Source organism: Thermomonas carbonis, from assembly GCF_014396975.1.
In the GTDB taxonomy this organism is placed as follows: Bacteria; Pseudomonadota; Gammaproteobacteria; order Xanthomonadales; family Xanthomonadaceae; genus Thermomonas; species Thermomonas carbonis.
On the sequence record NZ_CP060719.1, the window covers coordinates 1585481 to 1641586 of the forward strand.

At 66.3% G+C, this 56106-nt stretch carries 53 protein-coding genes, 1 tRNA gene and 2 pseudogenes (2 of these 56 only partly in view); 35 read left to right on the forward strand and 21 right to left on the reverse strand.

Going from position 1 to position 56106, the window contains the following annotated elements:
- The 4 genes and pseudogenes from H9L16_RS07245 to H9L16_RS07260 all read right to left on the reverse strand — a co-directional run.
- Positions 1 to 1308, reverse strand: the 5' portion of a protein-coding gene (locus tag H9L16_RS07245; protein ID WP_187553850.1) for a dihydrolipoamide acetyltransferase family protein. The gene continues 15 nt to the left of window position 1, outside the view; 1308 of the gene's 1323 nt are visible here — the first part of the coding sequence; it begins with the start codon at positions 1306 to 1308; its stop codon lies off the left edge, out of view.
- 9 nt (positions 1309 to 1317) lie between these two features.
- Positions 1318 to 2307 carry an alpha-ketoacid dehydrogenase subunit beta gene (locus H9L16_RS07250; RefSeq protein WP_187553851.1) on the reverse strand — a complete coding sequence of 330 codons (990 nt, stop codon included), beginning with the start codon at positions 2305 to 2307 and terminating at the stop codon, positions 1318 to 1320.
- Positions 2304 to 3377 (reverse strand): pyruvate dehydrogenase (acetyl-transferring) E1 component subunit alpha, encoded by a 1074-nt coding sequence (gene pdhA, locus H9L16_RS07255; RefSeq protein WP_187554094.1) that lies wholly within the window; start codon positions 3375 to 3377, stop codon positions 2304 to 2306. The genes H9L16_RS07250 and pdhA overlap by 4 nt, the downstream gene beginning before the upstream one ends.
- 216 nt (positions 3378 to 3593) lie before the next feature.
- Positions 3594 to 6968 (reverse strand): annotated as a pseudogene (locus tag H9L16_RS07260) (lamin tail domain-containing protein); the annotation flags it as partial.
- Positions 6969 to 7199: 231 nt separating this feature from the next.
- On the opposite strand from H9L16_RS07260, the gene H9L16_RS07265 reads away from it, so the two are divergent.
- Both H9L16_RS07265 and H9L16_RS07270 read left to right on the forward strand, forming a co-directional pair.
- On the forward strand, positions 7200 to 8090 hold the full coding sequence (locus tag H9L16_RS07265) for a tryptophan 2,3-dioxygenase (RefSeq protein ID WP_187553853.1): 891 nt from the start codon (positions 7200 to 7202) through the stop codon (positions 8088 to 8090).
- A gap of 129 nt (positions 8091 to 8219) precedes the next feature.
- Complete coding sequence (locus H9L16_RS07270) at positions 8220 to 9725, forward strand: peptide MFS transporter (protein WP_187553854.1); 1506 nt, start codon at positions 8220 to 8222, stop codon at positions 9723 to 9725.
- Between the two features lie 73 nt (positions 9726 to 9798).
- Here H9L16_RS07270 and H9L16_RS07275 read toward each other — a convergent pair whose 3' ends face one another.
- Entirely contained in the window at positions 9799 to 10326 is a 528-nt protein-coding gene (locus H9L16_RS07275) for a MarR family winged helix-turn-helix transcriptional regulator (RefSeq protein ID WP_187553855.1), read from the reverse strand.
- A 71-nt stretch (positions 10327 to 10397) separates the two neighbouring features.
- Here H9L16_RS07275 and hppD point away from each other — a divergent pair, with 71 nt between their 5' ends.
- From hppD to H9L16_RS07290, 3 genes are all read left to right on the forward strand, one after another.
- Entirely contained in the window at positions 10398 to 11495 is a 1098-nt protein-coding gene (gene hppD, locus H9L16_RS07280) for a 4-hydroxyphenylpyruvate dioxygenase (RefSeq protein ID WP_187553856.1), read from the forward strand.
- Between the two features lie 63 nt (positions 11496 to 11558).
- A complete protein-coding gene (gene hmgA / locus H9L16_RS07285) occupies positions 11559 to 12863 on the forward strand; it encodes a homogentisate 1,2-dioxygenase (protein WP_187553857.1) in 1305 nt (434 codons plus the stop codon).
- Between the two features lie 77 nt (positions 12864 to 12940).
- Positions 12941 to 13594: an LptM family lipoprotein gene (locus tag H9L16_RS07290; RefSeq protein ID WP_187553858.1), complete on the forward strand. Its 654-nt coding sequence runs from the start codon at positions 12941 to 12943 to the stop codon at positions 13592 to 13594.
- Here H9L16_RS07290 and H9L16_RS07295 read toward each other — a convergent pair.
- The 6 genes from H9L16_RS07295 to H9L16_RS07320 are packed head-to-tail and all read right to left on the reverse strand — an operon-like array spanning position 13573 to position 19539.
- Positions 13573 to 13947 carry a Na+/H+ antiporter subunit G gene (locus tag H9L16_RS07295; RefSeq protein WP_187553859.1) on the reverse strand — a complete coding sequence of 125 codons (375 nt, stop codon included), beginning with the start codon at positions 13945 to 13947 and terminating at the stop codon, positions 13573 to 13575. The two genes, H9L16_RS07290 and H9L16_RS07295, sit on opposite strands and share 22 nt — an antisense overlap.
- Positions 13944 to 14186: a K+/H+ antiporter subunit F gene (locus H9L16_RS07300; protein ID WP_229796660.1), complete on the reverse strand. Its 243-nt coding sequence runs from the start codon at positions 14184 to 14186 to the stop codon at positions 13944 to 13946. The genes H9L16_RS07295 and H9L16_RS07300 overlap by 4 nt, the downstream gene beginning before the upstream one ends.
- Before the next feature lie 38 nt (positions 14187 to 14224).
- Positions 14225 to 14734 carry a Na+/H+ antiporter subunit E gene (locus H9L16_RS07305; RefSeq protein ID WP_187553861.1) on the reverse strand — a complete coding sequence of 170 codons (510 nt, stop codon included), beginning with the start codon at positions 14732 to 14734 and terminating at the stop codon, positions 14225 to 14227.
- Complete coding sequence (locus tag H9L16_RS07310) at positions 14731 to 16287, reverse strand: monovalent cation/H+ antiporter subunit D (RefSeq protein ID WP_187553862.1); 1557 nt, start codon at positions 16285 to 16287, stop codon at positions 14731 to 14733. Before H9L16_RS07310 ends, H9L16_RS07305 begins: the two co-directional genes overlap by 4 nt.
- Complete coding sequence (locus tag H9L16_RS07315; RefSeq protein WP_187553863.1) at positions 16287 to 16700, reverse strand: Na+/H+ antiporter subunit C; 414 nt, start codon at positions 16698 to 16700, stop codon at positions 16287 to 16289. Before H9L16_RS07315 ends, H9L16_RS07310 begins: the two co-directional genes overlap by 1 nt.
- A gap of 13 nt (positions 16701 to 16713) precedes the next feature.
- Positions 16714 to 19539 carry a monovalent cation/H+ antiporter subunit A gene (locus H9L16_RS07320; RefSeq protein WP_187553864.1) on the reverse strand — a complete coding sequence of 942 codons (2826 nt, stop codon included), beginning with the start codon at positions 19537 to 19539 and terminating at the stop codon, positions 16714 to 16716.
- A 135-nt stretch (positions 19540 to 19674) separates the two neighbouring features.
- Between H9L16_RS07320 and H9L16_RS07325 the strand changes: the two genes are divergently transcribed.
- Positions 19675 to 20547 (forward strand): SDR family oxidoreductase, encoded by an 873-nt coding sequence (locus H9L16_RS07325; RefSeq protein WP_229796630.1) that lies wholly within the window; start codon positions 19675 to 19677, stop codon positions 20545 to 20547.
- A gap of 3 nt (positions 20548 to 20550) precedes the next feature.
- Here H9L16_RS07325 and H9L16_RS07330 read toward each other — a convergent pair whose 3' ends face one another.
- Both H9L16_RS07330 and H9L16_RS07335 read right to left on the reverse strand, forming a co-directional pair.
- Positions 20551 to 21453 carry a DMT family transporter gene (locus H9L16_RS07330; RefSeq protein WP_187553866.1) on the reverse strand — a complete coding sequence of 301 codons (903 nt, stop codon included), beginning with the start codon at positions 21451 to 21453 and terminating at the stop codon, positions 20551 to 20553.
- Between the two features lie 7 nt (positions 21454 to 21460).
- Positions 21461 to 21961 carry an Mpo1 family 2-hydroxy fatty acid dioxygenase gene (locus H9L16_RS07335; protein WP_187553867.1) on the reverse strand — a complete coding sequence of 167 codons (501 nt, stop codon included), beginning with the start codon at positions 21959 to 21961 and terminating at the stop codon, positions 21461 to 21463.
- Between the two features lie 176 nt (positions 21962 to 22137).
- Between H9L16_RS07335 and H9L16_RS07340 the strand changes: the two genes are divergently transcribed.
- The gene (locus tag H9L16_RS07340; RefSeq protein WP_187553868.1) at positions 22138 to 22959 is read left to right on the forward strand and encodes a hypothetical protein; all 822 of its coding nucleotides are present in this window, start codon (positions 22138 to 22140) and stop codon (positions 22957 to 22959) included.
- 206 nt (positions 22960 to 23165) lie between these two features.
- Complete coding sequence (locus H9L16_RS07345) at positions 23166 to 23768, forward strand: hypothetical protein (protein WP_187553869.1); 603 nt, start codon at positions 23166 to 23168, stop codon at positions 23766 to 23768.
- Positions 23769 to 23789: 21 nt separating this feature from the next.
- On the opposite strand, the gene H9L16_RS07350 is transcribed toward H9L16_RS07345, so the two are convergent.
- Complete coding sequence (locus H9L16_RS07350; protein ID WP_187553870.1) at positions 23790 to 24686, reverse strand: phosphoribosylaminoimidazolesuccinocarboxamide synthase; 897 nt, start codon at positions 24684 to 24686, stop codon at positions 23790 to 23792.
- A 115-nt stretch (positions 24687 to 24801) separates the two neighbouring features.
- Between H9L16_RS07350 and H9L16_RS07355 the strand changes: the two genes are divergently transcribed.
- The gene (locus tag H9L16_RS07355) at positions 24802 to 25131 is read left to right on the forward strand and encodes a J domain-containing protein (protein WP_187554095.1); all 330 of its coding nucleotides are present in this window, start codon (positions 24802 to 24804) and stop codon (positions 25129 to 25131) included.
- A 71-nt stretch (positions 25132 to 25202) separates the two neighbouring features.
- Here the strand turns inward: H9L16_RS07355 and H9L16_RS07360 are convergent, their stop codons facing one another.
- Complete coding sequence (locus tag H9L16_RS07360; protein WP_187553871.1) at positions 25203 to 26045, reverse strand: outer membrane protein; 843 nt, start codon at positions 26043 to 26045, stop codon at positions 25203 to 25205.
- Positions 26046 to 26193: 148 nt separating this feature from the next.
- Between H9L16_RS07360 and rpe the strand changes: the two genes are divergently transcribed.
- From rpe to H9L16_RS07430, 14 genes are all read left to right on the forward strand, one after another.
- Positions 26194 to 26877 (forward strand): ribulose-phosphate 3-epimerase, encoded by a 684-nt coding sequence (gene rpe, locus H9L16_RS07365; RefSeq protein ID WP_187553872.1) that lies wholly within the window; start codon positions 26194 to 26196, stop codon positions 26875 to 26877.
- 32 nt (positions 26878 to 26909) lie between these two features.
- A complete protein-coding gene (locus H9L16_RS07370; protein WP_229796659.1) occupies positions 26910 to 28058 on the forward strand; it encodes a lactonase family protein in 1149 nt (382 codons plus the stop codon).
- A gap of 176 nt (positions 28059 to 28234) precedes the next feature.
- Positions 28235 to 29191: a lipid kinase YegS gene (gene yegS / locus H9L16_RS07375; protein WP_187553873.1), complete on the forward strand. Its 957-nt coding sequence runs from the start codon at positions 28235 to 28237 to the stop codon at positions 29189 to 29191.
- 102 nt (positions 29192 to 29293) lie between these two features.
- Entirely contained in the window at positions 29294 to 30784 is a 1491-nt protein-coding gene (gene trpE / locus H9L16_RS07380) for an anthranilate synthase component I (protein ID WP_187553874.1), read from the forward strand.
- Between the two features lie 20 nt (positions 30785 to 30804).
- The gene (locus H9L16_RS07385; RefSeq protein ID WP_223158189.1) at positions 30805 to 31596 is read left to right on the forward strand and encodes an AbiJ-NTD4 domain-containing protein; all 792 of its coding nucleotides are present in this window, start codon (positions 30805 to 30807) and stop codon (positions 31594 to 31596) included.
- A gap of 1 nt (position 31597) precedes the next feature.
- On the forward strand, positions 31598 to 32176 hold the full coding sequence (locus H9L16_RS07390) for an anthranilate synthase component II (RefSeq protein WP_187553876.1): 579 nt from the start codon (positions 31598 to 31600) through the stop codon (positions 32174 to 32176).
- Position 32177: 1 nt separating this feature from the next.
- Positions 32178 to 33212 carry an anthranilate phosphoribosyltransferase gene (trpD, locus tag H9L16_RS07395; protein WP_187553877.1) on the forward strand — a complete coding sequence of 345 codons (1035 nt, stop codon included), beginning with the start codon at positions 32178 to 32180 and terminating at the stop codon, positions 33210 to 33212.
- Positions 33213 to 33244: 32 nt separating this feature from the next.
- Entirely contained in the window at positions 33245 to 34432 is a 1188-nt protein-coding gene (iadA, locus tag H9L16_RS07400; protein WP_223158190.1) for a beta-aspartyl-peptidase, read from the forward strand.
- Between the two features lie 31 nt (positions 34433 to 34463).
- Positions 34464 to 35306, forward strand: coding sequence for a cyanophycinase (locus H9L16_RS07405; RefSeq protein ID WP_187553878.1), 843 nt, complete (start codon positions 34464 to 34466; stop codon positions 35304 to 35306).
- Between the two features lie 56 nt (positions 35307 to 35362).
- Positions 35363 to 38146: a cyanophycin synthetase gene (gene cphA, locus H9L16_RS07410; protein ID WP_187553879.1), complete on the forward strand. Its 2784-nt coding sequence runs from the start codon at positions 35363 to 35365 to the stop codon at positions 38144 to 38146.
- Positions 38143 to 39924 (forward strand): Mur ligase family protein, encoded by a 1782-nt coding sequence (locus tag H9L16_RS07415; RefSeq protein WP_229796629.1) that lies wholly within the window; start codon positions 38143 to 38145, stop codon positions 39922 to 39924. The genes cphA and H9L16_RS07415 overlap by 4 nt, the downstream gene beginning before the upstream one ends.
- A 42-nt stretch (positions 39925 to 39966) precedes the next feature.
- Positions 39967 to 40314, forward strand: coding sequence for an antibiotic biosynthesis monooxygenase family protein (locus H9L16_RS07420; RefSeq protein WP_187553880.1), 348 nt, complete (start codon positions 39967 to 39969; stop codon positions 40312 to 40314).
- The gene (gene trpC / locus H9L16_RS07425; protein WP_187553881.1) at positions 40307 to 41098 is read left to right on the forward strand and encodes an indole-3-glycerol phosphate synthase TrpC; all 792 of its coding nucleotides are present in this window, start codon (positions 40307 to 40309) and stop codon (positions 41096 to 41098) included. Before H9L16_RS07420 ends, trpC begins: the two co-directional genes overlap by 8 nt.
- A 2-nt stretch (positions 41099 to 41100) precedes the next feature.
- Positions 41101 to 41835, forward strand: coding sequence for a haloacid dehalogenase-like hydrolase (locus H9L16_RS07430; RefSeq protein ID WP_187554099.1), 735 nt, complete (start codon positions 41101 to 41103; stop codon positions 41833 to 41835).
- Positions 41836 to 41955: 120 nt separating this feature from the next.
- Here the strand turns inward: H9L16_RS07430 and H9L16_RS07435 are convergent, their stop codons facing one another.
- From H9L16_RS07435 to crp, 3 genes are read right to left on the reverse strand one after another with little or no spacing between them, the layout of a single operon-like run.
- Positions 41956 to 42339, reverse strand: coding sequence for a zf-TFIIB domain-containing protein (locus tag H9L16_RS07435; RefSeq protein ID WP_187553882.1), 384 nt, complete (start codon positions 42337 to 42339; stop codon positions 41956 to 41958).
- A gap of 2 nt (positions 42340 to 42341) precedes the next feature.
- A complete protein-coding gene (locus tag H9L16_RS07440; RefSeq protein ID WP_229796628.1) occupies positions 42342 to 42809 on the reverse strand; it encodes a GNAT family N-acetyltransferase in 468 nt (155 codons plus the stop codon).
- Between the two features lie 7 nt (positions 42810 to 42816).
- Positions 42817 to 43500, reverse strand: a complete 684-nt coding sequence (gene crp, locus H9L16_RS07445) for a cAMP-activated global transcriptional regulator CRP (protein WP_229796627.1) — start codon at positions 43498 to 43500, stop codon at positions 42817 to 42819.
- A gap of 125 nt (positions 43501 to 43625) precedes the next feature.
- Here crp and speD point away from each other — a divergent pair, with 125 nt between their 5' ends.
- The gene (gene speD, locus H9L16_RS07450) at positions 43626 to 44417 is read left to right on the forward strand and encodes an adenosylmethionine decarboxylase (RefSeq protein WP_187553883.1); all 792 of its coding nucleotides are present in this window, start codon (positions 43626 to 43628) and stop codon (positions 44415 to 44417) included.
- Positions 44418 to 44475: 58 nt separating this feature from the next.
- Here the strand turns inward: speD and H9L16_RS07455 are convergent, their stop codons facing one another.
- Positions 44476 to 45009: a DUF6630 family protein gene (locus H9L16_RS07455; RefSeq protein ID WP_187553884.1), complete on the reverse strand. Its 534-nt coding sequence runs from the start codon at positions 45007 to 45009 to the stop codon at positions 44476 to 44478.
- Positions 45010 to 45128: 119 nt separating this feature from the next.
- Between H9L16_RS07455 and H9L16_RS07460 the strand changes: the two genes are divergently transcribed.
- Positions 45129 to 45689, forward strand: coding sequence for a YaeQ family protein (locus H9L16_RS07460; protein WP_187553885.1), 561 nt, complete (start codon positions 45129 to 45131; stop codon positions 45687 to 45689).
- A gap of 6 nt (positions 45690 to 45695) precedes the next feature.
- Here the strand turns inward: H9L16_RS07460 and coq7 are convergent, their stop codons facing one another.
- On the reverse strand, positions 45696 to 46340 hold the full coding sequence (gene coq7 / locus H9L16_RS07465; protein ID WP_187553886.1) for a 2-polyprenyl-3-methyl-6-methoxy-1,4-benzoquinone monooxygenase: 645 nt from the start codon (positions 46338 to 46340) through the stop codon (positions 45696 to 45698).
- Positions 46341 to 46521: 181 nt separating this feature from the next.
- Here coq7 and rplM point away from each other — a divergent pair, with 181 nt between their 5' ends.
- The 6 genes from rplM to maiA all read left to right on the forward strand — a co-directional run bounded on the left by rplM (position 46522) and on the right by maiA (position 50379).
- The gene (gene rplM / locus H9L16_RS07470) at positions 46522 to 46950 is read left to right on the forward strand and encodes a 50S ribosomal protein L13 (RefSeq protein ID WP_187553887.1); all 429 of its coding nucleotides are present in this window, start codon (positions 46522 to 46524) and stop codon (positions 46948 to 46950) included.
- A gap of 2 nt (positions 46951 to 46952) precedes the next feature.
- Complete coding sequence (gene rpsI / locus H9L16_RS07475; RefSeq protein ID WP_187553888.1) at positions 46953 to 47345, forward strand: 30S ribosomal protein S9; 393 nt, start codon at positions 46953 to 46955, stop codon at positions 47343 to 47345.
- Positions 47346 to 47491: 146 nt separating this feature from the next.
- Positions 47492 to 47566: transfer RNA gene (locus H9L16_RS07480), tRNA-Gln, on the forward strand.
- 122 nt (positions 47567 to 47688) lie between these two features.
- The gene (locus H9L16_RS07485) at positions 47689 to 48432 is read left to right on the forward strand and encodes a 2OG-Fe dioxygenase family protein (RefSeq protein WP_187553889.1); all 744 of its coding nucleotides are present in this window, start codon (positions 47689 to 47691) and stop codon (positions 48430 to 48432) included.
- 192 nt (positions 48433 to 48624) lie between these two features.
- Positions 48625 to 49614, forward strand: coding sequence for a fumarylacetoacetate hydrolase family protein (locus tag H9L16_RS07490; protein ID WP_187553890.1), 990 nt, complete (start codon positions 48625 to 48627; stop codon positions 49612 to 49614).
- 99 nt (positions 49615 to 49713) lie between these two features.
- Positions 49714 to 50379 (forward strand): maleylacetoacetate isomerase, encoded by a 666-nt coding sequence (maiA, locus tag H9L16_RS07495; protein WP_187553891.1) that lies wholly within the window; start codon positions 49714 to 49716, stop codon positions 50377 to 50379.
- A gap of 66 nt (positions 50380 to 50445) precedes the next feature.
- Here maiA and H9L16_RS07500 read toward each other — a convergent pair.
- A pseudogene (locus H9L16_RS07500) lies at positions 50446 to 51557 on the reverse strand (PilT/PilU family type 4a pilus ATPase).
- Between the two features lie 91 nt (positions 51558 to 51648).
- Here H9L16_RS07500 and H9L16_RS07505 point away from each other — a divergent pair.
- From H9L16_RS07505 to H9L16_RS07520, 4 genes are all read left to right on the forward strand, one after another.
- A complete protein-coding gene (locus H9L16_RS07505; protein WP_187553892.1) occupies positions 51649 to 52911 on the forward strand; it encodes an OmpA family protein in 1263 nt (420 codons plus the stop codon).
- A 430-nt stretch (positions 52912 to 53341) separates the two neighbouring features.
- On the forward strand, positions 53342 to 53554 hold the full coding sequence (locus tag H9L16_RS07510; protein ID WP_187553893.1) for an HP1242/YdcH family protein: 213 nt from the start codon (positions 53342 to 53344) through the stop codon (positions 53552 to 53554).
- 150 nt (positions 53555 to 53704) lie between these two features.
- Complete coding sequence (locus H9L16_RS07515) at positions 53705 to 55081, forward strand: pyridoxal-phosphate dependent enzyme (protein ID WP_187553894.1); 1377 nt, start codon at positions 53705 to 53707, stop codon at positions 55079 to 55081.
- Positions 55082 to 55096: 15 nt separating this feature from the next.
- Positions 55097 to 56106 carry the 5' portion of a cystathionine gamma-synthase gene (locus tag H9L16_RS07520; RefSeq protein ID WP_187553895.1) on the forward strand. 151 nt of this gene lie beyond the right edge of the window, so only the first 1010 of its 1161 coding nucleotides appear in the window; its start codon is at positions 55097 to 55099; the stop codon falls past the right edge of the window.

The window sequence follows — 56106 nt, forward strand, 5'->3', positions numbered from 1 at the left end:
CAGATCGTCCAGCAACGCCGCAAGGAAGCGCGCCGCTTCGCCGCCGGTGCAGGCGCGATGGTCGAAGGTCAGCGAGATCGGCATGCGCCGGTGCACTTCGATGCCGCCCATCACCGCGACCACGTCATGCGAGAGCTTGCCCGCACCGACGATCGCCACGCAGGGCGGCACCACGACAGGCGTGGCATAGCGGCCGGCGAACATGCCGAAGTTCGACAAGCTGATCGTGTAGCCGGAAAGTTCCGACGACGGGATGCTGCGATCCTCGACCTGCGTGCGCAGGCGCTTGATCGCCGCGCGCACGCTGTTGCCGTCGAGCATGTCGGCATTGCGCAGGGCCGGCACGAACAGGCCGTCGTCGGTGTCCACCGCGATGCCGAGGTCGACGTGCGGATGCAGGGTGCGGGTGAGGTTGGCGCCGTCGAACCACGCATTGAGCGCGGGCACCGCCTTGCAGGCCGCGACGATGCCGCGCACCAACCGCGCGGTGATGTCCTGGCGACCACTCCAGGCATGCAGGTCGGCATCGTCGACCAGCGTGGTCGGCACCACCTGCGCATGCGCGTCGGCCATCACGCGGGCCATGTTGCGACGCACGCCTTTCAACTGTTCCGGTTGGCCGCTGGCGACCGCACCCGGCGGCTGCGTGCGCATCGGCTTGCCGGACTGCGACAGCGTGCTGCGCTGTGCTGGTGCCACCGGCGCCGGAGCAGCAGCGGCTGGCGTGACAGCTCGTGCGGGCGCTGCGCCCGGCTTGGCGGAACCATCCGCGGCCGCGCGCTTCACATCGTTCATCGTCACCGTGCCGTCCGCGCCGCTCGGCGCGACGCGGGCGATATCGACGCCGAGCTTGCGCGCCGTCGCGCGCACCGCCGGCATCGCCTTGACGCCACCCGCCGCGATCGCCGCCTGCGCGACGACGGCATCGCCGACCTGCATCGCGCCGACCACGGTACCGGCATCCGCCTTCGCAGCAGCGGATTCGGACACGGGCACCGGTTTCGGTTCATCGTGGGTCGGATCATGGTGGTGGCCGGTGTCCTGGCCTTCCGCGCGCTGCGGCATGGATGCATCGACTTCGAACTCGGCCAGCATCGTGCCGGTGACCACGATGTCGCCCGCCGCGCCGGCCAGTTGCAGCACCTTGCCGCTGACCGGCGAGGGCACGTCGACCACCGCCTTGGCGGTTTCCATCGAGACCAGGTTGTCGTCGAGCTTGATGACGTCGCCAACCTTGACGTACCACTCGACGATGGTCGCGTCCGGCAGGCCTTCGCCGAGGTCGGGAAGCAGGAATTTCTTCGACATGCGGGGTCCTTACGAATGCGCCATCGCGCGCCTGGCGGCGGCGATGATCTTGTCCACGCTGGGCAGGTACTTCATCTCCAGGCGGAACAGCGGGATGTGGGTGTCGTAGCCGGTGACGCGCTCGACCGGGGCGACCAGGTCGAACATGCATTCCTCGGCGCAGCGCGCGGCGATCTCGGCGCCGAAGCCGGCGGTCTTCGCGGCCTCGTGGACGATGACGCAGCGGCCGGTCTTGGAGATCGATTCGGCGATGGTCGCGAAGTCCAGCGGCTTCAGCGTGGCGACGTCGATGACCTCTGCGCTGATGCCTTCCGCAGCGAGTTTCTCCGCAGCCTCCAGGGTTTCCTTGACCTGCGCACCCCACGTCACCAGGGTCACGTCGCTGCCGTCGCGCAACACGAAGCAGACGTCGAGCGGCAACGCCTCGCCATCGTCCGGCACCAGTTCCTTGTACTGCCGGTAGATGCGCTTGGGTTCCATGTAGATCACCGGATCCGGGTCGCGGATCGCGGCCAGCAGCAGGCCGTAGGCGCGCTGCGGCGACGACGGCATCACCACTCGCAGGCCGGGTACGTTGGTGAAGATCGATTCGTTGGCTTCGCTGTGGTGCTCCGGCGCGCGGATGCCGCCGCCCCAGGGCACGCGCAGCACCATCGGGCAGGTCAGGCGACCGCGGGTGCGGTAGCGCATGCGTGCGGCGTGGCAGACGATGAAGTCCACCATCGGATACATGAAGCCGTCGAACTGCGCCTCGGCGACGGGCTTCATGCCTTGTGAGGCCATGCCGACGGTCAGGCCGGCGATGGTGGTTTCGTCGAGCGGCGTATCGAGGATGCGCTCGGTGCCGAAGGTCGCGGACAGTCCGGCCGTCGCGCGGAACACGCCGCCGTTGACGCCAACGTCCTCGCCGAGCACGACGACGGAATTGTCGTTGCGCAGCTCGTAAGCGAGGGCCTGGGTGATCGCCTCGATCAGTGCAATCGGTTGTGCGTCGCTCATGCGCGCTTCTCCGCGGCGATGGCCTGTTCGCGTTGCGCCAGCACGTCCGCTGGCATGTCGCCGTAGAGGTAATCGAACATCGCTTCGACCGGCTGCACCGGGGTTTCGAGGTAGGCATTGATCTCGATGTCGACGCGCTTGCCGCAATCCTCGATCCAGGCCTTTTCCTGGGCCTCGCCCCACAGTTTCTGGTCGGTGAGGAACTTGCGCAGGCGCAGGAACGGTTCCTTCTCCCAGGCGGCCTTCACTTCGTCCTCGCCGCGATAGCGGCGGGCGTCGTCGGCGGTGGTGTGGTCGTGCAGCCGATAGGTCATGAACTCGATCACGCTGCCGCCGTCGCCGCTGCGGGCGCGCTCATGGGCGCGGCGCATCGCTTCCAGCACCGCGACCAGGTCGTTGCCATCGACTTGCAGGCAGTGCAGGCCGCCGGCCAGGCCTTTCTGCGCGAGGGTATCGGCACCGGTCTGGGCCTTGCGCGGCACGCTGATCGCCCAGCCGTTGTTGATCACGCACAGCACCAGCGGCAGCTTGTAGGCACCGGCGGAATTCACCGCCGCATAAAAATCGGTTTTGGAAGAACCGCCATCGCCGCAGGTGGCCACCGCGACGCGATTCTCGCCACGCAACTTGAACGCCAGCGCCGCGCCCGAGGCCATCAGGCACTGGGTGGAGATCGGCACGCACCACGGGTAGTCGTTGCGCGGGATCTCGAAGTCGTTGCCGCGTTCGTCGCCGCCCCAGTACATCAGCACGTCGCGCGGCTTCACCCCGCGCTCGAACTGCGCGCCGTATTCGCGATAGCTCGGCGCGAACACGTCTTCCGGCTGCATCGAGGCACCGATGCCGACATGCGTGGCTTCATGCCCCAGGCAGGCCGCGTAGGTGCCCAGCTTGCCGGTGCGCTGCAGCGCGATCGCCTTGGTGTCGAAGGTGCGCACGAAGAGCATGCGCTTGAACAGCGGCAGCAGTGCTTCCGCGCTCGCCACCGCCGGCGGCAGGTCGCCGGCGAGGGTGCCGTCGGGCTTGAGGTATTGCAGGTATTCGATCTCGAAACGCGCCGCAATCGTCATCCGTTCCATTCCACGATGCATTGGTTGCGAATGATACGGTTCGCCGGTTAACCGGTCGTTGCGCAGTGCGGCATTCAAGCCGCTCGAGGCGCACAAAAAGAAGGCGCAGCCGGGGCTGCGCCTTCTTCCGTTGATCGCGATCCTGGTTTACGGGAAGGAAACTGTCTGCGCGTTGTCACTCAAGTCGGGATCGGTGGTTTCGGAGGAAATGGTGGCCTCCAGAACATACGCGTTCGAGGACGTGCCGGAACTGAAGCCGAGGGCGACGAACTGGAATGCGCTGCTTGACCCGGCCGGGATGCTCCTGCTGGTGGTGCACCTGAACGCGGTCAACGTTATCACCCGCTTGCAGCCCCAGCCGGCGGGCGGCACGATGTTGCTGAAGAACACGCCGCGCGGCAGCGTCAGCCTGAAGTTCGCGACCGCGCCACTAGCCGCGTCGGGACCATCATTTCGCAGGGTGAGTGTCGCCTTGGCCAAACCCGGCTGCGCCTGTTCTCCAGACCAATTCACGCCGAGGTCGGCGGCCTGTCCCGCCAGCACCTGCGCGGTGGCCTGGTTGTTGGCCGAGTTCGGGTCGCCGGTGGACGAAGCCACAGTGGCGGTCATGCGCAACACCGGCGTGCCGGTGCTGGCCACGCTCACCGTGAAGCGGTCGGCCGCGCTGCTGGCGAACTCGCTGGCGGTGCAGTCGACGGTGGTGGTGTGCGCCAGGGCATCCTGGGTCGCAGCTGCGCAGGTCCAGCCGGAAGGCATCTCGACCACCGGCGTCACCAGCCCGTCGAACATGATCGACAGCGACGCCGGATCCGCGGAGCTGGGGCCGGCATTGGCTACGTCGACATGGAACACGGCGGTATCGCCGCTGCCGATCTGGGTGGATTCCGCAGAGGCGGTGACCGAAAGATCCGCGTTCAGGATCTGGGCGAGTCGAATCGAAATCCGCACCGGGTCGTGATCGGAGGTACGCAACGGCGGATTCTCTGACGTGTAGGGCGGATCGAACTCGGCGAAATGCCCGTGACGGAAATCCGCGTTGACGCGCGCGTGGTCGACCAGGACCTCGGCCACGCCCGGATCCATCGCCAGCGCCTCGTTGACCACCGCGTGATCCAGGCTCTGGCTGATGTTGCCGAAGATGTACGAGTAACGCTGCTCGGGATCGGCGATGAGCTCGTTGCCCATGATGAGCGGGATGCCGCCATTGGCGGGGCTCAGCGGGCTGTCCGCCCAGAAGACGACCTCGCTGGCCGGCGCGGGATTGCCGGTGGTGATGCCCATCGCGTCGACGTACCCGTCGTTGACTTCGAAGGCATTGAAGTCGCCGACCAGCACGATTTTCTCGTCCGGGTTCGCGGTCTGCAGATCGTCCACCAGTTGCGCCAGGAATTCCGCCTGCTTTGCGCGCTTGGCGCGGACGCGGTCGCCGCTGCTGCCGGTGGCGTCGTTGCCGTTTAGCGAGCGCTGATGGACCACGATCGCGGTGATCGGGTAGTTGCGGCCGTCGTCCAGCGTGACCAGGGCCTTCAGGCGCAGCGGCGGACGATCGTTGAGCAGCGAAGTGTCGCCACCCGGTTCACTCCAGGTGGTGGTCTTGCCGTGCTGTTCGATTTCCACGACCTGGACCCGTGAGACCGCACCCGCGGCACGCGTATTGACCAGGAAGCCGACATCGATGCCGCCCACGTCGTTGCCTTCCTGCAGGTAGGCGACATAGGTCGGCTCGCTGGCGCAGGTGCTGTTGAGCTTGTTGGCCAGCGTGCTGAGCGCATTGAGGTTTTCGACCTCGACCGCGCCCAGGATGTCCGGCGTCTTCAACCAGTCGCAGATCACCGCGGCGGCCTTGGTCACGCGCTTGTCGAAGTTGAGTGTGCTGAGGGTCGGACCGGAGCCATTGGCGATGTCGTCGAACAGGCGCAGCATGTTGAAGCCGGCGATGGTGACGTCGTCGCTGGTCGGATCCGACACCGCCTGCGCGGTGCCCGGGACAATGGTGGGTGGTGCGTCGGCGTCGTACAGCAGTTCCCACGCGCTTTCGGCGAAGTTGCTCCCGAAATAAGTGAGAACGCCGGCCAGGTTGCTGACGGTACCGCCGGCATCCACACGCGGCGTGCCGCCCGATGGGACGACCAGCGGATACACCTTCAGGCGTTCCTGGTTGGCATCGAACAACGGGATCGTCGGTGCTGCCGGGTACGGATCGAAGATACTGATGCCGGCTTCGCGCAGCGGGCGCTGCACGCCGGCGACGACGATCTCGAATTCGCCATTGAGGTCGCTACTGGTGACCGAATCCTCGTTGGTATTGCCGGGGGACTGCGCCACGATCTTGCCGCTGGCGACCGTGACTCGCATGCCTTCCAGATGTTCCAGGACGTCGGGCAGGCTGCTCGCGCCGAGCATGGCCGCGGTGATTTCCACGGCAGCCGGCAGCGGGTTGCCCGTGCTCGACACCACCATGCTGGAAGGCTGCAACTGGGTGCTGGGCATGTTGTACACGCCGCCCGAGCCAGCGAATTCGTCGACAGTGCCGGTAACCTGCACCAGGTCACCGATGTTGAAGGCCGGTGCGGTGCCGGTGAACACGAAGACCGCTTCCGATGTCATCGAATCCGCATCCACCGATGCATCCGGCGACTGCATGAAGAAGCCGTTGCTGCGCTTGGCGGTGACGATGCCGGAGGTAGTGACCGCGGTGCCATCGAAGGGGGATTCGCTGCCGTTGCCCTGGATGTCGTGGATCGCGGCCGCCGCGGCGTCGTCGTTGAGGATGGTGCCCAGGCCGCTGGCATCGCCGACGGTGGCGCCGACGACGTTGCTGATGTTGACCAGGAAACCTTCGTTGCCTTCCACCGCGGTTTCGCCGTTGACGGTCACGGTGAAGCTGTAGGTGCTGCTGCCGGCGGGAATGGTCTGGCCGGTCAGGCTGCTGGCGATGTAGTCGCTGCCGGCAGTCGCGGTGCCATCGGCGGTGGCGATGTCGAAGGTGACGCCACCCGCGCCGGCTGGCGCGCTCAGGCCGACCGTGAAGGTGAAGATGGTGGTACCGGCGTTGCCTTCGGCCAGGGCGACGTCGTTGATGCTGATCAGGATCGGGCCACCCGCACATGTGGCGCTGTGGGTGCCGAGGCCGGCATAGGTTCTGTCGTCGAATCCGTCCCACTCGGTTGCTGGATCGAACGCATCGGATATCGAGGTATCGCCACTGCACACCGACGATTTGCGGCGAAGCGTGCGGTCAACCGTGGATGTACCCCCGGTGCCCCACCCGGTTCCCGGATCCACGCCGACCTGGCCGAAGGAATCCACCACCGTGTTGTCGGTCCTGCGGAGTACCCAGGCGTCATCGCCGTTATGGGTGATGCTGCCGCTCAGCTGCTGACAGCTGGTGGCGGGGATTTCAGCGTTGGTCGCCGGTGGGATAGCGCTGGTATTGCAGACTACGTAGGTGCCGCCGTTGGGAAGCTCGATATCCGGGAGTGAGATCGTGCTTGTGGGGCCGTTCGCCTCCGGGCGGCCATTGGCGTACAGCTCCAGCTTGTATCCGGAGAGATTCACGGGGGTGCCTGTGCCGTTGTAAAGCTCCAATGCCTTGTTGTTGCCCACGCTGGCTTCGATGTATTCCGAGATCAGGAGGTCGGCGGCCTCTGCGCTGCCCGCGCCCATGGCAAGCAACAGCGCCACGCTCAGGCGCGAAAATGTCAGTTTCATCAGTTTGGAATCCCCGGAATTGAGCAGGGCCACCCGGCCCGTCGGGCGATTCTGCTGCATTTCCGTGACAAGCGCATGGCATCCGCGGACCCCATGCGACAATCCCGCGCCATGACTATCGACCGCAACGAACGTCCGCTGGAAGCCGGCATCCACACCGACCTGGAAGGCCGGCTGACCTACGGCGGTTACCTGCGCCTCGACCAGTTGCTGTCCGCGCAGCAGCCGCTGTCGCAGCCCCCGCATCACGACGAAATGCTGTTCATCGTCCAGCATCAGACCAGCGAGCTGTGGCTGAAGCTGCTGATCCACGAGCTGACCGCGGCCACCGACCACCTGCACAACGACCGCGTCTGGCAGTTCGGCAAGGTCATCGCGCGCTGCAAGCGGGTGCTCGACCAGCTGACCTCGCAATGGTCGGTGCTGGAGACGCTGACGCCGTCCGAATACATGGAATTCCGCGACATCCTGGGCCCGTCGTCGGGGTTCCAGTCGTTGCAGTACCGCACGGTCGAGTTCCTGCTCGGCAACAAGAACGCGGCGATGCTGAAGGTGTTCGCCCACGATGCCGACGGCCACGCCGCACTGCAGGCCGCGCTGCTGGCGCCGAGCCTGTACGACGAGTTCCTGCGCTACCTCGGTCGCTGGGGCCACGACGTCCCATGGCAGCACCAGGAACGTGATTTCTCGCAGCCGCATGTGATGGATCCGGGCCTCGTGCCGGTGTTCGAGCGCATCTACGAGGACACCGGCCGCTACTGGCGCGAATACGCCCTGTGCGAGGATCTGGTCGACCTGGAAACCCAATTCCAGCTATGGCGGTTCCGGCACATGCGCACGGTCATGCGCATCATCGGCTTCAAGCCCGGAACCGGCGGTTCCAGCGGCGTGGCCTTCCTGCGCAAGGCGCTGGAGCTGACCTTCTTCCCCGAGCTGTTCGAGGTCCGCACCGCGATCGGCCCGGGCCGCGACTACGGCGCGCCCGACCTGCCGGCGCGCTAAGGCTGGCGTTGCCGCAGGCCGCGTCCTGAATGGGCGAGGTTTGACGTTTCACGCGCTCCTCGGCCATCCTCGCCCGGTTCCGCGCCCGCCGCGGATCCTTGGCACCAGCATCCACACAGGGGAGACCGCATGAGCGGAGCCGCAACCACCAACACGCCGGACGCCGTGCCGGAATTCCGCCAGGTAATGGGCCATCCACGACCGTTGTGGATGCTGTTCATGACCGAGTTCTGGGAACGCTTCGCGTTTTATGGCATGCGTTGGGCACTGGCCTTGTACATCGTGGCCCAGTTCCACGGAGGCGACAGCGCGGGTGAGGCACCGGCGAGCCGGCTGTATGGCGCATACCTGGCCCTGGTCTACGCTGCCGCCCTGTTCGGTGGATATGTCGCCGACAAGGTCATCGGCTACCAGCGCTCCATTCTGCTGGGTGCTGTTGTCATGGCGGCCGGCCTGTTCATGGTCATGTGGCCGGATGAGAACGTTTTCAAGCTAGGCTTGGCGACGGTCATCGCCGGTAACGGCCTGTTCAAGCCGAACATCTCCACCATGGTCGGCAAGCTCTACCTGCAGGGCGACGACCGCCGTGACTCAGGCTTCACCCTGTTCTACATGGGCATCAACCTCGGCGCGATGATCGCCCCATGGCTGACCGGCCTGCTGGCCGAACGGATCATGGGCGGCTCCCCTGATTTTCCTGCCTACAAGGTCGTGTTCCTCGTGTCGGGTATCGGCATGCTGATTTCGCTGGTGTGGTTCTGGTTTGGCCGCAAGCAGTTGGAGGGTATCGGCCGGCCAACGCCGGGTACGGAGGGCAGCGGCCGCGTGCTGATGACCGCGATCTGCACCCTTCTTGCCATCCCGGTGATCTACTTCCTGTTGTCGATCGGCGCGGGTGCGCTGCAATGGATCCTCACCGCGCTGTTCGTGGCGCTTTGCGTGCTGATCATGCGCGAGGGTTTCAAGGATGGCCCGGTGCGCCGCGACATGGCGATCGCGATGTTGATCATCTTCGCGTTCAACGTGCTGTTCTGGTGCTTCTTCGAACAGGCCGGCAGTTCGTTCAACTTCCTGGCCCAGAACATCGTCAATCGCGATTTCGGCGGATGGACCTTCCCGGTGGGCTGGTTCCAGTCGGTGAACTCGGTGGCGATCATCGTGATGGCACCGCTCATGGCGTGGCTTTGGGTGAAGCTGGGTCGCAACAATCCTTCGATCCCCCGCAAGTTCGGCCTTGGCTTGCTGTTCAACAGCCTGGCCTTCCTGCTGCTGATGTTCGCGCTGTCCAGCCTCGTTGATCCGCAGAGCCTGAAGATCCCGTTCTGGACGCTGTTTGCGGTCTACTGGATCCAGTCGATCGGTGAGCTGTGCCTCTCGCCCATCGGTTTGTCGATGGTGACCAAGCTGGCACCAGTACGCCTCGTCGGCTTCGGCATGGGTGGCTGGTTCCTGTCCACGGCCATCGGCAACAACCTGTCCGGCATCTTTGCCAGCCATGTCAGCGGTACCGAGGGCATGAGCGTGGAATCCGCGCTCGGCGGCTACACCTTCGGCTTCTGGGCGCTGCTGATCCCGGGTCTGTTGCTGTTCCTGATCGCGCCGCTGATCCAGCGCCTGATGCACGGCGTGAAGTAAACAAGAGCGTTTCAGCGCACGAAACAAAAACGGCAGCTTCGGCTGCCGTTTTTGTTTGCGTCGCCGGTTGCGTTTATTCGGCGGATGTATCGCCGCCGCCGGTGTAGTGCTCCGCACGTAATTCCAGTTCGTCCAGACGATCCAGGAGGCGGAACAGCAGGGCGCGTTCGTCGGCCGGGATATCGCCCAGCAGGTGTTGCTCGAAGCCGAGCGCCAGCGGCACGATCTGGTCGTAGACCGCGTAGCCGGCTTCGGACAGGCGCAGCATCGAGCGCCGGCGGTCGTCGTCGTCGAACTCGCGGGCGATGCGCCCGGCGTCCATCAGCTTCGCCACCGCGCGGCTCACCGCGACCTTGTCCATCGCCGTGCGCTGCGCGACCTGGTTGGCGGAAAGCCCGGAGAACCGACCGAGCACGGCCATCACCCGCCACTCCGGGATGGTCATGTCGAAGCGCTCCGAATACTCGCGGGCGATCGCGTTGCTGGTGCGATTGGACAGCACGCTGAGCCGGTACGGCAGGAAGTTCTCCAGCTTCAGCTGCCGGTGCTTCGGCTGGGCGGTGTAGGGCTGGGCGTCGGGTGCCTGGCTGGGATCTGTCATGTGCTGCGCCGCGCCTTGAGATGGTTGCATCTGAAACTATAGAATATCCGCCTCACAGCCGAGGAACCGCCATGAGCGCACAGCCCAATCTTGGCATGCAGCCGACCACGTTCGACAACCCGATGGGCATCGACGGCTTCGAATTCGTCGAATTCGCCGCGCCGGCGGGCCAGGCACAGCACTTGCACGACTATTTCAAGCGCATGGGCTTCACCCAGGTCGCGCGGCACAAGACCCGGGCGATCAGCACCTACCGGCAGGGCGATTGCACCTTCCTGATCAACGAGGATCCGGACAGCTTTGCCGCGCGCTTCGCCGCCGAACACGGCCCGAGCGCCTGCGGCTTCGCGATCCGCGTCAACAAGCTGGCCGAATGGGCGCGCGTGCAGGCGCTGAAGAACGGCGCCGAATCGTTCGATGCCGCCGACGAGCTGACCAAGGCGGTCGCCGCGCCGGTGATCAAGGGCATCGGCGGTTGCATGCTCTACATCGTCGATCGCTACGACGAGAAAGGCACCATCCACGATCCGGACTACGAATACCTGCCCGGCGTGGATTTGCTGCCGACCGGCTTCGGGCTGACCTTCATCGACCACCTGACCCACAACCTCTACCACGGCAACATGGCGAAGTGGGCGGACTACTACGAACGTTTGTTCAACTTCCGAGAGATCCGCTACTTCGACATCAAGGGCGCGAAAACCGGCCTGCTGTCGAAGGCGATGACCGCGCCGGACGGCATGGTCCGCATCCCGCTCAACGAGTCCAGCGACCCGAAGTCGCAGATCAACGAATACCTGGACGTGTACGGCGGCGAAGGCATCCAGCACATCGCCTGCTTCACCGACGACATCTACGCGACGGTGGAGAAGATGCGCGACACCGGCATCGAGTTCCTGGACACGCCGGACACCTATTTCGACGTGATCGATGCGCGGATCCCCGAGCATGGCGAAGACGTCGAGCGCCTGCGTGCGAACAAGATCCTGATCGACGCCGACCCCGAGACCAAGCAGCGCAAGCTGCTGCAGATCTTCACCCTCAATGCGCTCGGTCCGATCTTCTTCGAGATCATCCAGCGCAAGGGCAACGAAGGCTTCGGCGAAGGCAACTTCCAGGCGCTGTTCGAGAGCATCGAGCGCGACCAGATGAAGCGCGGCGTGCTGTAGTTTTTAGCTCCCTCTCCCTCTTGGGAGAGGGTTGGGGAGAGGGGCTTTCAGGGCGCGACTGCAATGACGATCGAAAGCAACGGCTACCAGACCGGCTTTGGCAACGAATTCGCCAGCGAGGCGATTGCCGGGACGTTGCCGCAGGGGCGCAACTCGCCGCAGGTGGTCGCGCACGGGCTGTACGCCGAACAGATCAGCGGCACCGCGTTCACCGCGCCGCGCCACCAGAACCGCCGAAGCTGGCTGTACCGGATCCGCCCGGCGGCGATGCACGGGCCGTTCGCGTTGTTCGAGCAACCGCGCTTCCACAACGATTTCGAGACCGGCCCGGTCACCCCGGACCAGTTGCGCTGGAATCCGCTTCCGCTGGCGGATGCGCCGACCGACTTCATCGAAGGGCTGGTCACGATGGCCGGCAATGGTGGCCCGTCAGCAGGCGCGGGCATCGGCATCCACATGTACGCCGCCAATCGCGACATGCAGGGCCGCTTTTTCTACGATGCCGACGGCGAGCTGCTGATCGTGCCGCAGCAGGGCCGGCTGCACATCGAAACCGAACTCGGCGTGCTCGATGTCGAGCCGCAGGAAATCGCGCTGATCCCGCGCGGGATTCGCTTCCGGGTGGCGTTACCGGATGGCGAGGCACGCGGCTATGTGTGCGAGAACTTCGGCGCGTTCATGCGGCTCCCGGACTTGGGTCCGATCGGCAGCAACGGGCTGGCCAATCCGCGCGATTTCCTCAGTCCGAATGCGGCGTATGAAGACGTCGATGGCGAATTTGAGCTCATCGCGAAGTTCGAGGGCCATTTGTGGCGCGCGGACATCGGCCATTCGCCGCTGGACGTGGTCGCCTGGCATGGCAACCACGCGCCTTGCAAATACGACCTGCGCAGCTTCAACACGATCGGCTCGATCAGTTTCGACCATCCGGATCCGTCGATTTTCCTGGTGCTGACCTCGCCCAGCGATACGCCCGGCGTCGGCAACATGGACTTCGTGATCTTCCCGCCGCGCGTGCTGGTGGCGCAGGACACGTTCCGCCCGCCATGGTTCCACCGCAATATCGCCAGCGAGTTCATGGGCCTGGTGCATGGCGCGTACGACGCCAAGGCGGACGGTTTCGCGCCCGGCGGCTGCTCGCTGCACAACTGCATGACCGGGCACGGTCCCGATGCCGCCACCTTCGACAAGGCCAGCGCTGCGGACACATCGAAGCCGGACTACATCGGCGGCACCATGGCCTTCATGTTCGAGTCGCGCCACGTGATCCGGCCGACGCGACAGGCACTGGACGCCGCGCATCGCCAGCGCGATTACCAGGCGTGCTGGGCCGGGTTGCGCAAGCGCTTCGTCGCGCCGCACGAGTGAACGCGGCGGCTCCGAAATTCGCGGCGCGTTAACCGCAAAGCGTCAGACTGCGGGCTCACGAACGAGGAGCCCAGCCGATGCGGACACTGCTTTCGATTGCTTTGCTGGTCGCCCTTGCCGGTTGCGGCGAGCGCGGCACACCTGATGCCAGCCCCACGGCGCCAACCGAGGCGGCTCCCGTCGCGGACAGCACGGTAACCCCACCGGTCGCTGAAACCCCTGCACCCCCTGACGGCGATACCAGCGGTTCGCTGCGCGTGGACAAGCCCGCCGATGGCACGATCAGCTTCAACGGTTTCGGCCCTGCGGCCTTTGGCGCAACCGCAGAAGAAGTGCGCATGGCCTGGGGTGGCGACCTCGGCGATGAGCAGCCGTCCGAACCGGGCGGTTGCTATTACCTGATCCCGCAACCGGTCGGCGAGGCCGGCTATCGCACGGCTTTCATGATCGAAGGCGACACCTTCGCGCGCATCGACGTGCGCCGCGACGATGTGACCGCGCCGGGCGGCGGCAAGGTCGGCATGAACAAGTCGCAGATCGCGGCGCTCTACGCCGGCATCGAGCAGGAGCCGCACAAGTACACCGAGGGCCAGTACCTGAGCGTCAGGGATCCGGCCGGCGGCAAGGCGATGCTTGTGTTCGAGACCGACGGAAAAACCGATGACGCCAAGGTCACCGCCTGGCGCATCGGCCTGCAGCCGCAGGTGGATTACGTGGAAGGCTGTTCCTGATCGTGATCATCGCCATCGGTGCCGGGCGTGCTGCCTGCGCCCGGCATCGGTGGCTGTTCGGCCATGTGCAATGACAACGCGGCCTTCGCCATCAGGTGCGCGCTGATCGGCGCGGTGATGAACAGGAATGCAGTGATCAACAGTTCGCGCGGCTGCGGGTCGGTGCCGGCGAAGGCGTGGTAGCCGACCGAGGCGATCAGCACGCAGCCCACGCCCAGCGTGCTGGCCTTGGTCGGCCCGTGCAGGCGCTTGAAGAAGTCCGAGAGCTTGAGCAGGCTGAAACTGCCGACCAGCAGGAAGAAGCAGCCGACGGCCAGCGCGAACACCAGGGCGATCGCGATGATCCAGCTCATTCGACGATGTCCCGGCGCAGCACGAACTTGCTCAGCACCACGGTACCGACGAAGCCGAGCATGGCGATGACCAGCGCGGCCTCGAAATACACCGCAGTGCCCAGATGCATGCCGAACAGCACCAGTTGCGCGATCGCCGACACGAACAACGTGTCCAGGGCGAGGATCCGATCCGGCAGGCTGGGCCCGCGCAGCAGCCGGACCAGGGCCAGCAGCATGGCCACGCCGACCACGTGCATCGCGGCGATCACCGCCCAGCCGACCAATTCCAGCGGGGTCACGGGAAGATCTCCATCAGCGGTGCCTCGTAACGGGCCTTGATCTGCCGGATCACCTCATCGGGATCCTTGAGGTTGAGTACATGCACCAGCAGGTGGCGGCGATCCGCGGACAAGGACGAAGACACCGTGCCGGGGGTCAGGGTGATGATGCTGGTCAGCGCGGCGATGCCGTGGATGTTGGCGATGTCCAGCGGCACCCAGATGAAACCGGGGGTGATGTTGCGTTCCGGCCCGAGCACCTGCAGCGCGACCACGATGTTCGAGCGCACGATGTCCAGCGCCAGCACGCCGGCCATTCTCGGCACGCCGCCCAGGCGTCCGATGCGGGCGAATTCGCGATCCAGTCGCGCGGCGAACGGTGGAATTGCCAGCGCCAGCACCAGCGCCATCAGCGCATGGCCGACAGTGACCGCGTCGTTCATCAGCAGCCAGAAGCAGAACACCGTCACGCTCAGCGGCGGCGAGGGCAGCCAGCGCTTGCGCCATGGCGTGCGCGTCGGGTTCATGGCGCCCGCCTTGCCGGCAGCGCGGCATCGATCTGGCGCACGTACTCCGCCGGTGCCAGCAACTGATCCGCGGTGGCGCGGGTGAACGCAAGGACGGGCGCTGCCGCCAATGCCATCGCGATGCCGTAGCAGACCAGCAGCAGGACCGCGGCGCTTTCCAGCGGCGGTGCGGTCAAATTCGCGGCGGCGGGCGCTGCGTTCAACGCATCGACCTCGTCCTGCGCGTGGGCCGGTTCGGAATCGCTGCCCCAGAACACGTGCACGCCGGTGCGCGCCACGCCGACCAGCATCAGGAAACTGCTGCCGAGCACGCAGCCCCAGACCCAGCCAATGGAACCTGCCGGCACCGCATCGAGCAGCAGCAGTTTGCCGATGAAGCCGGACAGCGGTGGCAAACCGGCCAGCGAGACCGCGACCAGCAGGAACAGCAGGCTCCGCATGCGCCCCATCCGCGGCGTGGCCATGTCCTTGCCGGCTCCGCCGCGTCCACGCTGGCGCACCAGGTCGGCGAGCAGGAACAGCGCCGCGCCGGCCAGGGTGCTGTGAACCAGGTAGTACAGCCCCGCAGCAATGGTGCCCGGCGTGGCCAGCGAGAACGCCACGAACAATGTCGCTGCCGAGCCCAGCACCAGGTACGCGGCGAGAAGGCGCAGCCGCTGCGCCGACAGCACACCCAGCGCGGCCAGCACCAGGGTGACCGCTCCCAACACCTGCAGCGCCGGCCAGGCAAAGCCGGCCAGCGGCCCGGCCAGGCCGAAGCTCAGCGTGCCCACCCGCAGGACTGCATACAGGCCGACCTTGGTCATGATCGCGAACAGTGCAGCCACTGCCGCCGGTGCCAGCGTGTAGGTCTGCGGCAGCCACAGGTACATCGGCAACAGCGCGGCCTTGGCGCAGAACACCACCAGCAGCATGCCCGCCGCGGCTTCGACCAGGGCGAGGTCGCTGGCCGGCACTTCGGCTACGCGCGCGGCCATCTCGGCCATGTTGAGGGTGCCCAGCAGGCCGTACAGCAGGCCCAGCGCAAGCAGGAACAGGGTCGATGCGCCGATGTTGAAGGCGACGTAATGCAGGCCGGCGCGCATGCGCGCGCCGCCGCCGCCGCTGAGCAGCAAGCCGTACGAGGCGATCAGCAGCACTTCGAAGAACACGAATAGGTTGAACAGGTCGCCGGTCAGGAACGCACCGTTCAGGCCCATCAACTGGAACTGGAAGAACGCATGGAAATGGGTGGCGCGGCGGTCGCGGCCACCGCAGGCATGCAGCAGGCAGGCGATCGCCAGCAGCTGGCCCAGCAACACCATCAGCGCCGACAACCGATCCACCACCAGCACGATGCCGAGCCGCGCCGGCCAGTCTCCGAGCAGATAGACGCTGATGTCGCCCTGATCGGCGTTGCGCAGCAACAGCAGCGACACCGCCAGCACCGCTGCCAGCGAAGTCCACGCGATCACCCGCTGCGGCAGCATGCCGAGGCGGCCGTGTTCGACGAACAACATCGCCGCCGCGGCCAGCAGCGGGATCAGGATCGGCAGCAACGGCAGGTGATCCATCATTCGCCACCACCGCGCGTTTCGCGTGCGCGTGCGTCGTCGTGGCGGCGTTGTTCATCGCGACGGAATGCCTGCTCGCCGGCGTCGCCGTCCACGTGGTCGCTGCCGTTGTCGGCGCGGCTGCGCATGGCGATGACGATGCTCACCGCAGTCATCGCGAAGGCGATCACGATCGCGGTCAGCACCAGCGCCTGCGGCAGCGGGTCGGTGTAGTGGGCGAGGGTGGTCGGCACGTCGTCGCGCAGCACCGGCGGCTTGCCGGGCGTCAACCCGCCGCTGGTGAAGATCAGCAGGTTGGTGGCGTAGGACAACAGGGTCAGGCCCAGGATCAGGTCGAAGCTGCGCGCGCGCAGCAGCAGGTACACGCCTGCCGCGGTGAGCAGGCCGATGGCGCTGGCCAATGCGAATTCCATCAGCGCGCCTCCGTCATCGCAGTTCCCCGGTGCGGGTGGAGCGGGTGCCAGGCTGCAGCACGCCCATGCGCGAGCTGCGCGTGCGCGAGGGCTTGATCGTGCCCAGCATCGACAGGATCAGCATCGCCCCGCCGAACACCACCAGGTACACGCCGGTATCGAACACCATCGCACTGGCCAGCGGCAGTTCGCCAACGAGTGGAAGCCAAGGCTCCGCATGCCCGCTGGTCAGGAACGGCAGGCCGAACACCAGTGGCGCGATGCCGCCGATCGCGGCCACCACAAGGCCCACGCCGATGCAGCGGACGTAGTCGAAGCCGAACCGCGACTCCACCGAGGCCGCGCCCTGGATCACGTACTGGATCAGCAGCGGCACCGCCAGCACCAGCCCGGCGATGAAGCCGCCGCCGGGCGCGTTGTGGCCGCGCAGGAACAGGAACACCGACACCGTCAGGGTCAGCGGGAACATCAGCTGGGCGAGGTCGGCCGGCACCGGCAACTGCACCGGCGGCCCCGGCATCACCCGCTCCGGCAACAGCCGGGTGCGTCGCAGCAGCGCGTGCACGATCAGCGCGGCGATGGCGAACACGGTGATCTCGCCGAAGGTATCGAAGCCGCGGAAGTCGACCAGGATCACGTTGACCACGTTGCGGCCGTAGGCCTCCGGCAGCGAGCGCGCGAGCATTTCCGCGCCGGCGGGATCGGGTGCGCCGCGGGTCATCACCGCATACGCCAGCAGGCCGATGCCCAGGCCGGCCGCGCTGGCCACGGCGATATCGCGCAGGCGTCGGCGCGGGGTGCGTTCCGGCGGCGAACGCGGTGGCAGGTAATGCAGGCCCAGCAGCAGCAGTGCCAGGCTGACCATTTCCACCAGCAACTGGGTCAGCGCCAGGTCCGGTGCCGACAGGAACACGAAGGCCAGGCTCATCATCAATCCGGCTCCACCCAGCACCACCAGCGCCAGCAGGCGCTGCCGGTACAGGCGAATGGTGAACGCGGTGCAGGCGATCAGGATCAGCCAGCACAGCCAGCCGAGCAGCGGCATCGGTTGCGGCGCATGCCAGGCCAGCGGTGCGTGGTTGCCGGACAGGAACGGCGCGGCACCCGCGGCGATCGCCGCCAGCACCAGCCACAGCAGGCTGCGTTGCAGGCTGCCGTTGGCGATGGTGTCGGTGAAGCGATCGGCCAGGGTGGACAGCGCCTGCATGTTCCAGCCGAACACGCTGCGCGCCAGCGAGTGGCGGACGATGGCGTGCAGGTCCAGCAACCGGCGCAGGCCGAAGTACAGGACGAAGCCGCCCAGCATCCCGCCGATGCTCATCAGCAGTGGCTGGTTGATGCCGTGCCACACGGCCAGGTCGAAGGTCGGTGCCGCCGGCCCCAGCGTGCCTTCGGCGGCCGCGCGCAGTGCCGTCTGCACGGTCAGCGCCGGCAGCATGCCCACGCCGAGGCACAGCGCCACCAGCACCGCGACCGGGATGCGCATCCACACCGGCGGCTCGTGCGGCATCGTCGGCAAGTTGCGCGGGCCCTTGCCGAAGAAGGTGTCGTGGACGAAGCGCAGGCTGTAGGCCACGCCCAGCACGCCGGCCAGCACCGCGGTGATGCCGACGAACCACTGCATGCCGTCGTGCGCCTCGATCTGCAGGGCCTCGGCGAAGAACATTTCCTTCGACAAAAAGCCGTTGAGCAGCGGGATGCCGGCCATCGCCAGCGAAGCCACGATCGCCAGCGCGCTGGTCCACGGCAGGAAGCGCCGCAGGTTGCCGAGCTGGCGCATGTCGCGGGTGCCGCATTCGTGGTCGATGATGCCGGCGGCCATGAACAGCGACGCCTTGAAGGTGGCGTGGTTGATGATGTGGAACAGCCCCGCGACCACCGCCATCGGCGTGGACAGGCCGAACAGCAGGGTGATCAGGCCCAGGTGGGAGATCGTCGAATACGCCAGCAGCCCCTTCAGGTCGTGCTGGAAAATCGCGTACCACGCACCGACCAGCAGGGTGATCGCACCGATGGTGGTGACCACGTCGAAGAACAGTTCGGTGCCGGCCAGCGCGGGATGCAGGCGCGCCAGCAGGAACACCCCGCACTTCACCATCGTCGCCGAATGCAGGTAGGCGGACACCGGCGTGGGCGCGGCCATCGCCTGCGGCAGCCAGAAGTGGAACGGGAATTGCGCGCTCTTGGTGAAGATGCCGGCCAGCACCAGCATCAGGATCGCCGGGTAGTGCCCGCTGGCGCGGATCGCATCGCCGGAGGCGAGTACCACGTCCAGGTCGTAGCTGCCGACCACGCGGCCGATCAGCAGCACGCCGCCGAGCAGGGCCAATCCGCCGGCACCGGTGATCGCCAGCGCCAGTTGCGCACCCTGGCGGGCGTCCTGGCGATGCGTCCAGTAGCCGATCAGCAGGAACGAACTGATGCTGGTCAGTTCCCACGACACCACCAGCAACAGCAGGTTGCCGGCCAGCACCACGCCCAGCATCGAACCCATGAACAGCAGCAGGCAGGCGAAGAAGCGCGGCGCGCAATCCTCCGCGGACAGGTAGTAACGCGCATACATCACCACCAGCGCGCCGATGCCCAGCACCAGCCCGGCGAACATCCACGCCAATCCGTCCAAGCGCAGGTGCAGGAACAGGCCGATCTCCGGCAGCCACGGCAATCGCAGCGACGGAACCTGGCCGTCCAGCACCGCCGGTGTCAGCCACGCCAGCAAGCCCAGCCCGACCAGTGGCGCCAATGCCGCGACCCACGCCAGCGCGCGATCGGAGGCACCGCGCATCGTGGTCAGGGCCAGCGCCATCAGGAACGGCAGGGCCAGGAGCAGCAGGAGCATCGGGGATCCGTGGAAGCGAGCGGCGAGCCGACAGCCGCGTCCGTTCGAGTTTAACCGATGCCATCGCGCTGCCCGCCCTCGGTATCCTGTGCGCATGCAATGCATGCAACACCTCCCCTCACGCCAACCCGCGCAATGAAGACCGCCCTGGTGTTCGGTGCCAGCGGCCAGATCGGCCTGCCGCTGCTGGATCGGTTGGGCGATGCCGGCTGGCGGGTGCATGCGCTGTCGCGGCAGGCGCGCTCGGACACGCCGGGCCGGCACTGGCTGCAGGGCGACTTCGCGCGGATGCCGGCATTGCCTCGCGAGGTGGATGCGCTTTTCAGCTGCGGTCCGCTGGATCTGTTCGCGCGCTGGTACGCCACGGCAACCATCGCGTCGCCGCGGGTAATCGCGTTCGGCTCGACCAGCGCCACCAGCAAGCATGCCTCCGACGACGAACACGAACGCGATCTCGCTCGTCGCCTGCTCGGCGCGGAAGCGGCGGTGTTCCAAGCCAGCGAGCAGCGCGGTGCCAGCGCGACGATGCTGCGCCCGACCCTGGTCTACGGCGTCGGCCGCGACGCCAGCCTGACCCGCATCGCCGGCATGGCCCGCCGCTGGGGCCGCTTCGTGTTGCCGCGTCGCGCCGATGGCCTGCGCCAGCCAGTGCATGTGCAGGACCTGGCCGATGCCGCGTTCGCCGCCAGCTTGGCGGCGGTCACCGCCGGCCGCAGTTACGAACTGCCCGGCGGCGAAACCTTGGCCTACCGCGAGATGGTGCGCCGCGTGTTGGCCTGCCTGGATCCGCCGCTGCCGCTGCTGGAATTGCCGATGCCGCTGTTCCGCGCCGCGCTGGCCGCTGCGCAGGCGCGTGGGGTGGCACGCAATCTCACGCCCGCCGCGGTGGCACGCATGCGCGAGGACCTCGCCTTCGACGCCGCGCCGGCGCGGCGCGACTTCGGCTACGCGCCGCGCGGGTTCCGGCCCGAGTCGCGTATGTTCGACGCGCCCGACCGCAGCGACTGAGCGTTACAACTCTTCGGCCGATGGCAATACGCGCTGGCGCACGCCGGCACGCAACGCGACCACCAGCACGCCGCCCAGCACCATCGCCCCGCCGATCCACAGCGCAGGCCCCGGGCGGTCGCCCCAGAACACGATGCCCAGCACGATCGCGAGCACCGGCGTGAGCAGCAGGTAGGGCGTGACCGTCGCCACCGGGTGCCGCTGCACCAGCCAGTAGAACACCCCGTGGCCGAGCAGCGACGAGAACACCGCGGCGTAGATCGCGGCACCCCATGCGATCCCGCTGGCATCGCGCAGCGCGACGAAGCTGCCGGGTTCGAACACCGCGCTGACCGCCAGCAGCGGCAACAGGCTGAGCACCGCGGTCCAGCCCTGCTGGTCGACCATGCGCACGTCCTTCAGCCCGCGCATCAGCACGGTGCCGATCGCCACCATCAACGACGAACCCATCATCACGAACAGGGCCGCCGGCTGCGCCAGCACCATTGGATCGAAGCCCAGAACCAGCACGCCGGCGAAGCTGATCGCCACGCCCACGCCGGTGCGCCAGCCGAAGCGCTCGCCCAGCACCCACCACGCCAGCAGCACCGCCATCGGCACATAGACCTGGGTGACGATCGCCGGCGAGGACAGGTCGCCGGCCAGTTTCAGTGCCAGGAAGCTGGTGCCGAAGTGCAGTACGCCGTTGAGCATCGCCACCGCGAACAGCCGCGTCCATTGCGCGCGCGGTGGCACCCGCATGAACCCCACCAGCAGCGCGGCCAGCAGGCCCATGCGCATCGCGGTGAACAGGAACGGCGGCACCTCGCGCAGGGCATGCGCGGAGGTCAGGAAATTTGTCGCCCAGAACAGGCAGATCAGCAGGACCAGGACGAGGTCGCGCCCGCGCAACCCCGTCGCGGTCATGGTGCGGTCACCACTGGATGCCGAGCTTGCGATACAGCTTCGACAGCACCCAGGCCGGGCCGATCAGCAGGTACTTGAGGTCGGTGAAGAAGCTCGGCTTCTTGCCTTCGTACAACTTGCTGTGGCCGATGAACTGCGCGATCCACGCGACCACGAACACGCCCAAGGCCAGCTTGAACAGGCCGGGCGTGCCCAACGTGTCGTGCAGCCAGCGGGTCATCCATGCCATCGCCACGAACACCGCCAGCATGCCGAAGCCGATCGCCCGCGATGCGCGGTAATAGAACATCCAGCCGCCGAACATCGCCAGCGCGGCCCACAGGCCGGCATTGAACAGCGTGCCCGGCACCGGGATGCACCACAGCAGGCCGATCACGCTCCACAGGATCAGCGGCACCGCGAATACATGGATGCGTTGGTTCATCAGGTTCACGTGGTCGCTGGAGTAATGCGCGAACCAGTGGTCGATGGGGCGGTTGCCGGCTTCTTGATGCACGGTTGCGTTCATGCTGTCTCCGGTCTGCGCGTGCGCATGGCGAGGATACTCCAACCGGCGCACGATGGATAAGTCGGGTGACTTGTGCAGTAGGAAAATTCCTAACTCAAAACAGGGAGAATTCCTATTGATCTGTTTTCCGCGTGGAGAGATAAGTTTCATGAACTTCACGAACGAAAGGAATGGAAATGGCACGGGAAAACATCAGAAAAGCGGTGCTGTCTGTGTTCGCGATGGCGCTCTGCTTCGGTCACGGTTCAGTCAGCGCGAGCGATGACATCCCAACATTGGATGCCGTAATCGCGCAGGCGGACTCGGTCCAGACGTTCTACGCGATGCTGCTGCCTCCAATTATGATTCTTGGGCCACCTATTCAATACGACCAGATTGATCCGGTCAGTAGCGAGGAAAGTGATTGCGAAAGACTCCAAAACATGACCTTCATGCTTGGATGCAGTGCGAGTGGTCTGCAGGAGCGCGATACGCTACGCAGCAAGAACTCGTATGCGGCGGGCAGCAGCATGTATCAGTTGCTTGAGTACCAAGCTCGCCCTGATACGGGTCTGTGGGCAGCCAGTGATTTCGGGAGTGCATTGAATGCATTCGAGCTTGAGTGGGCGCAGGGTGGGGATCTTCAACGGGTCTCCGAGGAATTCTTCGTGGATATTGCGGCCATCTGTAATTCCCAGTTCGCAAGTAGCGCATCGCAGGAAAACGTCAATGCTTGTATTCGCGCTGGCGGACAATTCTTGGTGGAGATGGCCAATTTCATCAATCCGCAGACGCGCAATACCTGGGTGGATGAAGTTCTCGCAGATACGTTGCAGATCAGGCCGACTTGGAGCGGGGTCAGGTTTTCCTTTTCATATAACGGAGTGTCTTCATCATTCGGATTCGATTCCATTCCAGCCGCGCTTCCAAGTTACAAGAAGAATCTCTTCAAGGACTGGGGTGCAAGCGGGTGCGAGAGGACAGGCAGGCAGCCGGTTGTCCAATCGCCTGATGCTTGAAAAGAAAAGGATGTCTCATGAGAAAGATCATATTCCTTGCCATAGTCGCCTCTCTGGTTGCTGGGTGTCAGCCAGAGTCGCAGGTGCCAGTGGAAGTCGACTCCCAACAAGAGCGTGAGTCCTCGAAGCAAACCAGTAAGCCGGCTTCTCCTGCTTACGCAGACACTCCCGTTTCGGAGGTTAACTGGCAGGAAGAGTCGGCATGGGTGGACGACAGCGCCAAGATCGACGGGCGAACCTCCATTTCGACCGCGCGTTCGCTGGAAGAGGCCAAGTGGTTGCAACGGCATGGCTTCCTGACCCGCAGCAAGATCGATTACCTGCGAGGGTTGGGGTTCACCGAGGTCGAACGTCTGGCGCGCGCAGGCAATCGCGACGCGATCCTGTTTTTGGGTGAGCAATTCATCAAGGACGGGCGCGGTGACCTGATCGTCGGGGCGCTCGACAAGCTGATCGATCGGGAGGCGTCCATTCCGGCGCTGCACTTGCGTGCCCGCTACAAAACCTCTCGGGTCACGGAAGTGCCGGGTGACCTGCCAACGGATAGTTGGCAGTGGCGGGATGCGGCGTTCGCGAGCAGTGATGCCAAGATCGATGTGGCGTCGGACTACTTTGCCGCGTATCTGCTCGGCGACTACCGGGGGTCCCAGATTGCGACGAAGATGTTCGCCTACGAGAAAAACGGATTGCCGCCGGTGGTTTACACGAACGCCGCACGCCTGGTGGCTGGCATGTCGCAGTCGGGACGCCCGATCACCCTCGACCCCAGGCCGATGCCGGATGAAGCCAGGGGCGCCAACGATTTCTGATCGAGATGGCTTGGCGGGGGCTCAGTCCACCGAGATCCCCGCGAGGCGGTCCAGCGCCTCGGCGTACTTGGCGCGAGTGCGGACGATGACGTCGGGAGGCAAGCGTGGGCCGGGCGGCGTCTTGTCCCAGTCCAGCGTTTCCAGGTAGTCGCGCACGAACTGCTTGTCGTAGCTCGGTGGGCTGGTGCCGACCCTGTACTCGTCCGCAGGCCAGTAGCGGCTGGAATCCGGCGTCAGCACCTCGTCCATCACGTAGAGCTTGCCGTCGTCGTCGGTACCGAACTCGAACTTGGTGTCGGCCAGGATGATCCCGCGCGTGGCCGCGACGTCGCGAGCGAAGGCGTACAGCGCCAGGGTCGCATCGCGCACCTTCTCCGCGCGCTCGCGGCCGACCAGATTGACCGCCGTGGCGAAATCGATGTTCTCGTCATGGTCGCCGACCGCGGCCTTGGTCGACGGCGTGAAGATCGGCGTATCGAGTTGCTGCGCCTGCTGCAGGCCCGGCGGCAACGCAAGGCCGCTGATGGCGCCACTGCGCTGGTAGTCCTTCCAGCCGCTGCCGATCACGTAGCCGCGCGCGATGCATTCCACCGGCACCGGGGTCAGTTTCTTCGTCACCACCGCGCGCTTGGCGTACAGGGTCGGATCGACGCCGGCTGGCAACACCGACGCAACCTCGATGCTGGTCAGGTGGTTGTCGATGATGTGTCTCGTCTGCTCGAACCAGAAATTGCTGATCTGGCAGAGCATCTCGCCCTTGCCCGGGATCGGGTCGGGCAGGACCACGTCGAACGCGCTGAGGCGGTCGGTCGCGACCATCAACAGCGTGTCATTGTCCAGGTCGAACACATCGCGGACCTTCCCGCGGTGGCGCAGGGTCAGGCCGGGCAAGTCGGATTGCAGCAGGGTGGTAGCCATTCGCGGGTGGTGGGCATCGTGGGGCGCACAGTGTAGCGGCCGCCCCATGCAGGGGCGGTCCCCCGTGGCAGCTGATGCACAGCCCGCCCCGTGGCAGCCTAGTAAGATGACCCCCATGAAACGCTGGTACGGCAAATTCTTCGGACTGATCGCAGGCTGGCTGCTGTTCCGCCATCCTGCCGGCGGGCTATTGGGCCTGCTGATCGGGCATGCCTTCGATGCCGACTGGTTCAAGTCCGCGCGCGACAACCCCTACGGCGTGCTCGAAGTGTCCAGCGATGCCACCGACGCCGACGTCGAGCGCGCCTATCGCCGGCTGATCTCGCAATACCACCCGGACCGCCTCGCCGGCGCTGCCCCGGAACTGCAGCAGCAGGCCGAGGAAAAGGCCCGCGAGATCAACACCGCTTACGACCGCATCAAGACCCTGCGCAAAAAAGCCTGACCTGCCGTTGCCGGCAAGCCAGGCCAAGGATCCCCCATGGGATCAGGAGCGTCGGGTCAGGGCACGTCGTGTCAGAAGCGGAAGTTCAAGGTCAGCTGCAGGGTGTCCAGGTCCAGGCGGTCGTCACTGCGAAGCATGTCGGTGCCGTTGGCGTTGACCAGCAGGAACGGATTGGTCGCCGGTGCGGTACCGCGGCTGACCCGCACGCGTGTGTCTTCGTCGTCCAGTCGCGTGCGCAGGTATTCCAGCCCCAGCGAGACGTTGCCGGCGATCTTGCGCTCCACGCCCAGACCGAACTGCACGCCGTCGGCGTCGCCGGAATCGGTCAGGTCGAATGCATTGGCGGTGTTGGTGGTCTCGAAGCGGTTATTGAGCTTGGCCCGGACCGCGCCTGCGGTGGCATAGGCCAGCCAGTCGTTGTCCTGCCCGAATGCCATGCCCGCGCGTGCGCGCACCGCGATGGTGTTGTCCAGCTCGCGGATCATCGCGTACGAGGCGGGCGTGGTGCTGAAGCCGCTGACGCCGTCGCGGGCGTCGTGCTTGTTGTACTCGGCGAGCGCACCGAACACCCAGTTGCCCATCTGCCAGTCGTAACCCATGCGCGCGCCGAGGGTGCTGCCGCCGCGGTCGTCGAAGCAGCCTTCGCCCGGCGTGCGGCCGGTGGCGATGCCGCCGCAGAATCCGGGCAAGAAGGCATCCGCGCCGGAGCCGGTGCGCACGGTGTCGCCGAACGTGCCGTCCAGGTTGTTATCGAACAGCAGCGTGCCGTCATCGCCGCCGCGCGGGTCGGTGTTGCCGATGCTGGTGCCGACGTAGAAGCCCGACCACTTGTCGGCTGCGTCATCCGATTGCGCCAAAGCGGGGCCGGCCGTCGCAGCCAGCGCGAGGAAAAGCAGGGTATTCCTGACCATCATCATCGATCCTTCGAAAACGTGATTGCTTACGGGTCCCGTGGATACGCGGCGGGATCGGGCCCGGATGCAGTCGGCATCGCCGATCCTGAATGAATGGGCGGGTTCGGTTCACACGCTAGAATCGCGCCACCGCCGATCGGGGATTCCCATGCTGCCTGCCGTCATCGCCCCGTCCATCCTGTCTGCCAACTTCGCGAAACTCGGCGAAGAGGTCGACAACGTGCTTGCCGCCGGCGCGGACTGGGTGCACTTCGATGTGATGGACAATCATTACGTGCCCAACCTCACCATCGGCCCGCTGGTCTGCGAGGCGCTGCGCGCGCATGGCGTGACCGCGCCGATCGACGTGCACCTGATGGTCGAGCCGGTGGACCGGATCGTTCCCGACTTCGCCAAGGCTGGCGCATCGATCATCAGCTTCCATCCGGAAGCCAGCCGGCATGTGCATCGCACGATCCAGCTGATCCAGTCGCATGGTTGCCAGGCCGGACTGGTGTTGAATCCGGGCACGCCGACCGAGGTGCTGGACTACGTGCTGGAGGATATCGACCTGGTGCTGCTGATGTCGGTAAACCCCGGTTTCGGCGGGCAGGCATTCATTCCCTCTACGCTCGACAAGCTGCGCAAGGTGCGGGCGATGATCGATGCGACCGGCAAGCCGATCCGGCTGGAGGTCGATGGCGGGGTGAATGCGGACAACATCGGCGCGATCGCCGCGGCCGGTGCCGATGCCTTCGTCGCCGGCAGCGCGATTTTCCGCGAGCCGCGCACGCGTGAAGCGTATGCGGACAGCATTGCGCGCATGCGCCAAGCCGTGGGGGCGGCGCGTTGAGCGGCGTCGGGGGACGGCGCTCGTTGAAGCTGGTGTCGCTGCTCGCGCTCGCTTGCGCCATCGCGATGCCCGGCATGACCCGCGCGCAATCGCTTGACCTGCTGGTCGGCTCGTACACCGAGGGCGATGCAGCAGGTCTGTATCTGTATGCGTTCGATGTCGAAACGGGCCGCATCGCCGCGCAGCCCAGGCAGTCGCTGCAGACCCACAACCCGTCCTGGCTGGTGGTCGCGCCGGACCAGCGCAATGTCTATGCGATCAACGAAAACGGCCCGGGCAATCCGGATCCCATGGGTCGGGTCACCCGCTTTTCGCTGTCGGACACGCATGTGCTGCAGGAGCAGGAGCGCGTCTCCAGCCTGTCCGATCATCCGACCCACGCCTCGATGTCGGGGGATGGACGCCATCTGTTCGTCGCCAATTATTCGGGTGATGCGCAGCCTGGTGGTTTGCTGACGGTGGTGCCGATCGATGGACAGGGTCGCCTGAGCGCCGCCACCCAGGTCGAGAGCTACCAGGGCAGCAATGCGAACCCGACCCGACAGGCGTCCAGCCATGTGCATGCGGCCACGGTGTCGCCGGATGGCCGGCATGTGCTGGTGGCGGACCTGGGTGGTGATCGCGTTTACGTGTACCGATACGCCCAAGGCGCGAACGCCGAGCGTCCGTTGCAAGCCGCTACGCCCGCGCATGTGCAGTTCCCGGCCGGCAGCGGCCCGCGCCACGTGGCGTTTTCCAACGACGGCCGGCATGCCTACGTCACCCTGGAAATGACCGGGCAGGTCGCCGAGCTGGACTTCGATGACGGTGCGGCGCGTATGCGTCGCATCCACGAGCTGGCACCTGCCGGTTTTACTGGCGCACACGGCGCGGGCGCGATCCATCTTTCCGCCGATGGACGATTCCTGTACGCCGTGAATCGCGGCGACGACCATCACATCGTGGCGTTCTCGGTCGGCGCTGACGGTGCGTTGACGCCGTTGCAACGGCGTCCGACCGAAGCCGCCAGCACCCGCGAATTCACCATCACGCCGGACGGGCGCTTCCTGTTGCTCGCGATCCAGGGCGCAAACGCGCTGGCCGTGCTGCGACGCAACCCCGCCAGTGGATTGCTGGGCGACACCGTGCAGACCTTGCCACTGCCGAAGCCGTCGTTCCTGCAATTCCTGCGGCCGAACTGAGCGGCGAACAGGCAAAAAAAACCGATGCCGCCATGGGGAGGGGAGCGGCACCGGTCTGGAAGAGTGGGGCGTCCTGCCCATCCGTCGTCCCTGCGATGGACTCTCATCATCCGGATCAACCGTGACGCGCGTGTGACATCCGCGCGGTCTTAACGCGTTCCCGCTAGCCTGTGCGCATGACGACCTCCACCACACCGCGCTGGCGATTGATCCTCAACGGCAAATCCGCTGGCGACGATGATGTCCGCGAGGCCGTGGCGGCCCTGCGCGATGCAGGCGTGCAGCTCGACGTGCGGGTCACCTGGGAAGCTGGCGATGCCGAGCGCTACGTGGCCGAGGCGATCGATGACGGCATCGACACCATCGTGGCCGGCGGCGGCGATGGCACGCTGAGCGAAGTCGCCACCACGCTGGCGCATCGCGATGAATCTGCCGACGCGCTGCCCACCCTCGGCTTGTTGCCGTTGGGCACTGCCAACGACTTCGCCCGCGCGGCCGGTATCCCCGACGAGCCGGAGGCCGCATTGCGCCTGCTCCTGCAGGCACCTGCGACACCGATCGACCTGCTGAAGCTCGATGCCAACGGTGAGACCCATTGGGCCGCGAACCTGGCCAGCGGCGGCTTCGGCACCCAGGTCACCACCGAGACCCATGAAGGCCTGAAAAAACTGCTGGGCGGCCTGGCCTATGTGTTGACCGGACTGTCGAAGCTGGGCCGTATCGAACCGTTGCAGGCGCGCGTGCAGGGACCCGGCTTCGATTGGGAAGGCGACTTCATCGCGCTGGGCATCGGCAATGGCCGACAGGCGGGTGGCGGGCAGGCGCTGTGTCCGGATGCGCTGGTCAACGACGGCTTGCTCGATGTGACCATCGTGCCGCCACTCGAAGGTGATCTGCTGGCGACCTTCGGTACCGCGATGACCGAAGGCAAGGACGCCGCGCTCGACCGTGTCGCAGTCCGCCGGGTGTTGCCGTGGGTCGAGATTCAGGCCAAGCAGCCATTGACCCTCAACCTCGACGGCGAGCCGGTCGAGGCCATGACATTCCGGATCGAATGCATGCCGCATCGGTTGCGCATGCACCTGCCGGCCGATTGCCCGCTGCGCGGGAATCCAGCTAAAGTTGCGCCATGAACCGGGCGACCCCGTCTTTCGAGCATGGTTGGCGATGGTGGCGAGATTCCGCCGCCCAGACATTCTGTCTGCCTGCCCGCATGCCCATGAAGGACGCTCCGCTTGATCACCTCTGCCCAGTTCGCACAGCACGCCGCTGACGGCTTCAATCTCGTGCCCGTGGTGCGTGAGGTCCTGTCGGACCTCGACACGCCGCTCTCGGTGTACCTGAAGCTGGCCGACGGCCCGCATACCTACCTGTTCGAGTCGGTCGAAGGCGGCGAGCGTTTCGGCCGCCATTCGATCATCGGACTGCCGGCGCGGCGCGTGTACGAATTCCGCGGCCACACGCTGGAAGTTCGCGAACACGGCGACGTCGTCGAGACCCGCGAGGTCGCCGATCCGCTGGCCGAAGTCGAATCGCTTCGCGCCGCGCACAAGGTGCCGAAACTCGATGGCTTGCCCGGCTTTGCGGGTGGCCTGGTCGGCTGGTTCGGTTTCGAGTGCATCGAATACATCGAGCCGAGACTCAAGGCGAATCCGAAGCCTGACCAACTCGGCACGCCCGACATCCTGCTGATGCTCAGCGATGAACTGGCGGTGTTCGACAACCTCAAGGGCCGGCTGTACCTGATCGTGCACGCCGATCCGCGCGAACCGCAGGCATGGGCGCGCGCGAATCGTCGGCTCGATGCGCTGAGCCATCGGCTGCGCCACGGTGGCGCGCCGTATCCGGAAACGCTGGTGCCGGCCGCGATCGACGAATCCGATTTCCGCTCCAGCTTCACCCGCGAGCAGTACCACGCGGTGGTGCGCAAGGCGCAGGAGTACATCCGTGCCGGGGATATCTTCCAGGTTGTTCCAAGCCAGCGCCTGAGCGTGCCGTTCAGCGCGCGCCCGGTCGATGTGTATCGCGCGTTGCGTGCGCTGAATCCGTCGCCCTACATGTATTTCCTCGATACCGGCGCGACCCAGGTCGTCGGCTCGTCGCCGGAAATCCTCGCGCGCCTGCAACACGACGCGACCGGCAAGGGCACGGTCACCGTGCGCCCGATCGCCGGGACACGCCCGCGCGGCAAGACCGTGGACGAAGACAGCGCACTCGAGGCCGAATTGCTGGCCGATCCGAAGGAGCGTGCCGAGCATCTGATGCTGATCGACCTCGGCCGAAATGATGTGGGCCGCATCAGTCAGGCCGGCAGCGTGCAGGTCGGCGAGCAATTCGTGATCGAGCGCTACAGCCACGTCATGCACATCGTCAGCGAAGTCACCGGTACGCTGAAGCCGGGCCTGAGCTACGCCGACGTGCTGCGCGCCACGTTCCCCGCCGGTACCGTCAGCGGCGCGCCGAAGATCCGCGCGCTGGAAGTCATCCGCGAACTGGAACCGGTGAAGCGCAACGTGTATTCCGGCGCCGTCGGCTACATCGGCTGGCACGGCGACGCCGACACCGCCATCGCCATCCGCACCGCGGTCATCCAGGACGGTCGATTGCATGTGCAGGCCGGCGGCGGCGTGGTCTACGACTCCGACCCAGATGCGGAGTGGTTGGAGACGATGAACAAGGGGCGCGCGCTGTTCCGCGCGGTGGCAGAAGCGGCGAGGGGGTTGTGATGTCGACGTTTAGCCAGAGAATGGGCCTGAAGTCCATCAACCAGCTCGTTCAATTGGAAAGCATGAACGACGATCTAAGGGTTGGTCTCTGGAACGCCTTGGACAGGGATTTGTTTGCGAAAGAGCGGTTCAACGACTCGGACTTCACAGAAGCCCTATGGCGCTACTACTTCAAGTGGCCAGTGGACAGTAGGCCTATCACTAACAACGGCTTTGGGGCTGGCTACACCAGAGTATGGGAGCAAATTCGAAAGCATTTCTTTGAGGGTAGTTGGAACGAGGTTTATGACTTTGTTGAGTTCGTGCTTCGTTGCTATCCGCACGACCGTGAAATTCGTCGCGCGATTGAAGTAACGCTGGCCAGAGAGAATTCGGGGTACCGGCTGATTGTTGGGAATTTGTCTCCCATTTCCGATGAAGGAGAGGTGCGGGAAGTCGCCGCAGCAATTGAGGATGCAAACGCTCCAGTCAAAGAACATTTGCGAACAGCGCTTTCTTTTCTGACAGACAGAAAGAATCCCGATTACAGGAACTCGATTAAGGAATCCATCTCGGGTGTTGAGGCGATGGCGAAAGTCGTGACCGGTGATTCAAAGGCCACGTTAGGTGATGCGCTAAAAATCCTCGAGCGAAATGGAAAGTTGCATCCTGCTCTGAAAGAAGCATTTTCTAAGTTGTATGGATACACGAGTGATGCGGACGGGATTCGTCACGCATTAATGGGCGAAAGCAATCTCAGTCAAGCCGACGCTCGATATTTCTTGATCGTGTGTAGTGCCTTCATAAACCTGTTGAAAGTTCAGGCGAGTTGACATGCTGCTGATGATCGACAACTACGACAGCTTCACCTACAACCTCGTGCAGTACCTGCAGGCGCTGGGTGCCGAGGTGCGCGTCGAGCGCAACGACGCGTTGCCCTTGGACGAGATCGAAAAACTCGCGCCGCAACGCATCGTCATTTCGCCGGGGCCGTGCACGCCGAACGAGGCGGGCGTATCGATGGCGGTGATCGAGCGCCTGGGTGCGACCACCCCGATCCTCGGCGTCTGCCTGGGCCACCAGAGCATGGGCCAGGTCTACGGCGGCGACGTGATCCGCGCCGGACGGATCATGCACGGCAAGACCTCGCAGATCCGCCACGAGGGCAAGGGTGTATTCGCTGGCCTGCCGGACCGGTACGAAGCCACCCGTTACCACTCGCTGGTGGTGGACAAGACCACGCTACCGGAGTGCCTGGAAATCACCGCATGGACCGACAACGAGGATGGCTCGATGGAGGAGATCATGGGTCTGCGCCATCGCGAGTATCCGGTGGAAGGCGTGCAGTTCCATCCAGAATCCATCCTGACCCAGCATGGCCATGCGCTGCTGAAGAATTTCCTGGAACGTTGAAATGACTTTCACCCCGCAACACGCACTGCAACGCGCGATCGAGCATCGCGAGATCTTCTTCGACGAGATGGTCGAACTGATGCGGCAGGTGATGCGCGGTGAGGTCTCGCCGGCGATGACCGCGGCGATCCTCACCGGCCTGCGGGTGAAGAAGGAAACCGTCGGCGAGATCGCCGCGGCGGCGACCGTGCTGCGCGAGTTCGCGCGGCCGGTGCACGTGGCGGATCGCACCGGCCTGGTCGACATCGTCGGCACCGGCGGCGATGGCGCGCATACCTTCAACATCTCGACCGCAAGCATGTTCGTCGTTGCCGCCGCAGGCGCGAAAGTCGCCAAGCACGGCAACCGCAGCGTGTCGTCGAAGTCGGGCAGCGCGGATGTGCTGGAAGCGCTCGGCGCGAACATCGAATTGCAGCCGGAACAGGTGGCGACCTGCATCGAGCGCTGCGGGATCGGCTTCATGTTCGCGCCGGTGCATCACCCGGCGATGAAAGTGGTGGCACCGGTCCGCAAGGAAATGGGCGTGCGCACGCTGTTCAACATCCTCGGCCCGCTGACCAATCCGGCCGGCGCGCCGAACATCCTGATGGGCGTGTTCCATCCGGACCTGGTCGGGATCCAGGTGCGCGTATTGCAGGAACTCGGCGCGCAGCGCGCGCTGGTGGTCTGGGGTCGCGACGGCATGGATGAACTGTCGCTGGGAGCCGGCACCCTGGTCGGCGAACTGCGCGACGGCAAGGTCCGCGAATACGAACTGCACCCGGAGGACTTCGGCATCCCGATGGCGCACAGCCGCAACCTCAAGGTGGCGGACGCCGAGCAATCGATGGCGATGCTGCTGCAGGCTCTGGACAACCACGAAGGTCTGCCGCGGCAGATCGTGGCCTACAACGCAGGCGCGGCGCTGTATGCGGCCGGCGTGGCGGAGGATATCGGCGACGGCATCGCGCGCGCGCGCAAGGCGATCGCGTCGGGCGCGGCGCGGGCGAAGCTGGACGAGTTCATCGGAACCACGCAGGCGCTGGCCGGCGCTTGACGCTGCATCCGCCCCCGCGCACCCTCCCGCAGATGCTCATTTCCCCGACCACAGCGCCGATGCTGCTGCTCCGCAATGCCGACGTGTACGCGCCCGAGGCGCTGGGCCGCCGGCACCTGTTGCTCGGCGGCGGCAAGATCCTGTGGATCGGCGCGGACGAACCGGTGCTGCCGGAATCGCTCGATGTCGACACCATCGACCTGGACGGCGCGCGGCTGGTCCCGGGCTTCATCGACGGCCACGTGCATGTCAGCGGTGGCGGCGGCGAGGCCGGCTTCGCGACCCGCGTGCCGGCGCCGTTGCTCAGCCGCTACACGATGGCCGGCGTCACCAGCGTGGTCGGCCTGCTCGGCACCGACGATGCCACCCGCAGCACCGCCGAATTGCTCTCGCATGTGTATGCGCTGCGCGAGCAGGGGCTGTCGGCGTGGGGTTATTGCGGCGGTTACCACGTCCCGCCAGCCACGCTCACCGGCAGCGTGCGCAGCGACATCGCCCTCATCGAGCCGTTGATCGGCATCGGCGAACTGGCGATCAGCGACCATCGTTCCAGCCAGCCCACGCTCGACGAGCTGTTGCGGCTTGCCTCCGACGCGCATGTGGCGGGCTTGATGAGCGGCAAGGCCGGCATCGTCCACCTGCACCTGGGCGACGGCAAACGCGGCCTCGACCTGGTGCGCCGGGCGCTGGACACCAGCGAGTTGCCGCCGCGGGTCTTCCAGCCGACCCACGTCAACCGCAAGAGGGCCCTGTTCGAGGAAGCCGTGGAACTGGCGAAACGCGGCTGCCACGTCGACATCACCGCGTTCCCGGTCGAGGAGGGCGAAGACGCCTGGCCGGCCGACGAGGCGCTGGTCCGCTACCTTGACAGCGGCGCGCCACCACAACGGGTCAGCATCAGTTCGGATGCCGGCGGTTGCCTGCCCTGCTTCGACGGCGAAGGTCGCGTCTGCGGGATGGACGTGGGCCACTCCGGATCGATGCTGGAGACCTTGAACGCGCTGCTGGCGCGCGGCCTGCCGCTGGAACGCGCGCTACCGGCGTTCACCAGCAACGTGGCCGGCCTGTTGCGGCTGGCCGGCAAGGGCCGGATCGCGGTCGGCATGGATGCCGATCTTGTCGCGCTGGATGCCGCCGGTCGTGCCGACCTCGTGCTCGCCCGCGGGGGCGTGCATGTGCGTGCCGGCGCGCCGGTGCGGCGTGGTATGTTCGAGCGCTGATTCGAGCAAGGTTTCGAGGACCCCGCAGCACATGCCAAGCAAGGTGGCCGAAGGCGCGCAGCGCGGCTGGATCGTCCCCATTGGCGGGGCCGAGGACAAGGACAACGACAAGCGGGTGCTGCGCCGGTTCTTCGAACTGTGCGGCGGCGCGGGCGCGGACATCGCGGTGATTCCGACCGCAAGTCGGCTCAACGACACCGGCGACCGCTACGAGCAACTGTTCTCGGAGATGGGCGCGGGCAACGTCAGCGTGCTCGATTTCGATACTCGCCGCGATGCGCACGAGCGCAACCGCGTGGCGGCCATCGAACAGGCCTCCGGGATCTTCATCACCGGCGGCAACCAGTTGCGGTTGTCCACGATGCTCGGCGGCACCCCCATCGCGCAGGCGATCCGCGCCCGCAATGCGCATGGGATTCCGGTCGGCGGCACCAGCGCCGGTGCCGGCATCCTCAGCGAACACATGATCGCCGGCGGCGAAAGCGACAGCGCCACGCCGCATGCGAACAGCGTGCGCCTGGCGCCGGGACTGGGCCTGACCAATCGCGTGGTGATCGACCAGCATTTCCGGCAGCGCGACCGGCTTGGTCGGTTGCTGGCAGCGCTGGCCTACAACCCGTTCGCGATCGGGCTCGGCGTCGATGAAGACACTGCTGCCCTGATCGGCCCGGACAACGTGATCCAGGTGGAAGGCAGCGGTGCAGTGACCGTGGTGGATGCCGACGACCTGCAGTTCTCGTCGATGGCTCAGGTCAGTGGCGATGCGCCTGTATGCATGCTGGGCTTGCAGATCCACATCCTGACCGCGGGTGCCACGTACAACCTGGAAACACGCAAGGCTTCGGCCGGGACGCTGTCGCCCAGCAAGGAATGAAACGCAAGCTGTGACGGAATTGTCGCAACGCAACCGAATCGAGCAGGGGCTTCCAGATGCGCATCTTGAATCGCAACGTCTACGTGGGGCCCTCGCAGTACGCGAAGTTCCCGGTGATCCGCCTCGAACTCGACCTTGGCGCGCTGGAGCAATGGCCCACCGCGAAGCTGGGCGACGGCTTCGTCGACGGCCTGCTGGCCGCGCTGCCCGGACTGGCCGAACACGGCTGCTCCTATCGCGAGCCCGGCGGCTTCGTCCGCCGCATGCGCGAGGGCGAGGGTACTTGGCTGGGCCACGTGCTGGAACACGTCGCCATCGAGCTGCAGAACGTGGCCGGCGAGGACGTCACCTTCGGCAAGACCCGCAGCATGTCCGACGATCGTCCCGGCGTGTATTCGGTGGTCTACGAATACGCGCAGAAAGAGGAGGGCATCGCTGCCGGCGAACTGGCGCTGAAGCTGCTGGATTCGCTGCTTCCCGCGGAGCTGCGCAGCGCCACCGACGACACCTGGAACTGGGAAGAGGAACGCGACGGCTTCATCCGCTACGCGCAACGCCGCGCGCTGGGCCCGTCGACGATGTCGCTGGTGCGCGCCGCGGAAGAGCGTGGCATCCCGTGGCTGCGCCTCAACGAGCAATCACTGGTGCAACTCGGCCATGGCAAGTACCAGCAGCGCATCCAGGCCACGGTCACCGGACGCACCCCGCATATCGCGGTGGAACTGGCCAGCGACAAGGAAGAAACCAACAAGATCCTCGGCTCGCTCGGGCTGCCGGTGCCGCGCCAGGAACTGGTGACCAGCCAGACGGAAGCGCTGCGCGCCGCGCGCCGCCTCGGCGGTGGCGTGGTGCTGAAGCCGTACAACGGCAACCACGGTCGCGGCATCACCATCAACGTCAGCGCGGAAGACGACATCCGCGCCGGCTTCGAGGCCGCGCGCGAGCATTCGCGTTCGGTGATCGTGGAAACCTACCTGGCCGGCGACGACCATCGCCTGCTGGTGGTCAACGGCGAGCTGGTCGCGGCGACGCGGCGCACGCCGGGCCACGTGGTTGGCGATGGCGCGTCCACCGTGACACAGCTGGTCGAGGTCGTGAACAGCGATCCCCGCCGCGGCGTGGGTCACGAGAAAGTGCTGACCAAGCTCAAGCTCGACCGCGAGGCCGAACTGATGCTGGAACGCGTGGGCTACACCGCGGAGTCGGTGCCGAAAGCCGGCGAAGTGGTGCCGCTGCGCTCCACCGCGAATCTCTCCACCGGCGGCACCGCCACCGACGTGACCGACATCATCCATCCCGACAACCGGGCGATGGCCGAGCGCGCCGTGCGCGCGATCGGGCTGGACGTGGGCGGCGTGGATTTCCTCAGCACCAACATCGCCGAAAGCTACAAGTCGATCGGCGGCGGCATCTGCGAAGTGAATGCTGCGCCCGGCTTCCGCATGCACATCGCGCCGAGCGAAGGCACGCCGCGCGATGCGGCCGGCCCGGTGATCGAGATGCTGTTCCCGCCGGGCGCGCCGTCGCGGGTGCCGATCGCCGCGGTGACCGGCACCAACGGCAAGACCACGACCTCGCGCATGCTCGCGCACATCGCCAAGATGGCCGGCTACACGCCGGGCCTGACGACCACCGACGGCGTCTACATCGACGGCCAGCGCACGGTGGAAGGCGACATGACCGGGCCGGTGTCCGCGCGCATGGTGATGGCCGATCCGCAGATCGATTTCGCCGTGCTGGAAACCGCGCGCGGCGGCCTGGTGCGTGCCGGCATGGGCGTGGCCGAGGTCGACGTGGGCGCGGTGATCAACGTCGCTTCCGATCATCTTGGCCTGAAGGGCATCGACACGCTCGAGCAACTGGCCGAAGTGAAGCGCATCGTGGTGGAAGTGGCGCGCGAGTGCGCGGTGCTCAACGCCGACGATCCCAACGTGCTGAAGATGTCCGCGTACACCGATGCCAAGGTCCTCTGCTACGTGACCATGAATCCGTCGCACCCGCTGGTGCGGGAGCATGTGCGTGCCGGCGGCCGCGCCTGCGCGCTGGAGGCCGGCGTCAACGGCCACATGATCACCCTGTACGACAAGGGCAGCCACATCCCGCTGCTGTGGACGCATCTCATTCCGGCGACGCTGGAAGGACGCGCGCTGCACAACGTGCAGAACGCGATGTTCGCGGCGTCGATGGCGTTCTCGCTGGGCATGAAGCTGGATGCGATCCGCCACGGCCTGCGCACGTTCGACACCACGTTCTTCCAGGCCCCGGGCCGGATGAACGTGTACAACGAGCACCCGTTCAAGGTGATCATGGACTACGCGCACAACGCGCACGCGACCAGCGTGATGGCCGACCTCGCGCAGCGCCTTGACGTCAGCGGACGGCGCATCGTCGTCGTCGCCGGGCCGGGCGACCGCCGCGACGAAGACCTGCGCGAAATCGCCGCCACCCTGGCCGGCAAGTTCGACCATTACGTGGTGCGTCGCGACGACGGCCTGCGTGGCCGCGACGGCGACGAAGTCCCGCGGATCATCTCCAAGGCGCTGGAAATCGCGGGTGTGGATCCCGCCGCGATCACCGTGATCCCCGACGAACAGGAAGCGGTCGATGCCGCCCTGCGCATGGGCCAGCCGGGCGACCTGCTGGTGGTGTTCGCCGACGCGCTGGTCCGCACCTGGAAGCAGATCATCCGCTTCAAGCCCGAGGGCGAGATGCAGAAGGCGACCGCGCGCGCTGAAGTGCCCACGCTGGAAACCACCCTGGACGAGCAACTGGTCGCGGCGATGGAAGGCGTGGTGCGCGACGAACGCGGCCTGCGCTTCGAGCGCGAGGAAAGCGATTGAGCATTGTCGCCATGCAGGAACCGTTCGAGGATTCGCGGCGGCTGACCGGTGCCAACCTGTATTTCGACGGCGCGGGCGCGGCGCTGGAAACGTCGCCGGGCCTCGCCTTCGATGCGGACACGTTGCAACGCTGGCGCGCGAACATCGTGCTTGCGCGTGCATTGCTGGATTGGCCGGAAGGTGCCGTCGTGGTGCGCGAGCACGCCACCGGTGCGTCGCTCGCCTTCGAGGCACCGTTCGACCAGCTCTACATCGCCGCCGAAGTGAACGAGTGGGCGCTGTATTCGGCGCTCGGCCAGCGTGCCAGCGATGCGCCGGTCGACGAGGAAGCCGAGCATCCACGCCCGCACGTCGCCCACGTCGACGACGACGGCGCCCTGCGCCAGTTGCAGGCGCTGGCCGCGACGGAAGCGAAGCCGGCGCTGCGCGCGTTGGTCGATGCGGCCCGCGCACGCGGCGTGCCCGCGCATGCGGACGACGATGCGTTGTCGCTCGGCGAAGGCGCGACCTCACGGACTTGGCCGTTGTCCAGATTGCCCGCGATCGACGACGTGCCGTGGTTGCAGTTGCATGCGATCCCGAAAGCCGTGGTCACCGGCTCCAACGGCAAGACCACCACCGTGCGCCTGCTCGCGGCGATGCTGCGCGCGCACGGTCTGCACGCGGGCTACAGCAGCACCGATGGCCTGTTCATCGACGGCGAACGCGTCGAGGCCGGCGACTATTCCGGTCCCGTCGGCGCGCGCACCGTGCTGCGCGATCCGCGGGTCGATGCCGCCGTGCTGGAAACCGCGCGCGGCGGGCTGCTGCGGCGTGGCCTGGTCGCCCGCGATGCGCGCGTGGCGGTGGTCACCAACGTCGCGGCCGACCATTTCGGCGAATACGGCATCCACACGCTGGATCACATCGCGGCGGTGAAGCTGGTCGTCGCCAAATCGCTCGCGGCCGATGGCCTGCTGGTACTCAACGCCGACGATCCGATGCTGGTCGCGCATGCGCCGGCAGCGCGCCGCATCGGCTGGTTCTCACTCGTATTCGCCGATGCGATGGGGCGCGGCGCGCCTGCCTGCGGTATGCGCGATGGCCAACTGATCCTGTTCCGCGACGGCATCGAGTACGACCTCGGCGATGTTTCGGCAATGCCGCTCTCTGTGGGCGGCGCGGCGCGCTACAACATCGCCAACATCGCGGGAGCGTCGTTGGCGGCGGATGCACTGGGCGTGGCGACGGACACGATTGCGGCCGTGCTCGCCCGCTTCGGTGCCAGCAATGCGGACAACCCCGGCCGCCTGCAGCGCTGGACGCTGGGCGATGTCGAGGTGCTGCTGGACTATGCGCACAACCCGGACGGCCTGCGTGGCCTGCTCGATGTCGCGGCCGGCCTGCGTCGCGGGGGGCGCCTGGGACTGCTGCTGGGCCATGCCGGCAATCGGCTGGAATCGGATTTCCATGCCTTGGCGGCGGTTGCCGCCGACGCGAAACCCGACCGCGTGTGGCTGAAGGACATCGGTGGCGAGTACCTGCGCGGGCGCGCCTCCGGCGACGTGGCGATGATCCTGCGCGACGCGCTGCTTGCGTCCGGCATCGCCGAGACCGACCTGCCGATCTGCCTGGACGAAGCACAGGCCTCACGCGAGGCCCTGGCCTGGGCACGGGCTGGCGATTTGCTGGTGTTGCCCGTGCACGAACTGGCGCGACGCGACGAGGTCGTGGCCTTGCTGGATCGCTTGCAGGCCGAAGGCTGGCGTGCGGGCGAGGCGTTGCCGGCGGACGCGTGAGCGGGCTCGCTTAGAATGGCGCTCCCCCGCGAGCGCCCTGCCATGCACGACGACCGATTCGCCCGCCTGCCCAAGCCGCCGTATTACGCGGTGATCTTCAGTTCGCTACGCCGTGGCGATGCCGCCGATGGCTATGCCGAGGCCGCGACACGCATGGATGAGTTGGCGCGCGTGCAGCCCGGTTTCCTGGGCGTTGAATCCGCGCGCGACAACGAAGGCTTCGGCATCACCACCGCGTATTTCGACAGCGAAGCCTCGATCAAGGCCTGGCGCGGCCACGACGAACACGCCAGCGCCCGCCAGCGCGGTCGCGACGCTTGGTATGCGCAGTTCGCGGTGCGGGTGGCGAAAGTGGAACGGGCCTACGAATGGGAGTGCGGAAATGCATGATGTGCTGAAGCGCATCCTGGCGCGCAAGCAGGAAGAAGTGGCTGAACGCCGCGAGCGTGTCTCCCTGTTCGAGTTGAAGGCGCGTGTTGCATCCTCGCCGCCCGTGCGCGGCTTCGCCGATGCGGTCGAGGCGAAGATCGTCGCGGGCTTGCCGGCGGTGATCGCCGAAATCAAGAAGGCCAGCCCGAGCAAGGGCATGATCCGACCCGATTTCCATCCGGCCGAGATCGCGCGCAGCTACGAGGCCGGCGGCGCGGCCTGCCTGTCGGTGCTGACCGACATCGATTTCTTCCAGGGCAGCGATGCCTACCTGCGGCAGGCGCGTGCGGCATGTTCGCTGCCGGTGTTGCGCAAGGACTTCATCGTCGATGCGTACCAGTTGCAAGAGGCGCGCGTGCTCGGCGCCGACTGCGTGCTGCTGATCGCCGCGGCGCTGGACGACCGGCAGCTGTCCGAATTCGCCTTCATCGCCGACGAGCTCGGCATGGACGTGCTGGTCGAGGTGCACGACCTCGACGAACTCGAGCGTTCGCTGCCGATCCCTGCGCGCCTGCTCGGCATCAACAACCGCAACCTGCGCACGTTCGAGGTGTCGCTGCAGGCCACGCTGGACCTGAAGGCGATGGTACCGAACGATCGCGTGCTTGTGACCGAGAGCGGCATCGTCGCCCCGGCCGACGTGCAGTTGATGCGCGATGCCGGCGTGCATGCCTTCCTGGTCGGCGAGGCCTTCATGCGCCAGCCGGATCCGGGCCGCGCGCTCAGCGACCTGTTCGCCGCGTGAGCGTGCACGAAGCCGCATCGGCATTCCCTCCGCCGCGCGACGATGCGCCGCTGGTGGTGTTCGACTTCGACCACACCCTGTACGACGGCGACTCCGGCAGCCATCTTTTCAAGTGGCTGATCCAGCGCGCGTGGTGGCGGCAGTTGTTGGCGATCCTGGCCGCACCGTTCGCCGGGCCGATGGTCGCGTTCCTGCCGACGCGCCGTGCCGGCATCTCGGTGTTCGTCTGGATCGGCACGATCGGGCTGCATCGCAGGCGTGATCTCGACGCGCTGATCGATGCGTACGTGGCCGGCCATGTCGATGCGATCCAGTCGCGCCTGTTGCCGATCGCGCTGGAGGTGTTCCGCGCGCATCGTGCCGCCGGCGATCGGGTGGTCGTGGCCACAGGCGCCCCGCCGGAACTCGCGCGCGCCATCCTGACTTTCGTGGCCCACCACGACGTGCCGGTAGTGGGCACCTTGGTCGGGCCGAAATTCGGCGCGGTCGCGGCGATCCGCCACTGCCACCACGCGATGAAGATGACCATGCTGCGCGATGCCGGTTTCATCCAGCCGGTGGCCATCGCCTACACCGACAGCAGCGCCGACCTGCCCTTGCTGCAGGCCGCGGTGCGCCCGGTGGTGGTGAATCCGAAAGCCGGCAGCGTGGCGATGTTCCGCAAGGTGCTGCCCGCGGGCACGCCGATCCTCAACTGGGGCTGCGCCGACCGCGCGGGGCAACGGGTCGCGGGCTAGCGAGCGCCATCACGGCGTTCGCTGCGACCCTGAGCGTCCCTCCACGGATGGCCGGGCTGGAGATCGGTCATTCGTTGATGTCGCGCCACGGACGGCGACGGCAGGCACAGCGCGCCGGGATCAGCCGGGCCCGAACAGCCGTTCGAGGAACGACGGGTCCTCGCTGACTTCGCGGAATTCGCCGGCGTCGTAATAGCGGCCGTAGCAGGTCTTGCAGCTCTCGAAATGGATGTCGGGATACCCGGCATCGACCATGCGGATCAGCGGCACATGCGCGCATTGCGGGCAGGCCAGGGTGCGCGGTTCCGGCGCGGACGTGCCGGCATAACGCGCGGTGTCGATCTGCTCGGCGCGCTCTTCCAGCTGCTCGCTGGCCATCAGCGGCAGCCACAGGCCGTGGCAACCCTCGCAGCGATAGGCATCGTTTTCCGGATGGCGCTGGATGCGCATCTGCGCATCGCACTTGGGGCAGGCGAATGCCTGCGGCCGGGCTGCGTCCTGCATGGTCAAGCTCCCAGTTGTTTCACGAAACGCACGGAACTGTCCTTGTAGCCGCAGGCCCGGTAGAACGCATGCGCCTCGGTGCGCTGCGAGCCGCTGGTGAGTTCGATGCGAGCGGCACCGCCGGTGCGGGCGCGGCGTTCGGCTTCCTTCAGCAACTGGCGGCCGATGCCCAGGCCCTGCGAGGTCGGGGTGACCACCAGCGCGGTGACCCGGCAGGTGATGGTGCCCAGCGGCAGGTAGTACATGTAGTCCAGCGCGACCAGCCCGCACACCGCGCCGTCGCGGCGGGCCAGCACCAGCGCCTGGCGATCGTTGGCGGCGATCGCGTCGATCCGCTCGGCGGCCTCGTCGATCTCGCAGGGATAACCCAGTTCGGTGAGCAGGCGGGCCACGTCGTCGGCGTCGGCGATCATCGCGCTTCGCAGGTCGGTGCCGAGTGGGGAATGCCCGGTGGAGAACGCCTGGCTCATGCGCAGGTCAGTCGCGGGTGCCGTAGATGACCACGGTCTTGCCGCGCGCATGCAGCTTGCCGTCGGCCTCCAGTTTCTTGAGCACGCGGCCGGCCATTTCGCGCGAGCAGCCGACCAGCCGCGCCAGCTCCTGGCGGGACACGCGCAACTGGCTGCCCTGCGGATGGCTCAGCGCGTCGGGCTCGCGGGACAGGTCGAACAGGGTGCGGTAGATGCGGTCGCTGACATCGAGGAAGGCCAGGCGGCCGGCCTTGCGGCTGGTGTCGAGCAGGCGCTGGCTGATCTGCGCACCCATCGAATACAGCAGGCGGGAGGCGTCGTTGGCCTGGGCGGTGAGCAACTGCTGCAGGCGCTCGTAACCGATCTCGGCCAGTTCGCAGGCGGTGCGCGTGCGCAGTGCCACCGCGCGCTGGTCGGCGTCCACGAACAGGCCCATCTCGCCCACGAATTCGCCCGGGCCGATGTAGCCCAGCACCAGTTCGCGGCCGTCATCCTCGCTGGCGATGATGCTGATCGAGCCGGACATGATGTAGTAAAGCGTGCCCGCGGCGTCGCCGGGCCGGAACACGTCGCTCCGCGCCGGGTACTTGCGGCGGTGGCACTGCGCGATGAAGCGCTCGATCGTCGCGGCGTCCGCCAGCAGCGGATTGATCGCGCGCGGCATGACGGGCTTGTTGAAGATCGCGCTCATCTGCACCTCGTCGGGGGATACCGAAGCTTAGGCGGAACCGTGATGGCGGGCAAACTTCTGCGCGCGCCGGGCGACGGTTTGCCGCATAATCGCGGGCCTGTCCGTGCCTCCCGGAACTGCCTGACGTGGTCAAACCGCTGCCGCGCTTGAAGCTGCAAGGCTTCAACAACCTCACCAAGTCGCTGAGCTTCAACATCTACGACGTGTGCTACGCGGCGTCGGAAGACGAGCGCCAGCGCTACATCGAGTACATCGACGAGGAATACAACGCCGATCGCCTCACCCAGATCCTCACGGATGTGGCGGAGATCATCGGTGCCAACATCCTCAATATCGCGCGCCAGGACTACGAGCCGCAGGGTGCATCGGTGACGATCCTGATCTCCGAACAGCCGGTGGTCGACAAGGCCGATGCCAAGGGCGTGATTTCCGATGCGGTGGTCGCCCACTTGGACAAGTCGCATATCACCGTGCACACCTATCCGGAAACCCATCCGGACAACGGCATCGCGACGTTCCGCGCCGACATCGACGTGTCGACCTGCGGAGTGATCTCGCCGCTGAAGGCCCTGAACTACCTGATCGAGTCGCTGGAGTCCGACATCGTGGTGATGGACTACCGCGTGCGCGGCTTCACCCGCGACGTGAAGGGCCGCAAGCACTACATCGACCACAAGATCAACTCGATCCAGGACTACCTGGCCAAGAATGTCGGCGCGCGCTACGAGATGCTCGACGTCAACGTCTACCAGGAAAACATCTTCCACACGAAGATGCACATGAAGGAATTCGACCTCGACACCTACCTGTTCGAGGAGAAAGCGAAGAACCTGTCGTTCAAGGAGCGCATGAAGATCGAGGCGCGCCTGAAGCGCGAGATCGAAGAGCTCTACCACGGCCGCAATCTGATCGACTGACCGGTTCCGTCGCGATTGAAGAAAAGCCGGCGCAAGCCGGCTTTTTCATGCGTGGAACTCAGCCCGAGCCCGGCCGCGCCGGCAGGCCCAGTGCGCTCGCGACCAGTTGCATCGCCTCCATGTCGCGCTCGCGGGTGATCCAGCCGGCCAGAGTGGGTTCGCCGGTTTCGACCGTCCACAGGCAGAAGTGGCGTTCGCGTAGCTGCACGAAGGCGGCATGCAGCAAGACGGATGTGTCGGGTGTTTCGCGCGCGTCGTCGTCGAGTTGCCACTCGATCCGCAGGCGCCAGCGCGCGGCCAGTTCGTCCAGCGCCTCCATCAACCCCTGCGCATCGTCCTCGCCCACGTGGAAGCCGGATTTCCAGTCGATCGCGTCGCGCAGCAGCAGGGCGGGATCGGCGCGCTCGCCGGCCTCGTCCAGTGCGCGCTGGAAGGCAGCGAACTGCTCCAGCGCAGCATCTTCGTCATCCGGGTTGACCAGCAACAGGAACTGCCAGGCCACGGCCTCCAGCGCATCTTCGTCATCGACGCCGGCCTGCGCATGGAACGCCTGGTCGAAGTTGTCGTCGGGGTCGTATTCGTGGGCGGTCATCATCGCGTCCTGCGGTTGCGCGGCATGCACAGGCGCGCAGCATACGTCCGCGGCGTGTGCAGGGCGGCTGCCCGTAGAATGGCGCACCCTCGATCCGGCCCCGCGGCCAGGGACGCGCCATGGCTCCCAAGGCCACCATCCACAAGGCCGAGTTGCAGGTCACCGACCTCGACCGCCACTACTACGCCAGCCACGCGCTCACGCTGGCCCAACACCCATCGGAAACCGAGACCCGCCTGTTGGTGCGGTTGATCGCCTTCGCGCTGCATGCCGACGAGCGCCTGGAGTTCGGCCGCGGGCTGAGCGACGAGGACGAGCCGGCGCTGTGGCGGCGCGATTACACCGGCGCGATCGAGCAATGGATCGAACTCGGGCAGCCGGACGAAAGCCGCCTGCGCAAGGCCAGTGGCCGCGCGACCCAGGTGGTCGTGGTCGGCTACGGCGGCCAGGCAGCCGAGGCCTGGTGGAAGCGCAATGCGGCGGCGCTGGGCCGTCTTCGCAACCTGACGGTGATCGAACTGGACGATGCCGAGGTCGCGGCGGCCGCCGAGTTGCTCGGTCGCAGCATGCGGCTCACCGCGATGATCCAGGACGGCGAGCTGCAACTGATGGATGCCGATCGCAGCGTGTCGCTGCGGCCGCGGCTGCGCATGCAGGACGGCGTGGCCACGCCGGGCTGAGGCCACTCAGAGTCGGTAGGCGACGGCCTTCATCAGCGTCGATGCCGCCGCCATCAGCGTCGGAACCGGCTGCGGCAATACCTTCGCGCCGGCATGCTCGGCGTGTTCGGCATGGCGGGCCTCGTCGTCTTTCATCACCCGCAGGATCGCCCGGCTGCGCAGGTCGGCTTCGGGCAGGGTGTGCAGGTGTTCTTCCAGGTGCGCCTCGACCTGGTGTTCGGTCTCGACCACGAAGCCCAGGTTCCAGCCGTCGCCGCGCAGGCCGGCCAGCACGCCGATCGCGTAGCTGCCGGCGTACCAGACCGGGTTGAGCAGGCTGGGCCGGCTGTCGAGTTCGCGCAGGCGGTCCGCGCACCAGGCCAGGTGGTCGGTTTCCTCCTGCGCCGCTTCCAGCAGGTGAGTGCGGGTGGCGGGGTCGCGGGCGACCGCGGCCTGGCCGATGTAGAGCGCCTGCGCACACACCTCGCCGACGTGGTTGATGCGCATCAGGCCGGCGGCGTGGCGGCGCTCGGTGTCGTCCAGGACCACGTCGGGCGTGGATTCGCCGGGGTTGGCACGCTCGGCGCGCGGGCTGCCGGCCACGGTGGACAGCGCGTTCTGCGCCGAATCCAGCAGGCGGTCGAGCGGACTCAGGGTGCGCGAGGTCGACATGCCTGCATTCTAGGCGGACGGGGTGGCAGGTTGCACGGGCCAGCGCCGCGGGCTATCATCCCGCTCCTTTCGCACCAAAAACCCGATCTGGGTTGGATCGAAAGAACAACGCGAGGCGACCTTCCGCAGCCGCAACCCGCTGCGCAACCAGCCCGACCATGCACCCCGTAGAAGAGTTCCCATGAAGACTTTCATTGCCAAGAACGAGACCGTCCAGCGTGACTGGTACGTCGTGGACGCCGAGGGCAAGACCCTGGGTCGTCTGGCCGCAGCACTGGCCTACCGCCTGCGCGGCAAGCACAAGCCCGTTTTCACCCCGCACGTCGACACCGGGGATTACCTCGTCGTGATCAACGCCGAGAAGATCGCGGTGACCGGCAAGAAGCTGCAGGACAAGATGTATCACCGGTTCACCGGTTACGTCGGCAACCTGAAGACCGAATCCCTGGCACAGGCGCTGGAGCGCCACCCGGAGCGCGTGATCGAGATCGCGGTCAAGGGCATGCTGCCGAAGAACACCCTGGGCCGCGCGATGTACCGCAAGCTCAAGGTCTACAAGGGCTCCGAACACCCGCACGCTGCGCAGCAGCCGCAAACGCTGGACCTCTGATCATGGCGATTTCCCAGAATTACGGCACCGGCCGCCGCAAGTCCTCCATCGCCCGCGTGTTCCTGCGCAAGGGCACCGGCACCATCACCGTCAACGAGCGTCCGCTGGACGAGTTCTTCGGCCGTGAGACCGCGCGCATGATCGTGCGCCAGCCGCTGGAGCTGACCAAGCACGTCGAAACCTTCGACATCGTCGCCACCACCACCGGCGGCGGCATCACCGGCCAGGCCGGTGCGATCCGCCTCGGCATCGCCCGCGCGCTGGTCGAGTACGACGAAACCCTGAAGATCGAGCTGCGCAAGGCCGGTTTCATGACCCGCGATGCGCGTGAAGTCGAGCGCAAGAAGGTCGGCCTGCACAAAGCCCGCCGCGCCACGCAGTTCTCGAAGCGCTGATTCCTTCGCCTTCTGGCGTCGGCGCGACGGGCTTGCCGTACTTCAGTACTGTCTTCGCCGCCGCGTCTTAGCCAGAAGACGAATGAACACGCGCTCCGGCGCGTGGTTTATTCGGGAATCCGGTTCGGCGTTACAATCAGTTCCATAGCCCCGTCGCCAAGCGGTAAGGCACCTGACTCTGACTCAGGCATTCGGAGGTTCGAATCCTTCCGGGGCTGCCATCTTCCAATGCAACACCGTCGAAACCCGCCGCAAGGCGGGTTTTGCGTTTGCGCGATGCCATTGCGGAATGTGTGTTCGCTGGCCGCGGTGCGACAATGCGCGCCTGCCTCCGGAGCCGCGCATGGTCGCCAGTTTTCCCGCCCCGCATGCCTCGCTCGGGGGGCTCGATGCCGCACTGCGTGATCGCGGATTCGCGGTCCTCGCGCCTGAGAGCGTGGCTGCACTGGCCGGGGTCGCGCAGGCGGATCTGGATGCGCTCTCGTCGAGCTGGAACGACTTGCTCCCCGACGAATACCTCAAGGATGGCGGCCGCTATCGCAAGCGCCGGCACTCCTGCTTCGTCGCCGAAGATGGCACCGTCAGGCAGGTGCCGCATCGCATGCACTGGCAATCCGTGGACTACAACGCCTTGCATGGCGGGATGCAGCGCTGGTTCGAGCCCATCGAGCCGACCGTGGTCGCGCAACCCGGGTGGTCGAAGTTGCTGGGCGGACTGGCGCAAGTCTTTTCACGCCGCATGCCGGTGCCGCGCTGGTCGATCGAAGCGCACCAGTTCCGCATCGACACCGCCGACGGCCTGGGCCGGCCGACGCCGGAAGGCGCACACCGCGATGGCGTGGATTTCGTGGCGGTGTTGCTGGTGGCCCGCAGCGGCGTGAAGGGCGGCGAGACGCGAGTTTTCGAGGCGAACGGTCCGGACGGCCAGCGCTTCACCCTCACGGAGCCGTGGTCGCTGCTGCTGCTGGACGATGCGCGGGTGATCCACGAATCCACCCCGATCCAGCCGCAGGACGACTTCGGCTATCGCGACACGCTGGTGTTGACCTATCGCGCGGCGGGATTCCAGGGCGATGAAGAAACTTGAAGGTGTGGTGTTCGTGGTGGGGTGGGACGACGCGCGACCTTCGGCGACATGGATGTCGCCGATGAGCCTCCATGGACGGATTCACGGCGTGTCGCGCGTGGCACGCCCCGGCGTGAACACCGCACCGCGCGCCGCTTTGCCGACACCGTTACAATTGCAACTATCACCACAAAAGCAAACTCCGAGGTCGCGATGAAACTGGGCTCACTCAAGGAAGGCGGCCGCGACGGCACCCTGGTCGTGGTCTCTCGCGACCTGTCCAGGGCGGTGCGGGCCACCGGCATCGCGCCGACCCTGCAGCGCGCGCTGGAGGATTGGGACAACGTCGCACCGCGCCTCAACGCGCTGTCCGAGTCGCTGGATGCCGGCGATGCCGACGGCGTGTTCGACCTCGACATGCAAGCGCTCGCCGCACCGCTCCCGCGCGCCTATGAATTCGTCGACGGCAGTGCCTACCTGCCGCACGTCGCCCGCGTCCGCAAGGCGCGCGGTGCCGAGGTGCCAGAGAGCTTCTACGTCGATCCGCTGATGTACCAGGGCGTCAGCGCGGGGTTCCATGGCCCGCGCGATCCGGTCAAGGTGGTCAGCGAGGACTACGGCATCGATCTCGAGGCGGAGATCGTCATCGTCACCGACGACGTGCCGATGGCGGTCACCCCGGAGCAGGCCGCATCGCACATCCAGCTGGTCGGCCTGATCAACGATGTCTCGCTGCGCAACCTGATCCCCGGCGAACTGGCCAAGGGCTTCGGCTTCCTGCAATCGAAGCCGCGCAGCGCGCTGAGCCCGGTGTTCGTGACTCCGGATGAACTCGGCGCACATTGGAAGGGCAACAAGCTGCACTTGCCGCTGCTGACCCATATCAACGGCAAATGGTTCGGCGCGCCGGAAGCTGGCGTGGACATGCAGTTCGACTTCGCACAACTGGTCGCGCACGCGGCCAAGACGCGGCCGTTGTCCGCGGGCACGATCGTTGGTTCCGGCACGGTGGCGAACGAAGACACCTCGCTCGGCGCGTCCTGCTTCGCCGAGCAGCGCACGGTGGAAACCCTGCGCGACGGCAAGCCGTCCACGCCGTTCATGTCGTTCGGCGACCTAGTCCGCATCGAGGTGCTGGATGCCGGTGGCAACAGCCTGTTCGGCGCGATCGAGCAGCGGATCGAGCGGCAGGCGATTCCCTGACGGATGGGCGGTACCGACGGTCTCGGTGGGGTCGTGAACGGCCTTCCACGGCCACGGCCGGATCGCTAATGTGCAGTGTTACCCGTTGGGTGAGACCCGATGACCGAAACGCTGCAGCTTTATTCGTACTGGCGATCCAGCGCGGCTTATCGCGTCCGCATCGGGCTGAACCTCAAGGGGCTGGCGCACAGCATCGTGCCGGTGCACCTGCTGCGTGACGGCGGCGAACAGCATTCCGAGGCCTATCGCGCCTTCAATCCGCAGGAACTGGTGCCGACGCTGTGCCACGGCCAGCGCCGGCTCGGGCAGTCGCTGGCGATCCTGGAATACCTGGACGAATTCTGGCCGGAGCCGCCGTTGTTACCCGCCAATGCGCGCGCGCGCCACCGTGCCCGCGCGCTGGCGCAGCTGGTCGCCTGCGACGTGCACCCGCTCAACAATCTGCGTGTACTGCAGTACTTCGAGCACGAATGGAACGTGCCGCAGCCGGAGCGCGATGAGTGGGTCCGGCACTGGATCGTCGAGGGTTTCCGCGCGGCCGAAACGATGCTGGCCGACCATCCCTCGACCGGGATTTTCTGTGAAGGCGATGTTCCTGGCTTGGCCGACTGCTGCCTGGTGCCGCAGGTCTACAACGCCCGGCGCTTCGGCGTGGACATGGCTGCGTATCCGACCATCGAGCGGATCGAGGCCGCCTGCCTCGCATTGCCGGCCTTCGACGCCGCGCGCCCGGAACGCCAGCCGGACGCACCTGCGCCGTCATGAACGTCAAAACGGGGACGGAGGTAGTTAAGCGCGCTTAACTACCTCCGTCCCCGTTTTGGTTAGGCGTCAGTGCGATCCGCTGCCGAACACGTCGGCGTAAGGATCGTGCTCGGCACCGCCACCCTCGGACAGGCGGAACTTGAGGGCCAGGCCATCGCGCGAGTCGGCGGCCTTCAGCGCTTCTTCCATCTCGATCCGGCCTTCCTTGTACAGCCGGAACAGGCACTGGTCGAAGCTCTGCATGCCTTCCTGCAGGGACTCCTCCATCGCCATCTTGATCTCGTGCACCTGTCCGCGGCGGAGCAGGTCGCGGATCATCGGGGTGTTGATCAGGACTTCGGTCGCCGGCATGCGGCGGCCATCGACCCCGATCACCAGGCGCTGGCTGACCACCGCCTTGAGGTTGAGCGCCAGGTTCATCAGCACGTTCTTGTGCGCGCCCTCGGGAAGAAGTTGAGGATGCGCTCGATGGTCTGGTCGGCGTTGTTGGAGTGCAGGGTGGCCAGGCAGATGTGGCCGGTCTCGGCGAAGGCGATCGCCGCTTCCATGGTCGCCGCGTCGCGGATTTCGCCGATCAGGATCACGTCCGGCGCTTCGCGCATCGCGTTCTTCAGCGCAGCCTGGAAGGTATGCGTGTCCAGCCCGACTTCGCGCTGGTTGACGATCGACTTCTTGTGCCGGTGCAGGTATTCGATCGGATCCTCGATGGTGAGGATGTGCCCGGTACTGGTGGTATTGCGATGGTCGATCATCGACGCCAGCGTGGTCGACTTGCCGGAGCCGGTGGAGCCGACGATCAGGACCAGCCCGCGCTGGGCCATGATGATGTCCTTCAGCACCTGCGGCAGCTGCAGTTCCTCGATGCTGGGGATGTCGCTGCGGATCGCGCGGATCACCATGCCGACTTCGCCGCGCTGCATGAACACGTTGACGCGGAAGCGGCCGGAGCCAGCCACCGCGATCGCCATGTTCAGTTCCAGCTCGCGCTCGAACTCGGCGATCTGCGCCTCGGTCATCAGCGAGTAGGCGACCTTCTTCGACATCCCGGTCGGCAGCGGCGCGCTGCCCAAAGGCAACAGGTCGCCCTCGACCTTGATGTTCACCGGTGCCCCGGACGTGAGGAACATGTCCGAGGCGTTCTTTTCCGCCATCAGCTTCAGGAAATAGCCGATATCCATGCTGTCTGCCCCTTGGCGCGGCCCCGGCGATTTGCACTGCCGGCGGCGGCTTCCCACAATGCCGTGGACGTACAGGACGCCACGACTCCCTATGCAAACTAGCTTCGCACACTTCCGCCGGGCGCTGCAGGCCCCCCTTGCCGGACTGGCGCTCCTGCTTGCCGGTTGCGCCACGTTGCCGCCACCCACTGCCGAACTGGATGCCGCGCAGCAGTCCGTGGTCCGCGCAGAGGCGGCCGATGCCGAACAATACGCGGCAGACGATCTGGCGCGTGCCCGCGACGGCTTGTCACGCGCGCAGGCGGCGATGGCGCGCGGGCGCGATGCCGAGGCCCGTGACGCGGCATTGGTGGCGGCGTCCGATGCCGACCTTGCACGCGTGCGCAGCACCGCGGAGACCACCCGCGCCGAATTCCGCCAGCAGCAGGACGGCATCGCCGGTTTGCGTGCGCGCCTGCAGATCGAGGGCGCGCCTCCGCCGATGGATCCGTTCGGCGAAGCCATGACCGGTGTACCGCCGGCGCAGCGCTTGCAGGCGCTGGATGCCGATCCGCGGCTCAACCCGTTCGCGCAATACGAACGCCTGCAGGCGCGCCAGGCGCTGGCTGCCGTGGAAGCCGCCAGCCGCAGCAAGCAGCCGGCGGCACTCGCATTGGCTGATCGCCGCGTCGGCATTGCCGAACAGGCCGCGCGCATCGAGGCCACCCGCCGCGAGATCGACCGCCTCGAACGCGAGCGCAGCGAATTGCTGGTCGAGGCCAGCCGCCGCGATGCCGAACGCGCGCGTGCCGAAGCCGAGCGCCTGCGCATCGAAGCCCAGGTCCAGGCCGAGGAAGCCGCGCGCCTGCGGGCCCAGGCCGAGCAGGCCGAAGCGGTGCTCGACAGTGCGCAGATCGACCAGGGCGCGAAGGTCGCCGCGGCGCGCGAGAAGGAAGCCGCGCTGGCCCGCCAGGAGGCGGAATTGGTTGCCGGGGCGAAATTGCCGGCCTCGCGCCGCGACGCACGCGGCGAGGTGTTCACCCTCGCCGGTGATGCCTTCGCGTCAGGCCAGGCGCAACTGACTGCAGGAGCCGCCGCCAGCATCAAGGCACTGGGCACTTACTTGGCGGCGGTACCCGGTGGCGCGGTGCAGGTGCTGGGCCACACCGATAGCCAGGGCGACGAGGCCGCCAACCAGGCGCTGTCCGAGCGCCGTGCACAAGAGGTGCGGGCGACCCTGGTTGCGGCTGGTCTTGCGCGCAGCCGGGTCGAGGCGCAGGGCGTGGGCGAGGGCCAGCCAGTTGCCGACAACACCACCGCAGGTGGTCGCGCCAAGAACCGACGGGTAGAGATCGTGATTGCTGATAATCCCTGAAAAAACAATTGTTTAACGCAATTTCGACGCAATCGAAAGGCAGCTCGGTCCGTTCGTCGCAGGGTCTTGCAGGGGCGGTTGTGCAGGCGTAGTGTCGATTTCCCGGATGGCTCGAATCCGCGAACCAACAGGCAGGAGACCGGTCGATGCATGACCCGTTCGACAATCGGCAGATCGCCGCCGCAAGCCAGCATCGCGGCGGCACGATCGAGGAAATCGGACGTGCCGGTCGCCTGTTGTCGTACTCCCCATCGACGCCCCGTGCTGATTGCAGCCGGGGCGTTCGCATTTGCGGGATCCGAATCGCGCATCCGTTTTCCCGTGGCTCGCTGCAAGTCGGGCCGCACCCCCAGGCAGGTCTCGGATCTGCCACAACCGCGCCGTCCCGGCCTGTCCGGCCGGGCTCCGCATGAGACCCAAGGAGGTTTCCATGTTCGAAGGACAACCACAGACGGAACTCGAAGCGAAGATGAAGTCCAGCCCCGAGTTCCGGCAGCTGTATTACCGGCACCAGGAGCTGGACAAGCAGGTGCTGGACGCCGAACTCGGCGTATTGCCTATCAATGACATGACCCTGGGCCAGATGAAGCGCGAGAAGCTCGCGGCCAAGGACCGGCTGTTGCGGATGTACGACACCCACTAGCGGCAAGCGCCTGCACGGGCGATGCGCGGCCACCTCGTCGGTCGCCATCGTCCGTGTGCCGCGCACGCGTTTTTGCAGGTCGCAAAGCCGGGTCGGTGAAAAGGGGCGGCTGCTAGAATCACCGGCTTGCCGCAACAGGCTGACCACTGCATGGCCACCCACGATTCCATCCTCGAACTGGTCGGCGATACCCCGATCATCCGTGCCCGCCGCCTCGATGTCGGCCTGTGCACGTTGTATCTCAAGCTGGAAAGCCAGAATCCCGGTGGCTCGATCAAGGATCGCATCGGCCTGTCGATGATCGAGGCCGCGGAGGCGCGCGGCGACATCAAGCCCGGCGACACCCTGGTCGAGGGCACCGCCGGCAATACCGGCATCGGCCTGGCGCTGGTGGCACAGCAGAAGGGCTACCAGCTGATCCTCGTCGTGCCCGACAAGATGAGCCGGGAGAAGATCTTCAACCTCAAGGCGATGGGCGCGCAGGTCGTGCTGACCCGCAGCGACGTGGCCAAGGGCCATCCGGATTACTACCAGGACATGGCCGAGCGCATCGCGCGGGAAACGCCGGGCGCCTATTTCATCAACCAGTTCGGCAACCCGGACAATCCGGCGGCGCACGAATTCGGCACCGGTCCGGAAATCCTGGCGCAGATGGCCGACGTGGGCGGGCTGGATGCGATCGTGTTCGGCTGCGGCAGCAGCGGCACCATGACCGGGCTGTCGCGTTGCTTCGCGACGCATTCCCCACACACCGAGCTGGTGCTGGCCGATCCGGTGGGTTCGATCCTGGAGGAATACATCAACCGCGGCACGCTCAGCGAGAAATCCGCGAGCTGGATGGTGGAAGGCATCGGCGAGGATTTCCTGCCGGCGATCGCCGACTTCAGCCGCGTCAAGGAAGCGCATGCGATCAGCGACAAGGAAAGCTTCCTGACCGCGCGCGAATTGCTGGAGAAGGAAGGCATCCTGGGCGGCTCGTCCACCGGCACGTTGCTGGCCGCCGCGCTGAAGTATTGCCGGGCGCAGGCCACGCCGAAAAACGTGCTGGCGTTCGTCTGCGACACCGGCAACAAGTACCTGTCGAAGATGTACAACGACTTCTGGATGCTCGACAACGGCTTCCTGGAGCGCGAGCAGCACGGCGACCTGCGCGACCTGATCCTGCGCCCGTTCGCCGCGCGCGATACGGTGGTGGTGGGGCCGGGCGACCTGTTGATCACTGCCTGGCAGCGGATGAAGCTGTACGACGTCAGCCAGTTGCCGGTGATGGAAGGCGACCGCATCGTCGGCATCGTCGACGAGTCCGACGTGCTGCTGCACGTGTACGGCGACGAGGCGCGCTTCCGCGACCCGGTCGCCACCGCGATGGTCAGCAAGCTCGACAAGGTGAACGTGGCGGCACCGATCGAGGCACTGCTGCCGGTGTTCGACCGCGGCCACGTGGCGATCGTGATGGACGGTGAGCGCTTCATCGGCCTGATCACCCGCATCGACCTGTTGAATTTCCTGCGTCGCCGCGTGCAGTAACGGACGAACCACACCATGAGCGAGCACAACGACCACGGCCTCGGCACCCTCGCCATCCACGGCGGGCAATCGCCCGACCCGACCACCGGCGCGGTGATGCAGCCGATCTACGCGACCAGCACCTACGCGCAGTCCAGTCCCGGCGTGCACCAAGGCTTCGAGTACTCGCGCACCCACAACCCGACCCGCTTCGCCTGGGAGCGCGGCGTGGCCTCGCTGGAGGGCGGCAGCCGCGGCTTCGCGTTCGCCTCCGGGCTTGCGGCCACCTCGACCCTGCTGGAGCTGCTGGATAGCGGCGACCACGTCATCGCGATGGACGACCTCTACGGCGGCAGCTACCGCCTGTTCGAGCGCGTGCGCACGCGCAGCGCCGGACTGTCGTTCTCCTTCGTCGACCTGACCGACCCGGCCGCGTTCGAGGCCGCGATCACCCCGAAGACGAAGCTGGTGTGGATCGAGACCCCGACCAACCCGCTGCTGAAGATCGTCGACATCGCCGCGATCTCGGCCATCGCGAAAAAACATGGCTTGCTGGTGGCGGTCGACAATACCTTCGCCTCGCCGATGTTGCAGCGCCCGCTGGAGCAGGGCGCCGACATCGTCATGCATTCGGCCACCAAATACCTCAACGGCCACTCCGACATGGTCGGCGGCATCCTGGTCGTCGGCGATAACGCCGAGCTCGGCGAGCAGCTGGCCTTCCTGCAGAATTCGGTGGGCGCGGTGCAGGGGCCGTTCGACAGCTTCCTCGCCCTGCGCGGCCTGAAGACGCTGCACCTGCGCATGCGCGCGCATTGCGCCAATGCACAGGCGCTGGCGGAGTGGCTGCAGGGCCATGCCGGCGTGGTCGACGCGATCTATCCCGGGCTTGACTCGCATCCGCATCACGAACTCGCGAAGCGGCAGATGGACGGGTTCGGCGGCATCGTCTCGGTGCGCATCGCCGGCGGCTTCGAGGGCGCGAAGCGCTTCTGCGAACGCCTCGAACTGTTCACGCTGGCCGAATCGCTGGGTGGCGTGGAATC

Excerpts from the sequence above, each read along its gene's own strand:
- H9L16_RS07250 (WP_187553851.1), bottom strand. The coding sequence starts at position 2,307 with ATGAGCGACGCACAACCGATTGCACTGATCGAGGCGATCACCCAGGCC.
- pdhA (WP_187554094.1), bottom strand. The coding sequence starts at position 3,377 with ATGACGATTGCGGCGCGTTTCGAGATCGAATACCTGCAATACCTCAAG.
- H9L16_RS07265 (WP_187553853.1), top strand. The coding sequence starts at position 7,200 with ATGACTATCGACCGCAACGAACGTCCGCTGGAAGCCGGCATCCACACC.
- H9L16_RS07270 (WP_187553854.1), top strand. The coding sequence starts at position 8,220 with ATGAGCGGAGCCGCAACCACCAACACGCCGGACGCCGTGCCGGAATTC.
- H9L16_RS07275 (WP_187553855.1), bottom strand. The coding sequence starts at position 10,326 with ATGACAGATCCCAGCCAGGCACCCGACGCCCAGCCCTACACCGCCCAG.
- hppD (WP_187553856.1), top strand. The coding sequence starts at position 10,398 with ATGAGCGCACAGCCCAATCTTGGCATGCAGCCGACCACGTTCGACAAC.
- hmgA (WP_187553857.1), top strand. The coding sequence starts at position 11,559 with ATGACGATCGAAAGCAACGGCTACCAGACCGGCTTTGGCAACGAATTC.
- H9L16_RS07290 (WP_187553858.1), top strand. The coding sequence starts at position 12,941 with ATGCGGACACTGCTTTCGATTGCTTTGCTGGTCGCCCTTGCCGGTTGC.
- H9L16_RS07295 (WP_187553859.1), bottom strand. The coding sequence starts at position 13,947 with ATGAGCTGGATCATCGCGATCGCCCTGGTGTTCGCGCTGGCCGTCGGC.
- H9L16_RS07300 (WP_229796660.1), bottom strand. The coding sequence starts at position 14,186 with ATGCACGTGGTCGGCGTGGCCATGCTGCTGGCCCTGGTCCGGCTGCTG.
- H9L16_RS07305 (WP_187553861.1), bottom strand. The coding sequence starts at position 14,734 with ATGAACCCGACGCGCACGCCATGGCGCAAGCGCTGGCTGCCCTCGCCG.
- H9L16_RS07310 (WP_187553862.1), bottom strand. The coding sequence starts at position 16,287 with ATGGATCACCTGCCGTTGCTGCCGATCCTGATCCCGCTGCTGGCCGCG.
- H9L16_RS07315 (WP_187553863.1), bottom strand. The coding sequence starts at position 16,700 with ATGGAATTCGCATTGGCCAGCGCCATCGGCCTGCTCACCGCGGCAGGC.
- H9L16_RS07320 (WP_187553864.1), bottom strand. The coding sequence starts at position 19,539 with ATGCTCCTGCTGCTCCTGGCCCTGCCGTTCCTGATGGCGCTGGCCCTG.
- H9L16_RS07325 (WP_229796630.1), top strand. The coding sequence starts at position 19,675 with ATGAAGACCGCCCTGGTGTTCGGTGCCAGCGGCCAGATCGGCCTGCCG.
- H9L16_RS07330 (WP_187553866.1), bottom strand. The coding sequence starts at position 21,453 with ATGACCGCGACGGGGTTGCGCGGGCGCGACCTCGTCCTGGTCCTGCTG.
- H9L16_RS07335 (WP_187553867.1), bottom strand. The coding sequence starts at position 21,961 with ATGAACGCAACCGTGCATCAAGAAGCCGGCAACCGCCCCATCGACCAC.
- H9L16_RS07340 (WP_187553868.1), top strand. The coding sequence starts at position 22,138 with ATGGCACGGGAAAACATCAGAAAAGCGGTGCTGTCTGTGTTCGCGATG.
- H9L16_RS07350 (WP_187553870.1), bottom strand. The coding sequence starts at position 24,686 with ATGGCTACCACCCTGCTGCAATCCGACTTGCCCGGCCTGACCCTGCGC.
- H9L16_RS07355 (WP_187554095.1), top strand. The coding sequence starts at position 24,802 with ATGAAACGCTGGTACGGCAAATTCTTCGGACTGATCGCAGGCTGGCTG.
- H9L16_RS07360 (WP_187553871.1), bottom strand. The coding sequence starts at position 26,045 with ATGATGGTCAGGAATACCCTGCTTTTCCTCGCGCTGGCTGCGACGGCC.
- rpe (WP_187553872.1), top strand. The coding sequence starts at position 26,194 with ATGCTGCCTGCCGTCATCGCCCCGTCCATCCTGTCTGCCAACTTCGCG.
- yegS (WP_187553873.1), top strand. The coding sequence starts at position 28,235 with ATGACGACCTCCACCACACCGCGCTGGCGATTGATCCTCAACGGCAAA.
- H9L16_RS07385 (WP_223158189.1), top strand. The coding sequence starts at position 30,805 with ATGGGCCTGAAGTCCATCAACCAGCTCGTTCAATTGGAAAGCATGAAC.
- H9L16_RS07390 (WP_187553876.1), top strand. The coding sequence starts at position 31,598 with ATGCTGCTGATGATCGACAACTACGACAGCTTCACCTACAACCTCGTG.
- trpD (WP_187553877.1), top strand. The coding sequence starts at position 32,178 with ATGACTTTCACCCCGCAACACGCACTGCAACGCGCGATCGAGCATCGC.
- iadA (WP_223158190.1), top strand. The coding sequence starts at position 33,245 with ATGCTCATTTCCCCGACCACAGCGCCGATGCTGCTGCTCCGCAATGCC.
- H9L16_RS07405 (WP_187553878.1), top strand. The coding sequence starts at position 34,464 with ATGCCAAGCAAGGTGGCCGAAGGCGCGCAGCGCGGCTGGATCGTCCCC.
- cphA (WP_187553879.1), top strand. The coding sequence starts at position 35,363 with ATGCGCATCTTGAATCGCAACGTCTACGTGGGGCCCTCGCAGTACGCG.
- H9L16_RS07420 (WP_187553880.1), top strand. The coding sequence starts at position 39,967 with ATGCACGACGACCGATTCGCCCGCCTGCCCAAGCCGCCGTATTACGCG.
- trpC (WP_187553881.1), top strand. The coding sequence starts at position 40,307 with ATGCATGATGTGCTGAAGCGCATCCTGGCGCGCAAGCAGGAAGAAGTG.
- H9L16_RS07435 (WP_187553882.1), bottom strand. The coding sequence starts at position 42,339 with ATGCAGGACGCAGCCCGGCCGCAGGCATTCGCCTGCCCCAAGTGCGAT.
- H9L16_RS07440 (WP_229796628.1), bottom strand. The coding sequence starts at position 42,809 with ATGAGCCAGGCGTTCTCCACCGGGCATTCCCCACTCGGCACCGACCTG.
- crp (WP_229796627.1), bottom strand. The coding sequence starts at position 43,500 with ATGAGCGCGATCTTCAACAAGCCCGTCATGCCGCGCGCGATCAATCCG.
- H9L16_RS07455 (WP_187553884.1), bottom strand. The coding sequence starts at position 45,009 with ATGACCGCCCACGAATACGACCCCGACGACAACTTCGACCAGGCGTTC.
- H9L16_RS07460 (WP_187553885.1), top strand. The coding sequence starts at position 45,129 with ATGGCTCCCAAGGCCACCATCCACAAGGCCGAGTTGCAGGTCACCGAC.
- coq7 (WP_187553886.1), bottom strand. The coding sequence starts at position 46,340 with ATGTCGACCTCGCGCACCCTGAGTCCGCTCGACCGCCTGCTGGATTCG.
- rplM (WP_187553887.1), top strand. The coding sequence starts at position 46,522 with ATGAAGACTTTCATTGCCAAGAACGAGACCGTCCAGCGTGACTGGTAC.
- rpsI (WP_187553888.1), top strand. The coding sequence starts at position 46,953 with ATGGCGATTTCCCAGAATTACGGCACCGGCCGCCGCAAGTCCTCCATC.
- H9L16_RS07485 (WP_187553889.1), top strand. The coding sequence starts at position 47,689 with ATGGTCGCCAGTTTTCCCGCCCCGCATGCCTCGCTCGGGGGGCTCGAT.
- H9L16_RS07490 (WP_187553890.1), top strand. The coding sequence starts at position 48,625 with ATGAAACTGGGCTCACTCAAGGAAGGCGGCCGCGACGGCACCCTGGTC.
- maiA (WP_187553891.1), top strand. The coding sequence starts at position 49,714 with ATGACCGAAACGCTGCAGCTTTATTCGTACTGGCGATCCAGCGCGGCT.
- H9L16_RS07505 (WP_187553892.1), top strand. The coding sequence starts at position 51,649 with ATGCAAACTAGCTTCGCACACTTCCGCCGGGCGCTGCAGGCCCCCCTT.
- H9L16_RS07510 (WP_187553893.1), top strand. The coding sequence starts at position 53,342 with ATGTTCGAAGGACAACCACAGACGGAACTCGAAGCGAAGATGAAGTCC.
- H9L16_RS07515 (WP_187553894.1), top strand. The coding sequence starts at position 53,705 with ATGGCCACCCACGATTCCATCCTCGAACTGGTCGGCGATACCCCGATC.